At 68.9% G+C, this 57123-nt stretch carries 49 protein-coding genes (2 of these 49 running past the window's edge); 22 read left to right on the forward strand and 27 right to left on the reverse strand.

Annotation, left to right across the window (positions count from 1 at the left end):
• On the forward strand, positions 1-1220 hold the 3' portion of the coding sequence (gene groL, locus K0H49_RS13450; protein ID WP_219212845.1) for a chaperonin GroEL. The gene continues 433 nt to the left of window position 1, outside the view; 1220 of the gene's 1653 nt are visible here — the last part of the coding sequence; its start codon lies beyond the left edge, outside the window; its stop codon occupies positions 1218-1220.
• 362 nt (positions 1221-1582) lie between these two features.
• On the opposite strand, the gene K0H49_RS13455 is transcribed toward groL, so the two are convergent.
• Positions 1583-2947, reverse strand: a complete 1365-nt coding sequence (locus K0H49_RS13455; protein ID WP_219212847.1) for an amino acid permease — start codon at positions 2945-2947, stop codon at positions 1583-1585.
• Positions 2948-3135: 188 nt separating this feature from the next.
• Between K0H49_RS13455 and msrA the strand changes: the two genes are divergently transcribed.
• The gene (gene msrA, locus K0H49_RS13460) at positions 3136-3855 is read left to right on the forward strand and encodes a peptide-methionine (S)-S-oxide reductase MsrA (protein ID WP_219212850.1); all 720 of its coding nucleotides are present in this window, start codon (positions 3136-3138) and stop codon (positions 3853-3855) included.
• 13 nt (positions 3856-3868) lie between these two features.
• On the opposite strand, the gene xylB is transcribed toward msrA, so the two are convergent.
• The 11 genes from xylB to tal all read right to left on the reverse strand — a co-directional run bounded on the left by xylB (position 3869) and on the right by tal (position 16721).
• Positions 3869-5326, reverse strand: coding sequence for a xylulokinase (gene xylB / locus K0H49_RS13465; protein ID WP_219212852.1), 1458 nt, complete (start codon positions 5324-5326; stop codon positions 3869-3871).
• Positions 5327-5466: 140 nt separating this feature from the next.
• A complete protein-coding gene (locus K0H49_RS13470) occupies positions 5467-6390 on the reverse strand; it encodes an AraC family transcriptional regulator (RefSeq protein ID WP_219212854.1) in 924 nt (307 codons plus the stop codon).
• A 26-nt stretch (positions 6391-6416) separates the two neighbouring features.
• On the reverse strand, positions 6417-7217 hold the full coding sequence (locus K0H49_RS13475) for an L-iditol 2-dehydrogenase (protein ID WP_219212855.1): 801 nt from the start codon (positions 7215-7217) through the stop codon (positions 6417-6419).
• Positions 7214-8179, reverse strand: coding sequence for a carbohydrate kinase family protein (locus K0H49_RS13480; RefSeq protein WP_219212857.1), 966 nt, complete (start codon positions 8177-8179; stop codon positions 7214-7216). The genes K0H49_RS13475 and K0H49_RS13480 overlap by 4 nt, the downstream gene beginning before the upstream one ends.
• 3 nt (positions 8180-8182) lie before the next feature.
• Entirely contained in the window at positions 8183-9568 is a 1386-nt protein-coding gene (gene dalD, locus K0H49_RS13485) for a D-arabinitol 4-dehydrogenase (RefSeq protein WP_219213320.1), read from the reverse strand.
• A gap of 73 nt (positions 9569-9641) precedes the next feature.
• Positions 9642-10682: an ABC transporter ATP-binding protein gene (locus tag K0H49_RS13490; protein ID WP_219212859.1), complete on the reverse strand. Its 1041-nt coding sequence runs from the start codon at positions 10680-10682 to the stop codon at positions 9642-9644.
• A 167-nt stretch (positions 10683-10849) separates the two neighbouring features.
• Complete coding sequence (locus K0H49_RS13495; protein ID WP_219212861.1) at positions 10850-11671, reverse strand: carbohydrate ABC transporter permease; 822 nt, start codon at positions 11669-11671, stop codon at positions 10850-10852.
• Positions 11672-11683: 12 nt separating this feature from the next.
• Positions 11684-12541, reverse strand: a complete 858-nt coding sequence (locus tag K0H49_RS13500) for a carbohydrate ABC transporter permease (protein WP_219212863.1) — start codon at positions 12539-12541, stop codon at positions 11684-11686.
• A 144-nt stretch (positions 12542-12685) separates the two neighbouring features.
• Positions 12686-13993 (reverse strand): ABC transporter substrate-binding protein, encoded by a 1308-nt coding sequence (locus K0H49_RS13505; RefSeq protein ID WP_219212864.1) that lies wholly within the window; start codon positions 13991-13993, stop codon positions 12686-12688.
• Between the two features lie 227 nt (positions 13994-14220).
• Positions 14221-15774 carry a glucose-6-phosphate isomerase gene (gene pgi, locus K0H49_RS13510; protein ID WP_219212867.1) on the reverse strand — a complete coding sequence of 518 codons (1554 nt, stop codon included), beginning with the start codon at positions 15772-15774 and terminating at the stop codon, positions 14221-14223.
• The gene (gene tal / locus K0H49_RS13515) at positions 15771-16721 is read right to left on the reverse strand and encodes a transaldolase (protein ID WP_219212869.1); all 951 of its coding nucleotides are present in this window, start codon (positions 16719-16721) and stop codon (positions 15771-15773) included. Before tal ends, pgi begins: the two co-directional genes overlap by 4 nt.
• A 130-nt stretch (positions 16722-16851) precedes the next feature.
• Between tal and K0H49_RS13520 the strand changes: the two genes are divergently transcribed.
• Positions 16852-17532, forward strand: coding sequence for a lipocalin family protein (locus K0H49_RS13520; protein WP_219212871.1), 681 nt, complete (start codon positions 16852-16854; stop codon positions 17530-17532).
• Here K0H49_RS13520 and K0H49_RS13525 read toward each other — a convergent pair.
• Genes K0H49_RS13525 through K0H49_RS13540 form a run of 4 tightly spaced genes read right to left on the reverse strand, consistent with a single transcriptional unit; the run spans position 17529 to position 22521 of the window.
• Positions 17529-18164 carry an HAD family hydrolase gene (locus K0H49_RS13525; RefSeq protein WP_219212873.1) on the reverse strand — a complete coding sequence of 212 codons (636 nt, stop codon included), beginning with the start codon at positions 18162-18164 and terminating at the stop codon, positions 17529-17531. The two genes, K0H49_RS13520 and K0H49_RS13525, sit on opposite strands and share 4 nt — an antisense overlap.
• Positions 18165-18210: 46 nt before the next feature.
• Positions 18211-19275: an ABC transporter ATP-binding protein gene (locus K0H49_RS13530; protein WP_219212875.1), complete on the reverse strand. Its 1065-nt coding sequence runs from the start codon at positions 19273-19275 to the stop codon at positions 18211-18213.
• An 11-nt stretch (positions 19276-19286) separates the two neighbouring features.
• Positions 19287-21500, reverse strand: a complete 2214-nt coding sequence (locus tag K0H49_RS13535) for an ABC transporter permease (RefSeq protein ID WP_219212877.1) — start codon at positions 21498-21500, stop codon at positions 19287-19289.
• Positions 21501-21504: 4 nt separating this feature from the next.
• A complete protein-coding gene (locus K0H49_RS13540; RefSeq protein WP_219212879.1) occupies positions 21505-22521 on the reverse strand; it encodes an ABC transporter substrate-binding protein in 1017 nt (338 codons plus the stop codon).
• Positions 22522-22674: 153 nt separating this feature from the next.
• On the opposite strand from K0H49_RS13540, the gene zwf reads away from it, so the two are divergent.
• Positions 22675-24144, forward strand: a complete 1470-nt coding sequence (gene zwf, locus K0H49_RS13545) for a glucose-6-phosphate dehydrogenase (protein WP_183028889.1) — start codon at positions 22675-22677, stop codon at positions 24142-24144.
• 217 nt (positions 24145-24361) lie between these two features.
• On the opposite strand, the gene K0H49_RS13550 is transcribed toward zwf, so the two are convergent.
• From K0H49_RS13550 to K0H49_RS13580, 7 genes are all read right to left on the reverse strand, one after another.
• Positions 24362-25393 (reverse strand): ABC transporter ATP-binding protein, encoded by a 1032-nt coding sequence (locus K0H49_RS13550; RefSeq protein WP_219212881.1) that lies wholly within the window; start codon positions 25391-25393, stop codon positions 24362-24364.
• Positions 25390-26397, reverse strand: coding sequence for an ABC transporter ATP-binding protein (locus K0H49_RS13555; RefSeq protein WP_219212883.1), 1008 nt, complete (start codon positions 26395-26397; stop codon positions 25390-25392). The genes K0H49_RS13550 and K0H49_RS13555 overlap by 4 nt, the downstream gene beginning before the upstream one ends.
• Complete coding sequence (locus tag K0H49_RS13560; RefSeq protein ID WP_219212884.1) at positions 26397-27308, reverse strand: ABC transporter permease; 912 nt, start codon at positions 27306-27308, stop codon at positions 26397-26399. Before K0H49_RS13560 ends, K0H49_RS13555 begins: the two co-directional genes overlap by 1 nt.
• A gap of 160 nt (positions 27309-27468) precedes the next feature.
• Positions 27469-29052, reverse strand: coding sequence for an ABC transporter substrate-binding protein (locus K0H49_RS13565; RefSeq protein WP_219212887.1), 1584 nt, complete (start codon positions 29050-29052; stop codon positions 27469-27471).
• 32 nt (positions 29053-29084) lie between these two features.
• Entirely contained in the window at positions 29085-30308 is a 1224-nt protein-coding gene (locus K0H49_RS13570) for a M20 aminoacylase family protein (protein WP_219212890.1), read from the reverse strand.
• A gap of 1 nt (position 30309) precedes the next feature.
• On the reverse strand, positions 30310-31290 hold the full coding sequence (locus K0H49_RS13575; protein ID WP_219212892.1) for an ABC transporter permease: 981 nt from the start codon (positions 31288-31290) through the stop codon (positions 30310-30312).
• A 219-nt stretch (positions 31291-31509) separates the two neighbouring features.
• Positions 31510-32637, reverse strand: a complete 1128-nt coding sequence (locus K0H49_RS13580) for a porin (protein ID WP_219212894.1) — start codon at positions 32635-32637, stop codon at positions 31510-31512.
• Between the two features lie 281 nt (positions 32638-32918).
• On the opposite strand from K0H49_RS13580, the gene coq7 reads away from it, so the two are divergent.
• Positions 32919-33548, forward strand: coding sequence for a 2-polyprenyl-3-methyl-6-methoxy-1,4-benzoquinone monooxygenase (gene coq7, locus K0H49_RS13585; protein WP_219212896.1), 630 nt, complete (start codon positions 32919-32921; stop codon positions 33546-33548).
• 15 nt (positions 33549-33563) lie between these two features.
• On the opposite strand, the gene K0H49_RS13590 is transcribed toward coq7, so the two are convergent.
• Positions 33564-34013, reverse strand: a complete 450-nt coding sequence (locus tag K0H49_RS13590; RefSeq protein ID WP_219212898.1) for an OsmC family protein — start codon at positions 34011-34013, stop codon at positions 33564-33566.
• Between the two features lie 365 nt (positions 34014-34378).
• Between K0H49_RS13590 and ilvA the strand changes: the two genes are divergently transcribed.
• Positions 34379-35932 (forward strand): threonine ammonia-lyase, biosynthetic, encoded by a 1554-nt coding sequence (gene ilvA / locus K0H49_RS13595; protein ID WP_219212900.1) that lies wholly within the window; start codon positions 34379-34381, stop codon positions 35930-35932.
• A 10-nt stretch (positions 35933-35942) separates the two neighbouring features.
• On the opposite strand, the gene K0H49_RS13600 is transcribed toward ilvA, so the two are convergent.
• A complete protein-coding gene (locus K0H49_RS13600; RefSeq protein WP_219212901.1) occupies positions 35943-36440 on the reverse strand; it encodes a type II secretion system protein N in 498 nt (165 codons plus the stop codon).
• A 59-nt stretch (positions 36441-36499) separates the two neighbouring features.
• On the opposite strand from K0H49_RS13600, the gene gspG reads away from it, so the two are divergent.
• From gspG to K0H49_RS13680, 16 genes are all read left to right on the forward strand, one after another.
• Positions 36500-36940: a type II secretion system major pseudopilin GspG gene (gene gspG, locus K0H49_RS13605; RefSeq protein WP_219212903.1), complete on the forward strand. Its 441-nt coding sequence runs from the start codon at positions 36500-36502 to the stop codon at positions 36938-36940.
• The gene (locus K0H49_RS13610) at positions 36915-37418 is read left to right on the forward strand and encodes a prepilin-type N-terminal cleavage/methylation domain-containing protein (RefSeq protein WP_219212905.1); all 504 of its coding nucleotides are present in this window, start codon (positions 36915-36917) and stop codon (positions 37416-37418) included. Before gspG ends, K0H49_RS13610 begins: the two co-directional genes overlap by 26 nt.
• Entirely contained in the window at positions 37415-37792 is a 378-nt protein-coding gene (gene gspI, locus K0H49_RS13615; protein ID WP_219212907.1) for a type II secretion system minor pseudopilin GspI, read from the forward strand. Before K0H49_RS13610 ends, gspI begins: the two co-directional genes overlap by 4 nt.
• Before the next feature lies 1 nt (position 37793).
• A complete protein-coding gene (locus tag K0H49_RS13620) occupies positions 37794-38435 on the forward strand; it encodes a PulJ/GspJ family protein (protein ID WP_219212909.1) in 642 nt (213 codons plus the stop codon).
• The gene (gspK, locus tag K0H49_RS13625) at positions 38432-39448 is read left to right on the forward strand and encodes a type II secretion system minor pseudopilin GspK (RefSeq protein ID WP_219212911.1); all 1017 of its coding nucleotides are present in this window, start codon (positions 38432-38434) and stop codon (positions 39446-39448) included. Before K0H49_RS13620 ends, gspK begins: the two co-directional genes overlap by 4 nt.
• A 123-nt stretch (positions 39449-39571) precedes the next feature.
• Positions 39572-40777 carry a type II secretion system protein GspL gene (gene gspL / locus K0H49_RS13630; RefSeq protein WP_219212913.1) on the forward strand — a complete coding sequence of 402 codons (1206 nt, stop codon included), beginning with the start codon at positions 39572-39574 and terminating at the stop codon, positions 40775-40777.
• A complete protein-coding gene (gspM, locus tag K0H49_RS13635; protein WP_219212915.1) occupies positions 40774-41337 on the forward strand; it encodes a type II secretion system protein GspM in 564 nt (187 codons plus the stop codon). The genes gspL and gspM overlap by 4 nt, the downstream gene beginning before the upstream one ends.
• An 11-nt stretch (positions 41338-41348) precedes the next feature.
• Positions 41349-42146: a type II secretion system protein N gene (gspN, locus tag K0H49_RS13640; RefSeq protein WP_219212918.1), complete on the forward strand. Its 798-nt coding sequence runs from the start codon at positions 41349-41351 to the stop codon at positions 42144-42146.
• 2 nt (positions 42147-42148) lie between these two features.
• The gene (gene gspD, locus K0H49_RS13645; RefSeq protein ID WP_219212920.1) at positions 42149-44431 is read left to right on the forward strand and encodes a type II secretion system secretin GspD; all 2283 of its coding nucleotides are present in this window, start codon (positions 42149-42151) and stop codon (positions 44429-44431) included.
• Between the two features lie 13 nt (positions 44432-44444).
• Positions 44445-45863: a type II secretion system ATPase GspE gene (gspE, locus tag K0H49_RS13650; RefSeq protein ID WP_219212921.1), complete on the forward strand. Its 1419-nt coding sequence runs from the start codon at positions 44445-44447 to the stop codon at positions 45861-45863.
• A gap of 1 nt (position 45864) precedes the next feature.
• A complete protein-coding gene (gene gspF, locus K0H49_RS13655) occupies positions 45865-47097 on the forward strand; it encodes a type II secretion system inner membrane protein GspF (RefSeq protein WP_219212922.1) in 1233 nt (410 codons plus the stop codon).
• Positions 47098-47102: 5 nt separating this feature from the next.
• Positions 47103-48002, forward strand: coding sequence for a 5'-nucleotidase (locus tag K0H49_RS13660; RefSeq protein WP_219212924.1), 900 nt, complete (start codon positions 47103-47105; stop codon positions 48000-48002).
• Between the two features lie 251 nt (positions 48003-48253).
• The gene (locus K0H49_RS13665; protein ID WP_219212926.1) at positions 48254-48439 is read left to right on the forward strand and encodes a hypothetical protein; all 186 of its coding nucleotides are present in this window, start codon (positions 48254-48256) and stop codon (positions 48437-48439) included.
• 20 nt (positions 48440-48459) lie between these two features.
• Positions 48460-50706: a phosphocholine-specific phospholipase C gene (locus K0H49_RS13670; RefSeq protein WP_219212928.1), complete on the forward strand. Its 2247-nt coding sequence runs from the start codon at positions 48460-48462 to the stop codon at positions 50704-50706.
• A 19-nt stretch (positions 50707-50725) separates the two neighbouring features.
• Positions 50726-52123 carry an 8-oxoguanine deaminase gene (locus tag K0H49_RS13675; RefSeq protein WP_219212930.1) on the forward strand — a complete coding sequence of 466 codons (1398 nt, stop codon included), beginning with the start codon at positions 50726-50728 and terminating at the stop codon, positions 52121-52123.
• A 217-nt stretch (positions 52124-52340) separates the two neighbouring features.
• Complete coding sequence (locus tag K0H49_RS13680) at positions 52341-54350, forward strand: lipoxygenase family protein (RefSeq protein ID WP_219212932.1); 2010 nt, start codon at positions 52341-52343, stop codon at positions 54348-54350.
• A gap of 125 nt (positions 54351-54475) precedes the next feature.
• Here K0H49_RS13680 and K0H49_RS13685 read toward each other — a convergent pair whose 3' ends face one another.
• Together K0H49_RS13685 and K0H49_RS13690 are read right to left on the reverse strand one after the other, a co-directional pair.
• Positions 54476-56191, reverse strand: a complete 1716-nt coding sequence (locus tag K0H49_RS13685; protein WP_219212934.1) for a putative 2-aminoethylphosphonate ABC transporter permease subunit — start codon at positions 56189-56191, stop codon at positions 54476-54478.
• A gap of 100 nt (positions 56192-56291) precedes the next feature.
• On the reverse strand, positions 56292-57123 hold the 3' portion of the coding sequence (locus K0H49_RS13690; RefSeq protein ID WP_219212935.1) for an ABC transporter ATP-binding protein. Its footprint extends 242 nt past the window's final position; the window shows 832 of its 1074 coding nt (coding positions 243-1074); its start codon lies beyond the right edge, outside the window — the gene reads right to left on this strand; it ends in the stop codon at positions 56292-56294.

Here is a 57123-nt window from a genome sequence, read left to right on the forward strand (position 1 = left end):
CTCAAGTCGGCTCGATCTCGGCCAACAGCGACGAAACCATCGGCAAGCTCATCGCTGACGCGATGGACAAGGTCGGCAAGGAAGGCGTCATCACCGTCGAAGACGGCAAGTCGCTCGACAGCGAACTCGACGTCGTCGAAGGCATGCAGTTCGACCGCGGCTACCTGTCGCCCTACTTCATCAACAACCCGGAAAAGCAATCGGCGATTCTGGACAACCCCTTCGTGCTGCTCTACGACAAGAAGATCAGCAACATCCGTGACCTGCTCCCCACGCTGGAACAAGTCGCGAAGTCGGGCCGTCCCCTGCTGATCATTGCCGAAGAAGTCGAAGGCGAAGCCCTGGCGACCCTGGTCGTGAACACGATCCGCGGCATCCTGAAGGTTGTGGCTGTGAAGGCACCTGGCTTCGGCGACCGCCGCAAGGCCATGCTGGAAGACATCGCCATCCTGACGGGCGGCAAGGTCATCGCTGAAGAAGTCGGCCTGACGCTCGAAAAGGTGACCCTGGCCGACCTCGGCTCGGCAGCCCGCATCGAAGTCGGCAAGGAAAACACGATCATCATCGACGGCGCTGGCGCTGCTGCTGACATCGAAGCCCGCGTCAAGCAAGTGCGTGTGCAGATCGAAGAAGCTTCGAGCGACTACGACCGTGAAAAGCTGCAAGAGCGCGTGGCCAAGCTGGCCGGTGGCGTTGCAGTGATCAAGGTTGGCGCTGCCACCGAAGTCGAAATGAAGGAAAAGAAGGCGCGCGTCGAAGACGCCCTGCACGCTACCCGCGCTGCAGTGGAAGAAGGCGTTGTGGCTGGCGGCGGCGTGGCGCTGCTGCGTGCCAAGCAAGCGGTGGGCGACTCGGTCAAGGGCGACAACGCCGACCAGGACGCCGGCATCAAGCTGGTGCTCAAGGCCGTCGAAGCGCCCCTGCGCGAAATCGTGAACAACGCCGGTGGCGAAGCTTCGGTGGTGGTGAACGCTGTGTTGGCCGGCAAGGGCAACTTCGGCTTCAACGCCCAGAACGACACCTACGGCGACATGCTCGAGCTGGGCATCCTGGACCCGACGAAGGTCACCCGCACCGCACTGCAGAACGCCGCTTCGGTGTCCTCGCTGCTGCTGACGACCGAAGCCATGGTCGCTGAAGCACCGAAGGACGAAGCTGGCGCCGGCGGCGGCATGCCCGACATGGGTGGCATGGGCGGCATGGGCGGCATGGGCATGTAATTGGCTCGCCCCCCGAGGCGGCGGCGCACTTCGTGTCGCCTTGCCCTCCCCCCTACCGGGGGGCAACACCTGCGGCCCGGCGAAGCCGGTTCCGCGGTGTTCCACGAAGGGGGCGAATTGATTGCGGTCTTCCGACCCGAGGGCCCTGCAGTGAAAGCTGCAGGGCTTTTTCTTTGGGCATCGCCAAAGCGTGCGCGGCACTTCGTGTTCGCTTGCCCTCCCCCTTCCGGGGGCAACACCAGCGGCGCCGGCGAAGCCGGTTCCGCTGGTATGCCACGAATGGAGCAGCTATTGCGGCCCTTTGACCCGAAAGCCCTGCAGCGCAAGCTGCGGGGCTTTTTTCATGGGCCAGTGGCTGGCGCTCAGGTAGCGCGGGCGAGTGCCCGCGCGCGGACGCCTCGGGTGGCCAGGTACATCAACAGCGACATTGCGAACGCCAGCAGGCTCAGGTGGAGCTGCGAGGCGGTTTCAGGGTCGGCGCCCATCTGCACCAGCAGCGCGACCATCGCGGCGATGGTGGCCAGGCTCAGCCAGGGGAAGAACCACATCTTCACGGGACGCGCCTGCTGAGGCTTGCGCAGGCGCAGCACGATCTGCGACAGGCCGATGATGATGTAGACGAACAGGATGATCGCACCCGAGGAGTTCAGCAGGAACAGGAACAGCCTGGCGGGCGAGACGTAAGCAGCGGCCACGCAGGCGAAGCCCCCCACACTCGACAGCAGGATCGCCGCCACCGGCACACCCTTGCGGTTGACGCGTGTGAACACTGCGGGCGCGTGCTGGCGGCCGGCCAGCACGAACAGCATGCGCGACGCGCTGTAGATGCCCGAGTTGAGGCACGACAGCACGGCCGTGATCACCACCGCGTTCATCACGTGGTCGGCTCCGGGAAGGCCCATCGCCCTGAAGGCATCGACGAGGGGCGAGGCGCCAAGCACGAAAGAGTTCCAGGGCAGGATGGCGGTCAGGAGGAAAGCCGAGCCGACGTAGAAGAGGCCCAGCCGCAGCACCACCGAATGGGTGGCCTTGCTGACGGCCTTGACAGGGTCGTCGGACTCGGCGGCCGCGATGGTCGCGATCTCTGCGCCGACCATCGAGAACACCACGACCACTACGCTGCTGAAGACCGCCATCCCCCCCTTGGGGAACCAGCCGCCGTGCGCCGTGAGCGGGCTCAGGTCCATGCGGTGCCCGGGCCACGCCCCGAAGACATAGAGACCGCCCAGTACCAGGAAGGCGATGATCGCGAGCACCTTGACGCCCGCGAACCAGAACTCGAACTCGCCGAAGGATTCGACCGAGAACAGGTTGCTGGTGACCATCAGCACCATCAGGCCGCAGGCCATGGCCCAGACCGGCACGTCGTGGATCCAGTAGGTCAGCAGCTTGGCGCCCGCGACCGCCTCGAACGCGATCACCACCACCCAGAAGTACCAGTAGAGCCAGGCCACCGAAAAGCCGGCCCAGTCGCCCAGCGCCTCGTGTGCGTAGTCGCAGAAGGCCCCGGTGGACGGGGTGGACGTGGCCATCTCGCCGAGCATGCGCATCACCATGACGATGAGCAGACCGGTGACGGCGTAGGTCAGAAAGGCCGCGGGGCCAGTGCTCTGGATGACCGCTGCGGAGCCGACGAACAGTCCGGCCCCCACGACGCCGCCGATGGCGATCATGGTCAGATGACGTTGCTTGAGCCCCTTCCTGAGTGAGGCCGATGAGGAATGCATGGGTGTGTCTCTCCTGAATCTTCTTGTGGAACGAACCAGCGGCCCACTCTAAGGACCGAGGGCCGCAAAACGCCTGGTGGCGCCCCGCTGTTACCTGCATCCGTTGTGTTTGACCACCGTGCTCGTTTTGTTAAACGGTTTGGAGGACACTGGGCGCGCTTCTTCCACATCCCATGCCCTGCCCTGCCATGTCCCCTGTTCCTTGCGCTCTCCCAAGTCGCCGGTCTTTGCTCGCGAGCGTCGCGTTGTGGATCGCTGGCGCCCACGCGCCCGCCATGGCAGCCGATGCGCCGACCGTGGTGCCGGCCCCCACCACCGACCCCGCCGTGGCCCCCGGCGACACCGAGCTGGTCGCGGTGCTCGCGGGCGGCTGCTTCTGGGGCGTGCAGGGCGTGTTCCAGCACGTCAAGGGCGTGAACAGCGCGGTGTCGGGCTATGCGGGCGGCGCGGAACACACGGCCAAATACGAGGCCGTGGGCCTGGGCGACACGGGCCATGCCGAAGCCGTGCGCATCCGCTACGACCCGCGGCAGATCAGCTTCGCGCGGCTGCTGCAGATCTTCTTCTCGGTGGCGCACGACCCGACACAGCTCGACCGGCAAGGGCCCGACACCGGCACGCAGTACCGCTCGACCGTGTTCGCGCAGAACCTCGAGCAGGCGCGCATCGTGCAGGCCTACATCGCGCAGCTGACGCAGGCCAAGACCTTCGCCAACCTGCCGATCGTGACCACCATCGAGCTGCAGAAGCGCTTCTTCGCCGCCGAGGCCTACCACCAGGATTACCTGACGCGGCACCCCGACGATCCCTACATCGTGATCAACGACCTGCCCAAGGTCGCCAACCTCCGGCGCCTGTTTCCGCAGGCCTACCGCGCGCAACCCGTGCTCGTCGGCACGAGCGCCTGAAGCGACACGGGTCTCAACGCGCAAAGTACGGCTTGAGCGCGCGATAGAGCGCCTGGAAGCGCGCATGCCGCGCGCGGTGCGGCGCCTGCTGCGAGGCATCGGGCACGAAGCGCTGACGCAGTTCGGGCGCACGGCACACCGCCTCGACGCGGCCGCCGTCGGCCAGCCAGGCCAGCCGCGCCGCACCCAGCGCGCCGCCGGCCTCGCCGCCCTGCCCCAGCGCCAGCGGCACTTCGAGGATGTCGGCCAGCAACTGGGCCCACCAGGCACTGCGCGCGCCGCCGCCGACCAGCGCCAGTTCGCCCTGCGGCGGCTGCAGCGTGTCGAGGCCGTCGCGCAGTCCGAAGCTCACGCCCTCCACCACCGCATAGGCGATGTCGGCCGGCCCGTGCGCATGCGTGAGACCGAACAAGGTGCCTTGCGCCTGCGCGTCGTTGTGCGGCGAGCGTTCGCCCGAGAGATAGGGCAGGAACAGCGGCGCCGATGCACGCGCCTCGGCGCCGAGCCCGGCCGCCGCGGCCAGCAGCGCAGCCTCGTCGGCAAAGCCGAAGGCGCGCACCGCCCAGCTCAGCGCGCTGGCCGCCGACAGCATCACCGACATCTGGTGCCAGCGGCCCGGCAGCGCATGGCAGAAGGCGTGCACCGCCTGCGCGGGGTTGGGCGTGAAGCGCTCGGTCGCCACGAAGATCACGCCCGAGGTGCCCAGCGAGACGAAGCCCTGCCCCGGCGCCACCACGCCCATGCCGATCGCGCTGGCCGCGTTGTCGCCCGCGCCGCCGGCGATCACGACCTGCGGGCCCAGGCCCCAGCGCGCGGCCAGTGCGGGCGACAGCGAAGCCGACACCGCACTGCCTTCGACCAGCCGCGGCATGTGCGCACGCGTGAGCCCGGTGGCGGCCAGCAGTTCGTCGGACCAGTCGCGCGCGCCCACGTCGAGCCACAAGGTGCCGGCCGCGTCGGACATGTCGCTCGCCCGCTCGCCGCTCAAGCGCCAGCGCAGCCAGTCCTTGGGCAGCAGCACGTGGGCGGTGCGCGCGAACAGCGAGGGCTCGTGCGTGCGCACCCACAGCAGCTTGGGCGCGGTGAAGCCGGGCATCGCGAGGTTGCCGGCGATCTCGCCCAGGCGCGGCACCGCGGCGGCGAGTTCATCGCACTGCGCGGCGCTGCGGCCGTCGTTCCAGAGGATCGCGGGGCGCAACACGTGGTGGGCCGCATCGAGCAGCACGGCGCCGTGCATCTGGCCCGACAGGCCGATCGCGCGTACCTGCGCCAGCGCCTCGGCATGCGCGGTGCGCAGCGCCTGCATCACGGTCTCGAGCGCGTCCCACCACTGCGCAGGGTCTTGCTCCGACCACAGCGGCTGCGGCCGGCTGACGGTCAACGGCGCGCGCGCCACGCCGACGATGCGGTGGTCGTCCGCGAGCAGCAATGCCTTCAGCTCGGAGGTGCCGAGGTCGAGTCCCAGGTACATCGAAATTCCTTGGGCCACCGGGGCCCTGTCATCCTGTCTGTTCGTGAAACACCGCGGGTCCGGCTCCGCCGGCCCGCCGGTGTTGCCCCCGGACGGGGGACGGCGAAGCGACACGCCGTGCGCGAGCCCTCGGGGGCGGGCTAAGTGTTGCCGCCGAAGCGGCTGTCCGCCTGCCGGCGGAACTCGCTCGGCGTCATGCCCTTCACCTCGAGAAAGCGCCGGTTGAAATTGGCGACGTTGTTGAAGCCCACCTGGTAGCAGATGTCGGTCACGTAGTGGTCGGTCTGCATCAGCAGGTGGCAGGCGTTGTTGATGCGCACGCGGTTGACGAAGTCGGTGAAGCTGTTGCCGGTGGTGCGACGGAAGTAGCGGCTGAAGCGGCTCTCGCTCATGCCGAGTTCGCCCGCCACCTCGCTCATCGAAATCGGCTCGGCCACGTTGTCGGTGATGCGGTTGACGATCAGGTTGATGCGCTCGACCTCGGCATCGCCCTCGGCGCCCTTCATCTGCACGCTCGACAGCAGCCGGTAGTCGGTGCAATCGGCCAGGTCGGCCAGGAACTCGCAGAAGGCCGCGAGCCGGCGCAGGCCGTGCGTGGTCTTGACCCGGTGCCAGTGACGCTCGGCCTGCTCCGACAGGCCGAAGAACTCGATGCCGTGCCGTGCGCGTTCGAGCAGCAACTGCACCTCGCCCAGTTCGGGAATCTGCCGCGCGGCCTCGGCCACCGGGTCGTGACGGAACTGGATCACCAGATCGCGCGTGGGCACGCCGGCATCGGGGGTGTCGAGCGAGATCCAGTTGTGCGGCAGGCGTGGCCCGCACAGCACCAGGTGGCCGGGCTGGAACGGACCGATCCAGTCGCCGACGAAGGCCTTGCCGGAGGTCGAGGTGATCAGGTGCAGCTCGTACTCGTCGTGGCAGTGCCAGCGCGCCAGCGGGCTCGGGTAGCCGTGCGCCAGGCAGCGCACCCAGCCGGCTTCCTCGGGCGCCTCGTAGCCGAGCGCGGGCGAGCGCGCCAGGTCGTGCTCGAGCTCGGGTTCGCGCTGACGGGGAAGGGATCGCATGCGTTGCGGGTGCTGCCAGGCCGTATTCAGCTCATCACAGTACCACCGTCGACGTTGAGCGTCTGCGCCGTGATGTAGCGGGCCTCGTCGCTGGCCAGGAACACCACCGCGCCCGCCATGTCGCCGGGCCTGCCCATGCGGCCCAGCGGCACGGCCAGGCCGACCTGGCGCTTCTTCTCGCCCAGCGGCAGCTTCTCGTAGCGCGCGAACAGCGCGTCCACACCGGCCCACATGGGCGTGTCGACCACGCCCGGCGCGATGCCGTTGACGCGGATGCCGTGCGGCGCCATCGCCAGTGCCGCGCTCTGCGTGTAGCTGATCACCGCGGCCTTGGTCGCGCAGTAGTGCGCCACCAGCGCCTCGCCACGCCGCCCGGCCTGCGAGGCCAGGTTGACCACCGACGCGCCCGGCGTGCCGGCCTCGACCATGTGCTGCAGCACCGCCTGCATGGTGAAGAACATGCCCTTCACGTTGACCGCGAAGAGCCGGTCGAAGGAGGCCTCGTCGCTCTCGAGCAGCGGCGCCATGTCGAACACCGCCGCGTTGTTGACCAGCGTGTGCAGCGCGCCGAAGCGGGCCTGCGCGGCGGCCAGCATGCGGGCCACGGCCGCGCGGTCGGTCACGTCGGCCACGATGTAGGCCAGCGTGTCGGAGTGCTTCGCCGCGAGCGCGCGCACGGCTTCGGGCGCTTCGGCCTCGCGGTCGACCACGCTGCAGCGCGCGCCTTCGGCCAGGCAGGCCTGCACGATCGCGAGGCCGATGCCGCCGCCCGCGCCGGTCACCAGCACGTGGCGGCCGGCCAGGCGGCCGATGGGGGAATTCGTCATGCCTGTTGTTCCTTGGAAAAGTGATTCAGTGCCGCATCGAGTTCGGCCCGCGTGGGCGGCGCCGCGCCCGCGCGCGTGCAGTTGAGCGCGGCTGCGGTGACGGCAAAGCGCAGCACGGTGTGCCAGGCCTCGTCGGTCAAGGTGCCAAGTTGTGCGACCTGCTCGACGCCCTGCGCCAGCAGCGCGACCGACAGCGCGGCCGCGAAGGCATCGCCCGCGCCGATGGTGTCGACCACCTGCACGGCCGGTGGCCGGACCGCTATCGGCGCCCGGCCCGCGCGGTACAAGGTGACGCCCTCGCCGCCGCGCGTGAGCAGCACCGCGCGCGGGCCCGGGCCGTCGTTCGATGCCAGCAGGGCCGCGGCCGTGTCGCCCGGCGCGCGGCCTGGCGCGATGTGCGCGGCGTCCTCGTCGCTGAGCTTGAGCAGGTCGCAGGCCGCGACCCAGCGCGGCAGCCTGGCACGGTAGCCCGCCATGTCGGGGATCAGGCTGGGCCGCACGTTGGGATCGAAGAGCACGATGCGCCGGCCGCGCTGGGCCTCGACCAGCGCGGTGATGCGGCCGGCCGCGGGCTCGGTCAGCAGCGAGATGGCGCCGAAGTGCAGGTAGCGGCAGCTGTCGGGCAAGGTGGGCAGTGGATCGGGCGCCCACCGCGTGTCGGCCGTGCCCTGCGTGTAGAAGGCGTAGCGGTTGGTCTGCGGCGTGCGTTCGACGAAGGCCAGCGTCGACGGCGCGTCGCTGCGCAGCACGAAGCGCGTGTCGACGCCGTTGCGCTCCAGGTGCTGCAGCAGCCGCTCGCCGAACAGGTCGGTCGAGAGCTGCGTGATGAAGCCCGTGGGCTCGCCCAGGCGCGCGGCGGCGATGGCGCCGTTGGCCGGCGCGCCGCCCTCGTGGCCTTCGAAGCGCAATCCTTCGATGGCGGTGAAATCGATCAGAGCTTCGCCCACGAATGCGATGCGCATGGCTCAGCCCTCCTGCACGACGAAGGCGTCCACGCGCCGGCGCGCACGCCGCAGCGCATCGACCAGCCGCGGGTCGTTGGCCAGCGCGCCCCACAGCGCGCGGTCGGCGCCGAAGGCGGCCACCGGGTCGGACGCGTCGCAGATCGCATGCGCCAGTGCCGGGTCCATGCCCTGGTCCTGGTAGACGTAGGGCAGCTGACCCGCATGCCAGCGCTGCAGGAAGGCCAGGAACAGCGCGGGCAGCATGGCCACGCTGTCGATGGTCTCGCCGCGCGTGAGCCGCTCGCGCACCGTGGGCGCGATGAAGCCGGGGATCTTCGAGAAACCGTCCATCGCCACGCGCTGGTTGGTGTCGCGGATGGCCGGGTTGCCGAAGCGCTCGAGCACCACGTCGCGATAGGCCGGCAGGTCGACCGGGCTGGGCGCACCGGGTGCACTCAGCACCGGGATCACGTCGTCTGTCACGTAGTCGTAGGCCATCTGCCGGATCGCGGGCCGGTGCGTGCCTTCGTGGATGAACTGCAGGCCGACCAGCGTGCCGGCCCAGGCGATGCAGCTGTGGGTGGCGTTGAGCAGCCGGATCTTGGCCTCCTCGTAGGGTTGGACCGAAGCCACCAGTTCGACGCCCACGCGTTCCCACGCGGGCCGGCCTGCGATGAAGTCGTCTTCGATCACCCACTGAATGAAGCTCTCGGCCGTGACCGGCGCGGCGTCGTCGATGCCCGTGGCCGCGCGCACGCGTTCGCGCAGCTCGGGCGGCGGCCGCGGCGTGATGCGGTCGACCATCGCGTTGGGGCAGGTGGTGTTCGCCTGCACCCAATCGCGCAAGGCCGTGTCGCCGCTGCGCGCGATGAACTCGAGCAGGCCGTGGCGGAAGCGCTCGCCGTTGTGGCGCAGGTTGTCGCAGTTGAGCAGCGTGAGCGGGCCCGCATCGGCCGCGCGCCGCGCACGCAGCAGCGCACAGAGTGCGCCGTAGACCGTCTGGCCGGCCTCGCCTCGGCGCGCAAGCGCGATGTCCGCGGCCAGTTCGGCGAAGGACAGGTCGAGCGCGCCCTTGGCATCGAGGTAGTAGCCGGCCTCGGTCACGGTGAAGGAGACGATGCGGGTCGCGGGATCGGCACCGCAGGCGATCACCGCGGCCAGCGTGGCTTCGTAGGGCAGCACGCGGCGGATCGCCGTGATGCGTTCGTAGTGGAAGGCGCCGGCCGGGGTCACGGTCTCCAGCGTGTAGGCGCCGCCCTGCGCCTGCAGTGCCGCCAGCACCTCGGCCATGTCGGCGCGCAGGTTGGCGCCGACCAGCGACCAGCGCGTGTCGCCCAGGTCGAGGAGCCGCTGCAGATAGACCGCCTGGTGGGCGCGATGGAAGGAGCCGAGCCCCAGGTGCAGCACCACGAGGTCGGTGTCCGGCACGGTTGCGAGTGTCACGTCGAGCTTTCGGATGAAGAGATGAAGAGAGGGGAGATCAGGCCGCGAGTGCCTGGCCTTCGCGATCGAACAGGTGCAGCACCGACGGGTCGAGTTCGACGCCGACGTCGTCGCCGATGCGCAGCGGCGTGCGCTCGTTCTGGCGCGCGATCAGCGGCACGCCGTCGACGTCGATGTGGATCAGCGTGTCGGCGCCCAGCGCCTCGATCAGGTCGACCCGGCCGGGCACGCCCGCGCCATCTCGAGGACGTCCCGGGTGCACCTGCAGGCCCTCGGGCCGCACACCGAGGAAGCCGTCGGTCGGCAAGCGGCCGCGGGTCTGCGAGGAGAAGCTGGGGATGGCCGAAGCCGGCACCATGTTCATCGAGGGCATGCCGATGAACTGCGCGACGAAGCGGTTGACCGGATGGTCGTAGAGTTCCATCGGCGTGCCGACCTGCTCGATCACGCCGTCCTTGAGCACCACCACGCGGTCGGCCAGCGTCATGGCCTCGACCTGGTCGTGCGTCACGTAGATGCTGGTCGCGCCCAGGGCGACGTGCAGCTTGTGGATCTCGACGCGCGTGTTGCCGCGCAGCGCGGCGTCGAGGTTGGACAGCGGTTCGTCGAACAGGAAGACCTTGGGCGCGCGCACGATCGCGCGGCCGATGGCCACGCGCTGGCGCTGGCCGCCCGAGAGCTCCTTGGGGGTGCGCGCGAGGTACTGCGTGAGGTTGAGCTGCTCGGCCGCATGCGCGACCTTCCTGCGGATCTCGTCCTTGGGTACGCCGGCCAGCTTGAGCGCGAAGGACATGTTGTCGGCCACGCTCATGTGCGGATAGAGCGCATAGCTCTGGAACACCATCGCGAGGTCGCGCTTGCCCGAGGCCAGCTGCGTGATGTCCTTGCCGTCGAGCATCAGCCGCCCGCTGGTGGTGGGCTCGAGCCCGGCGATGAGCCGCAGCAGCGTCGACTTGCCGCAGCCCGAGGGACCGACGAAGACGATGAACTCGCCCTTCTGGATCTCGAGGTTCACGCCGCGGATGATGTGCGCGTCGCCGAAGCTCTTCTGGATGTTCTTGAGTTCGAGGTAGGCCATTCAAAACTCCTTGATTGCGGATGAGCAGGCTGACGAGACGCCTGCACGGATCGCAGGCGCCCAGCCCCATGCGGGAGCTGCCGCGGAACCGGCTTTGCCGGGCCGCTGGCAGCGCCCCCTTGAGGGGGTTGACGAAGCGACACGCAGTGCGCGAAGACTGGGGGTGTTCATTTCACGGCGCCGAAGGTCAGGCCTTGGACGAGTTGCTTCTGAGAGAACCAGCCGAACACCACGATCGGCGCGATGGCCATCAGCGAGGCCGCGGACAGCTTGGCCCAGAACAGGCCTTCGGGGCTCGAGTACTGCGAGATCAGCGTGGCCAGCGTGCCGGCCTTGGCCGAGACCAGGTTGAGCGCCCAGAAGGCCTCGTTCCAGCTCAGCACCAGGCACAGCAGGCCGCACGAGGCCAGCCCGCCCACCGACAGCGGCAGCACCACGTGGCGGAATTCGGTCCAGAGGCTGGCGCCGTCCATGCGCGCGGCCTCGAGGATCTCGTTGGGGATGTCCTTGTAGCTGGTGTAGAGCATCCAGACCATGATCGGCAGGTTCGACAGCGTGAACACGATGGTCAGCGCGCTCAGCGAATCGAGCATGCCCGCGCTCTGCGCCAGCACGTAGATCGGCACCAGCGCGCCGACCGCGGGCATCATCTTGGTCGAGAGCATCCACATCAGGATGTCGCGCGTGCGCTTCGTTCGGAAGAAGGCCATCGAGTACGCCGCCGGCGCCGCGATCAGCAGGCCGAGCACGGTCGAGCCCAGGCTGGTGATCAGCGAGTTGCGCGCGTACAGCAGGTAGTCGCTGCGGCGCTGCACCTCGGCGAAGTTGTCGAGCGTGGGCTCGAACACGAACAGCGGCGGCACCGCGATGGCCTGCAGCTCGGTCTTGAAGGCCGTGAGGAACAGCCAGCCCAGCGGGAAGAAGAGCAGCAGCGCGACGGCCCAGGCGCCGAGGGTGCGCAGCAGCGTGAACAAGGGATGGGGTTGCATGATGGTGAGTCCCTAGTCCAGGTTCTTGCCGACGATGCGGATCAGGAAGGCGGCCACGATGTTGGCCAGCACCACCGCGAACAGCGCACCGGCCGAGGCCACGCCCACGTCGAAGTTCATCAGCGACTGCTTGAAGATCATGTAGGTGAGGTTGGTGCTCTCGTTGCCCGGGCCGCCGTTGGTGGTGATGGCGATCTCGGCGAACACGCTGAGCAGGAAGATCATCTCGATCATGATCACCACCGCCATCGGCCGGCCCAGGTGCGGGATGGTCAGGTAGAAGAAGCGCTGCGGTGCCGAGGCGCCGTCCATGCGCGCGGCCTCCATCTGCTCGCGGTCCAGCGATTGCAGCGAGGTGATGAAGATCAGGCAGGCGAAGGGCAGCCACTGCCAGGCCACCATGACGATCACCGACAGCAGCGGCACGTCGGTGAGCCAGTCGACCGGCGTGGCGCCGAAGAAGCGCCACAGGTCGGCCAGCACGCCGTAGATCGGGTTCATCATCATGTGCTTCCACAGCAGCGCGTTGACCGCCGGCATGACGAAGAAGGGCGAGATCAGCAGCACCCGCACGATGCCGCGGCCCGGGAAGGGTTCGTTGACCAGCAGCGCCAGCAGCACGCCGCCCACCACGGTGATGACGATCACGCTGCCGATCAGCAGCAGCGTGTTCCAGACCGCCGGCCAGAAGTCGGGGTCGGTCACGAAGTAATGGAAGTTCTCCAGGCCGGCGAAGGGATGCTCGCCCGGCTGCATCAGGTTGTAGCTGACGAAGGAGAAGTAGATCGTCATCGCCAGCGGCACGATCATCCAGAGCAGGAGCGTGAGCACCGCGGGCGCCATGAGGAGGCGGGGCAGGAGTCGGTTCATGAGCAGGTCCCTTCTTGTTGTCTCTGGCTCCTTCCCCCTTTGGGGGAAGGCGGGGATGGGGGCTCCCCATCGATCACTGCAGCGATCGATGCGCCGCGGGCCCCCACCCCGGCCCTCCTCCGGCAGGGGAGGGAGAGGGACGGCTTACTTGTAGTACCCGGCCTTCTTCATCTCCCGCTCCGCCGCCGTCTGCGAGGTCTTGAGCGCCTGGTCGACCGTGACCTTGCCCGACAGGGCCGCGCTCATCTGCTGGCCCACCGCCACGCCGATGGCCTGGAACTCGGGGATGGCCGCGTACTGCACGCCGACGTAGGGCGACTTGGGCAAGGTGCTGTCGGTGAGGTTGGCGCTGTCGATGGCCTTCTTCTCGGCCTCCGCGAACTTCGCGACCTTCTGGAACTCGGGGTTGGCGTAGGTCGACTTGCGCGTGCCGGTGGGCACCGTGGCCCAGCCGGTTTCCTTGGCCACGAGGTTGATGTAGTCCTTGGAGGTGGCCCACTTGATGAACTTCTGTGCGGCCTCGTCCTTGGTCGAGCTGGCCGGGATGGCCAGGTTCCACGACCACAGCCAGTTGGCGCCCTTGGGCGTGACGGCCGTCGGCGCCTGCGCGAAGGCCACCTTGTCGGCCACCTTCGACTGCTTCGGGTCGCTGATGAACGAGGCCGCGATGGTCGCGTCGACCCAGGCCGCGCACTTGCCTTCGTTGAACAACGCGAGGTTCTCGTTGAAGCTGTTGGCCGAGGCGCCGGGCGGGCCGTCCTTCTTCATCAGGTCGACGTAGAAGGTGATCGCGTCCTTCCAGGCCTTGGTGTCGATCTGCGGCTTCCACTGCATGTCGAACCACTGGCCGCCGTTGGTGTTGACCAGCGTGCTCAGGAAGGCCATGTTGTCGCCCCAGCCCGGCTTGCCGCGCAGGCACATGCCGTAGACGCCGGCCTTGGGGTCGTTGGCCTTGTCGGCAAACTCCTTGACCTGCGCCCAGGTCGGCTGCTCGGGCATCTTGAAACCGACCTTGTCGGCCAGGTCCTTGCGGTACATGAGCATCGAGCTCTCGCCGTAGAAGGGGGCGGCGTAGAGCTTGCCGTCGGTCGACAGGCCGGCGCGGATCGCGGGCAGCAGGTCGTCCACGTCGTAGGCCGCATCGGTGGCGATGGGCTTGAGCCAGCCCTTCTTCGACCAGATCGGCGCCTCGTACAGGCCGATGGTCATCACGTCGAACTGGCCGCCCTTGGTGGCGATGTCGGTGGTCACGCGCTGGCGCAGCGTGCCCTCCTCCAGCGTGACCCACTTGAGCTTGATGTCGGGGTTGGCCTTCTCGAAGAAGGGCGTGAGCTTCTGCATCTCGATCATGTGGCCGTTGTTGACGGTGGCGATGACCAGTTCCGTGGCGGCGTGGGCGAACCCCGCGCCGGCGATCGCGAGCGCAACGCCCGCCTTGAGATAACGCTTCATGACTTGTCTCCTGTGGTTCTCACGGCCGTCTGCCGCCGAAGCCGATTCTGGAGACACAGTCCTTCGGTTCCGGTACGCCAAAGGAGGCCATTGATACTTTTATGCATCGAATGGCTAGTGCATTCCCTATATTTGGCAAGACAGCATGGATACGTGTCGGCCAGGTACAGGCCGCAGACGCAAAAAAGGCCGCTGTCGCGGCCTTCCTTGTGGCGCAGCGAACGGCCTCAGCGCAGACGCTGCAGCAGCCCCGCGGTCGACGGGTCGAGCCCCGTCACGTCGCCCGAGGCCAGCCGCGGCTCGATGTCGCGTGCCAGCACCTTGCCCAGCTCCACGCCCCACTGGTCGAAGCTGTTGATGCCCCACAGCGCGCCGCTGGTGAACACACGGTGCTCGTACATGGCGAGGAAGGCGCCCAGGGAGGCCGGTGTGAGCTGATCCAGCACGAAGAAGGTGCTGGGCCGGTTGCCCGGGAAGTTGCGGTGCCCGCCCTCGTCCGCCTTTCCAAGCATCAGCGCCTGCGCCTGCGCCAGCGCATTGGCCAGCAGCTTGGGATGGTGCCCTTCGAGATCGTGCGCGGCCTCGCGCACCGCGACGAACTCCAGCGGGATCACGTCGGTGCCCTGGTGCAGCATCTGGAAGTAGGCGTGCTGGCCGTTGGTGCCCGGCTCGCCCCACAACACCGGCGAGGTGCCGAAGGGCAGCGGCGCGCCGCTGGCGTCGACCTGCTTGCCGTTACTCTCCATCTCGAGCTGCTGCAGGTAGGCCGGCAGGCGCTTGAGCGCGCTGTGGTACGGCGCGATGCTGCGGCTGGTGAAGCCGTGGAAGTTGCGATACCAGACGTCGAGCAGGCCCAGGCGCACCGGCAGGTTCTGCGCCAGCGGCGTGGTGCGGAAATGCTCGTCCATCGCGTGCGCGCCGGCCAGCATCTGGCGAAAGCCCTCGGCGCCGATCGCCAGCGCGATCGGCAGGCCGATGGCCGACCACAGCGAGTAGCGCCCGCCCACCCAGTCCCAGAAGCCGAAGGTCTTCTCGATGCCGAAGGCGCGCGCCGCCTCGACGTTGGTGGTGAGCGCCGCGAAATGCCGCGCCACGTCGACGCCGCCCGACTGCGTGAACCAGCGCTTGGCCGACTGCGCATTGGCCAGCGTCTCGGCGGTGGTGAAGGTCTTGGAGGCCACGACGAACAGCGTGTGCTCGGGCGCCAGGCCCTTGAGCACGCCGGCCAGTTCGTGGCCGTCGACGTTGGAGACGAAGTGGAAGCGCTTGCCCGGTGCCGTGAAGGCATCGAGCGCCAGCACCGCCATCTGCGGCCCGAGGTCGGAGCCGCCGATGCCGATGTTGACCACGTCGGTGATCGTGTGGTCGGAGCGCACCGATTCGGCGTACGCCAGCATCGCGTCGAGCGTGGCGTGCACCTCGGCCAGTTCGGCCTTGCGCGTGGTCACCGCGTCGGCCGGCGCGCGCAGCAGGAAGTGCATCACGGCCCGGTCCTCGGTGCCGTTGATGGGTTCGCCGGCGAACATCGCGTCGCGGTGCGCCTCGAGGCCGGACTCGCGCGCCAGCGCGAACAGCAGCTCTTCGGTGCGCGCGTCGATCCGGTTCTTCGACAGGTCGGCGAAGACGTGAGGCGCCGATTCGCTCAGCGCCTCGAAACGCGATACGCCTTCCGAGGCGAAGGCTTCACGCACGTCGAAGGCGCGGCCGGTTTCGGCGTAATGCGCCTGCAGCTGCTTCCAGGCCGCGGTGCGGTCGCAACGCGTGCCCGTGCGGGCGCTCATTGCGCCTCCATCAGCTTCTCGAGCTTGACCGCGTCGACGGCGAAGGCGCGGATGCCCTCGGCCAGTTTCTCGGTCGCCATCGCGTCCTCGTTGAGCGCGAAGCGGAAGGCCGGCTCGTCGAGCACCACGCGCGGGATCTCGCGTGCCTTGGCGGCGTCGGCGTCCAGCGCATGGGCCAGCGGCGCGTCGCTGGCGGCCAGTTCGGCCAGCAGGTCGGGGCTGATGGTCAGCAGGTCGCAGCCCGCGAGCGCGGCGATCTGGCCGACGTTGCGGAAGCTCGCGCCCATGACCTCGGTCGCGATGCCGTGGTGCTTGTAGTAGTCGAAGATCTGGCGCACCGACTGCACGCCGGGATCGTTGGCGCCGGCGCTGGCGGCCTCGTTCCAGGCGCTGCCGGCGGACTTCTTGTGCCAGTCGTAGATGCGGCCGACGAAGGGCGAGATCAGCTTCACGCCGGCCGCGCCGCAGGCCACGGCCTGGGCGAAGGAGAACAGCAGCGTGAGGTTGGTGTGGATGCCCTTCTGCTCGAGCTGCCTAGCGGCCTCGATGCCTTCCCAGGTGGCGGCGATCTTGATCAGCAGGCGCTTCTCGGGGTCGATGCCCTCGGCGCGGTACAGCGCCACGATGCGGTCGGCGCGCGCCAGCGTGGCGGCGGTGTCGAAGCTCAGGCGGGCGTCGACTTCTGTCGACACGCGGCCGGGCACCAGCGACAGGATCTCGGTGCCGAAGCGCACCAGCAGCCGGTCGATCACCTCGTCCACCGGGCGGCCCTTGTGCGCACGCACGGCCTCGTCGAGCAGCGGCCGGTAGTCGGGCTTCTGCACGGCCTTGAGGATCAGCGACGGGTTGGTCGTCGCGTCCTGCGGCTTGAACTGGGCAAGCTGATGAAAGTCACCGGTGTCGGCAACCACGGTGGTCCATTGGCGAAGGGCATCGAGTTGGTTCATGCGGAACATTATCCCGCTGCAAAACGACGGCATCGGTACTCTCCGCCCAAACTACAGCGCCTGTGGTCCATGGCTGACGGACACGGCCCACGAGGCGGCTTAGGGTCGAGGACCGCCTTTGGAGAATTTCATGCCCCTTCGCTCCCCTCCCCGAACGCCCGCCCCCTTCGACGACCGCCGCTTCAGTGCCTCGGTCGGTACCCTGGCCACCGCCTTCCTCGTGGGTGGCGCATTGGCGTTGGCGAGCTTCGGCGTGGCGCGCGCGGCCCGGGCCCACGGACAGGTGCCCGCCGGGCCGGCCGACGGCGCACCGCTGATGCGCGCGCCGCTCCAGGCCGTGGCGCCGGTCGACATCAAGCGCTACGCCGGCCTGTGGCATGAGCAGGCGCGCCTGCCCAATCGATTCCAGAAGAATTGCGCAGGGCCGGTCACGGCCGAATACACGCCCCTGGCCGACGGCACGGTGGAGGTGCGCAACCGCTGCATCCGCAGCGATGGCAATTTCGACGAGGCCGTGGGCAGCGCCCGTGTGGTGCCCATGGCGGGCCAGCCCGGTGCCGGGCGGCTCGAGGTGCGCTTCGCGCCCGCCTGGCTCAGCTGGCTGCCGGCGGTCTGGGGCGACTACTGGATCCTCAAGCTCGACCGCGACTACGAGGTCGCGCTGGTCGGCACGCCCGATCGCGACTACCTCTGGGTGCTGTCGCGCAACCCGGTGCTGGACGAAGCGGCGCTGCAGGTCGAACTCGACTACGCGCGCAGCCTGGGCTTCGACGTGGACAAGGTGGTGCGCACGGGCGCACCGGCGAACTAGGCCGCAGCGAGCGACGGCACGAAGCGCGCCACCTGCGCCGCCAGCGCCTTGGGCGCGGTGCAGTGGATCGCATGCCAGCCCAGCCCGCGCGCGGCCTCGACGTTGGCCGCGGTGTCGTCGATGAACAGCGTCTGCGCGGGATCGAAGCCGTGGCGCCAGGCCAGCATCTGGTAGATGTCGCTGTGCGGCTTGATGAGCTTCACGTCACCCGAGAAGATGCCGCCGTCGAACCATTCGAAGAAGGGCAGCCGCCGCTGCAGCGCGCGCGCATAGGGCACGGGCATGTTCGAGAGGTAGTACAGGCGCACGTCCGCGCCCGCCTCGCGCTGGGCGCGCAGGTCCGCCAGCAGGGCCACGCTCTCGGCGATCGGCTCGAGATGCTCACCCAGCGGCGCCACCATCGCATGCACCCTGTCGGCCGGCAGCGCCAGCCGCGCGGACGTGCGCGCGACCACCTCGTCGACGCTGCGGATGCCGCAATCGAAGTCGAGCCAGTCGGCGTGGTGGAAGAAGGCCTTGGCCAGCGCGCGGCCGGCTTCGGCGGTGGCGGCGCGCTCGGGAAAATGCGCCTGCAGCAGGCGGCCGGGCTCCCAGCCGACGAGCACGGCGCCCAGATCGAATACGACGTTCATGGCGCCATTGTTCCACGGCACCCTGACAGGTCTCTGTCAGCGCCCCTCAGCCGCCCGGCACGACCGACACGCCGTGCCGGCCCAGCCCCAGCGTGGTCTGCGCGCCCGCCGCGAGCGGCCGGGCCAGGTCGGAGGACACCGCGAACACCGGCCCGATGGGCGTGTCGAAGCCGTATTCGTAGAAGCTGCCGAGGTAGGCGGCCTTGGTGCAGGTCGCCGGCAAGCCCTCGGCCGTGCCGATCTGCCAGGCTTCGGGCCGCACCGCCACCTTGACCGCGCCGGGCGCCACCGCATGCGGCGGCGTGAGCAGCAGCGGCCCCAGCGCCACCTGCCCGTCGGGCTGCGCGATGGCCGGGAACACGCTGGCTTCGCCCATGAAGCCGGCGACGAACTCGCTCTCGGGCCGCGAATACAACTGCTGCGGCGTGCCGCGCTGCGCGATCACGCCGTGGTCCATCACGATGATCTGGTCGCTCACGGCCAGCGCCTCGCTCTGGTCGTGCGTGACGTAGGCGACCGTGAGCTTCAAGCGCTGCTGCAGCATGCGGATCTCTTCGCGCATCTCGCGGCGCAGGCGCGCGTCGAGGTTGGACAGGGGCTCGTCGAACAGCAGCACCGCGGGCTCGAGCACCAGCGCGCGCGCCAGCGCCACGCGCTGCTGCTGGCCGCCCGAGAGCTCGCTGGGCAACCGGTGGTCGAAGCCGACCAGGCCCACGCCCTTGAGCGCCTCGCGCGCGCGGCGCCCGACTTCGTCCTTCGCCACGCCGCTCATGCGCAGGCCATAGCCCACGTTCTGGATCACGTCCATGTGCGGGAACAGCGCGTAGCTCTGGAACATCATGCTCACGTTGCGCTCGGCCGGGCCCAGCGTGGTCACGTCGCGTCCGCCCATCACGATCGCGCCCGAGGTCGGCGACTCGAGGCCCGCGATCATGCGCAGCGTGGTGGTCTTGCCGCAGCCCGAAGGGCCGAGGATGGTGGTGAGCGTGCCGACCGGCACCTCGAAGCTGATGCCCTTGACGGCCAGTGGGGCCGAGGCGTCGCTGCCGTAGCGCTTGGTGACGTTGCGGAATTCGATGCCGTGGGTCAGGGAGGGGGTCTGGGTCGTCATGTGTTCTCGTCTCAGTGTGCGGCGACCGCCGGGGTCGCCACGCCGGCCTTGCGCCGCCCCAGCTTGCGTTCGCCGACCACGAACTGGATCAGCGCGATGGCCGCCGACATCAGCACGATCAGCACGGTGCAGTAGGCCAGCGCCACGCCGTAGTCGCCGTTGCCGACGCGGCCGATGATGTAGGTGGTGGCCAGTTCGTTCTCGGCCGTGACCAGGAAGATCACCGCGCTGACCGTGGTCATGGCGCGCACGAAGCTGTAGACCAGCGCGGCCACGAGCGCGGGCTTGAGCAGCGGCAGCACCACCTTGAACAGCGTCTGCGCGGTGGAGGCGCGCAGCATCAACGAGGCCTCGTCGAGCGAACGGTCGAGCTGCTTGAAGGCCGCGGTGCCGGCGCGCACGCCCACCGGCAGGTTGCGGAACATGAAGCACAGCACGATGATCAGCCCGGTGCCCGTGAGCTCGAAGGGCGGCACGTTGAAGGCCAGGATGTAGCTCACGCCCAGCACCGTGCCTGGAATCGCGAAGGCCAGCAGCGCGGCGAACTCGAAGGCACCCTGCCCCTTGAACTCGTTGCGCGCCAGCAGCCAGGCGATCAGCAGGCCCAGGCCCGCGGTGATCGGCGCCGAGATGCCCGCCAGCTTGAGCGTGGTGATCAGCGAGTTCCACGCGGTGCCGGCCCACACCAGGCCGAACTGGCCCCACTCGAGCGCGAAGGCGGTCTTGAAGTGGTTCAAGGTCAGCGTGTAGTCGCGGCCCCAGGTCTGGACGAAGCCGCCGGCGAAGGCGAACAGGTAGACCACCACGGTGAACACGATCCAGGGGAAGGCGATCGAATAGATGGTGCGGCGCACGCCGTCGGGCAGCGGCATCGCGATGCCCGCGTCGCCCTTGCCGCTGACGGTGGTGTAGTTCTGCTTGCCCAGCAGGCCGCGCTGCAAGGCGAACACGCCCAGCGCGAACAGCATCAGCACCCAGGCCAGCGATGCCGCGCGACCCTGGTCGTACTGCGCGCCGACGATCGCGAAGAAGATGTCGGTCGACAGCACCGAGAACTGGCCGCCCACCACCACCGGGTTGCCGAAGTCGGCGATGCTCTCGATGAAGCCGACGAGGAACGCATTCGCCAGGCCCGGCTTGAGCAGCGGCAGCGTGACCGTGAGGAAGGTGCGGCGGCGGTCGGCGCGCAGCATCTGCGCGGCCTCCTCCAGGCTGGGCGCGATGCCCTGCACCACGCCGCGCATGATCATGAAGGCGATCGGCGTGAAGGCGAACAGCTGCGCCACCAGCACGCCCGGCATGCCGTAGAACCAGCGCGTGGGCTCGATGCCGAACCACGATTCGAGCAGCTGGTTGACCACGCCCGCGCGGCCGAACAGCAGGATCAGCCCGAGCCCGACCACGAAGGGTGGCGTGATGATGGGCAGCAGCGCCAGCACCCGCAGCGGCCCTTGCCAGCGCTTGCCGCCGCGCTCGGCCATGAGCGCCATCAGCGTGCCCAGGAAGGTGGTGCCGGCGGCCGTGAGCAGCGCCAGGAACAGCGTGTTCCAGGCCACGCCGCAACGCGTGCCGCCCGCCAGGCAGCCCAGGCCCCAGATGCGCTCGGTGCCGACGCGCGCCACCAGCGCCGCGATCGACCAGCCGCCGTCCTCGTCGATGAAGGCGCCGGCCAGCGCCTTCGACACCGGGTAGGCGATGAACAGCGCCATGATCGTGCCGCAGCCGACCACCGCGCCCGCCACGAACAGGTCGCCCTTGAAGAAGCCCAGCCGCGCCAGGCCGAAGGCCGCCAGCAGCAGCAGGGCCGCCAGCGCGATGAAGCCGCCCGCGCCGATGCCGAACTGGTTGACCGCGAGCTCGCCGAAGCTGCTGTTGAAGGCCGCGACGCTCCAGCCGCGCGCCCCGATCAGGAAGCCGCTCGCGGCCAGCCCGACGAAGCCCAGGCCGCCACCGGCCAGCAGCCAGCGGCCCTGGGCACGGCCCGGCGGCTGCAGCGCGCCCACCGCGCAGAGCGCGAGGCCGACGAGCCCGATGAAGAGCCAGCGGCGCCCTTGCGTGGCGGCCTGCAGCAGGCCGTTGGCGCCTTCGGCGCTGCCGAACACATGGGGCAGCGCCTCGTACCAGCTGGTGTCCTGGATCGCATACCAGGGCAGGAACAGGTAGCCGACGAGGCCCGCGACGAGGCAGGCCCAGACAGCGGTCCGGGGATGGCGTGCGGCCGACACCGGATCAGCGCGGCAGCGAGTTGACGTCCTTCTCCCAGCGCGCGATCAGGCGTCGCCGTTCGGCGCTGGCGCCGTACTTCGCGTAGTCGTAGTTGATCAGCTTGATCTTCTTGAAGTCCGGCACGTTGGGGTCGACCGCGGTCGCCTTGTTCGAGGGCAGCTGGTACTGCTTGGCCGCGGCACCGAAGGTCTGGGCCTGCGGCGTGAGCGCCCATTCGTAGAACTTCTTGGCCTGCTCGAGGTTGCGCGCGCCCTTGATGATGCTCATCGAGCCGATCTCGGCGCCGGTGCCTTCGGAGGGCGTGACGGTCTCGACCGGGAAGCCCTGCATCTTCTCCTGCGGCGCGTCGTGCACGAAGCTGATCGACACCGCGGTCTCGCCGCGCGCCACGGCCTTGATCGGACCGGTGCCCGAGCGCGTGTACTGGCCGACGTTCCTGTGCAGGCCCTTGAGGTACTCGAAGGCCTTGTCCTCGCCCATCATCTGCACCAGCGTGGCGATCATGGTGTAGGCCGTGCCGCTGGAGGCGGGGTTGGCGACCTGGATGTCGCCCTTGTATTCGGGCTTGAGCAGGTCGGCCCAGCTGCGCGGCACGTCCAGCTTTTTCTTCTTCAGCAGCTCGGTGTTGTAGCCGAAGCCCAGCGGCCCCGAATACACGCCGACCGTCTTGTAGCCCGACTGCTGCGCCTGCTGCTGCGCCCACGGGTAGAGCTGCGGCAGGCTGGGCGACTTGTACTCGAGCGTCAGGCCCATCTCGGCCGCCTGCAGATGCGGGTCGCCGGTGCCGCCGAACCAGACGTCGGTCTTGGGGTTGTCCTTCTCGGCGATCAGCTGGGCCAGCGCCTCGCCCGAGCCCTTGAGCGCCAGGTTGATCTTCACGCCGGTGGTGCGTGCATACACGGTCGCGATCATGTTGCACCAGTCGGCCTGCACCGAGCAGATGACGTTGACGGTGCCTTGTGCCGATGCACCGGTCGCCAGGCCCACCAGGGCTGCCGCGACCAAAAGCTTCTTATTCATGTGGGAGTCTCGCCTTTGACAATGGAACAAGCGGCCCGCGGGCCGCATCCCTCGAGCGTAGCCCGCACGCCACGGTTGTCGAATCGGTACAAGTACCATTCGGCTGGCAAGCCTTGTATTGGGCACTTCACCAACTTCACGGATTTTCTTTCCATGAGCTTCGACCTCGTTCTGTTCGGCGGCACTGGCGACCTCGCATGGCGCAAGCTGATGCCGGCCCTGTTTCAGGCCTTCCGGCACGGCAGCCTGCCCGAAGGCGGGCGCATCATCGGCGTGGCGCGCGACGACCTGTCGGACGACCAGTACCGCGAACTGATCCAGTCGCGCTTCGAGGCGGTCGAGGGCTCCAAGCGCCCCAATCCGGAAGAGTTCAAGAAGTTCGCGTCCCTGCTGTACTACCTGCGCATGGACCTGTCGAAACCCGACGACTATGCCAAGCTGGCCGACACGCTCGAGCGCCGCAACGCCGACACGGTGGTGATGTACGTCGCCACCGCGCCCGCACTGTTCACCCAGGTGGTCGAGCAGATCGCGGCCGCCGGGCTCAACACCGCGCGCACCCGCGTGGTGCTCGAGAAGCCGCTGGGCCACGACCTGGCCTCGAACCGCGCGATCAACGAAGCGGTGGGCAAGGTGCTCAGCGAGAAGCAGGTCTTCCGCATCGACCACTACCTGGGCAAGCCCTCGGTGCAGAACCTGTTCGCGCTGCGCTTCGGCAACGCGCTGTTCGAGCCGATCTGGCGCCGCGAGCACATCGCCAACATCCAGATCACCATCGCCGAGGACCTGGGCGTGGAGAAGCGCGGCGCCTTCTACGACCAGACCGGCGCACTGCGCGACATGGTGCAGAACCATGCGCTGCAGCTGGTCTGCGCGATCGCGATGGAGCCGCCCATCAACGCGCATGCCGATGCGCTGCGCGACGAGAAGCTCAAGGTGCTGCGCTCGCTCAAGCCCTGGACGCCCGAGACGCTGGGCCTGCATGCGATCCGCGGCCAGTACACGGCCGGCACCGCCTATGGCGAGCGCGTGCCCGGCTACCTGCAGGAGGCCGGCATCGATCCGCAGAGCCGCACCGAGACCTTCGTCGCGCTGCGCGCCGAGATCGCCAACTGGCGCTGGGCCGGCGTGCCCTTCTACATCCGCACCGGCAAGCGCCTGGCCTCGCGCGATGCCCGCATCGAGATCAATTTCCGCTCCACCCCCCACGCGATCTTCCGCGCGCCGGCCGGTGCGCGGAACAAGCTGGTGATCAACCTGCAGCCCAAGGACGGCCTCGAGCTGCACCTGCTCTCGCAGGCCCAGGACAACCGCAAGCGCAGCAACAGCGGCGACGCCACGCAGCCGCTGGCGCCGGTGCAGCTCGACCTCGACTTCGACAAGCGCTTCGGCAGCGAACGCGTGGGCGCCTACGAGCGCCTGCTGCTCGACGTGATCGACGGCCGCCTCAACCTGTTCGTGCGCAGCGACGAGCAGGAGGAAGCCTGGCGCTGGGTTGAGCCGCTGATCGACAGCTGGGGCTCGGATGGCGGGCCGCGGCCTTATGCGGCCGGGACCTGGGGGCCGAGTGCGTCGAGCGCGATGATCGCCAGGGACGGCTTCGCCTGGAGCGAAGAACAATAGCCCTCCCCCGAGGGCTTCGCGCACTTCGTGTCGCTTCGCCTCCCCCCTCAAGGGGGCAACACCAGCGGCCCGGCAAAGCCGGTTCCGCGGTAGCACTTGGCTCCCCCCCGAGGGCTTCGCGCACTTCGTGTCGCTTCGCCTCCCCCCTCAAGGGGGCAACACCAGCGGCCCGGCAAAGCCGGTTCCGCGGTGTTTCTGGAACGGAGCGCCTCGGCGCTTAGATCCGGCCCTCTTCGACGGCGTGGCACGCCACCTTCACCCCGCGCAGCATCTGCAGCGGCGGCCGCTCGGCCTTGCAACGTGCGTTGGCGTGTGGGCAGCGCGGGTGGAAGGTGCAGCCCGTGGGCGGGTTCAGCGGGTTCGGCACCTCGCCCTGGACCGGCGTGCGCGCGCGGCCGGTGTGCTTCATCTGCGGGATCGCATCGAGCAGCATGCGCGTGTACGGGTGCTGCGGGCTGTCGAACAGCTTGTGCTTGTCCGCCACCTCGACCAGCCGGCCCAGGTACATCACGCCGACCTGGTCGGCCACGTGGCGCACCACCGCGAGGTTGTGCGAGATGAAGAGGTAGGTCAGGCCCTGCTGGCGCTGCAGGTCCTTCATGATGTTGAGCACCTGCGCCTGCACGCTCACGTCGAGCGCCGAGGTGGGCTCGTCGCAGACCAGGAATTCGGGCTGCGTGGCCAGTGCGCGCGCGATCGAGATGCGCTGGCGCTGGCCGCCGGAGAACTGGTGCGGGTACTTGGGCATGTCCAGCGGGCTCAGACCCACCGACTGCAGCAGCTCGCCCACGCGCTGCTTGAGCGCCGGGCCTTCCTTGAGGATGCCGTGCTCGCGCAGCGGCTCGCCGATGATGTCCTCGACGATCCAGCGCGGGTTCAGGCTCGCGTAGGGGTCCTGGAAGATCATCTGGATGCGGCGGCGCAGTGTGCGGCCGGCCGGCGTCTTGAAGGCGGCGTGCGCGTCCTGGTTGTCGAACTGCATGCCGCCGCGCGTAGGGCCGTAGAGCCCCACCATCAGCCGTGCCACCGTGCTCTTGCCGCAGCCCGACTCGCCCACCAGCGCCAGCGTCTTGCCGCGCTCGATCTCGAAGCTCACGCCGTCGACGGCGTTGAGCAGTTGCCGCGGCTTGCGCTCGATCATGCGGTTGAGCCAGGGCGAGGAGACGTCGAAGGTCTTGGCCAGGTCGCGCACTTCGACCAGCGGCACGCCGGCCTGCGCGGCGTTCATCGTGTTCGTGGTCGTGCTCATGCCGCCGCTCCCTGGCCGTGCAGCGCGGTGTGCGGATCGTGCGCGTCGTGCAGCCAGCAGGCCGCGCGCGTGGCACCGGCGTTGATCAGGTCGGGCCGCTCCTGCGTGCAGCGCTCGAACACGCGCGGGCAGCGCGGGTTGTAGGCGCAGCCGCGCGGAATGGCATTGAGGCGGGGCATGGCGCCGTCGATCTGGTTGAGGTGTTCGCGGTCGACTTCGATGTCGGGGATCGAGGCCATCAGGCCCATCGTGTAGGGATGCGCGGGCTGGTGGATCACCTCCTGCACCGGGCCGATCTCGGCGATCCGGCCGGCGTAGAGCACGGCCACGCGGTCGCAGGTCTCGGCGATCACGCCCATGTCGTGCGTGATCAGCATCACGGCGGCGCCGCGTTCCTTGCAGATGCGCTTGAGCAGCTGGATGATCTGCGCCTGAATCGACACGTCGAGCGCGGTGGTCGGCTCGTCGGCCACGATCAGCTTGGGCTCGGCCGCGAGCGCGAGCGCGATCACCACGCGCTGGCGCATGCCGCCGGAGAACTGGTGCGGAAAATGGTCGATGCGCTGTTCGGCCGCCGGGATGCCGGTGTCCTGCAGCAGCGCGATGGCACGCCGGCGGGCCTCGGCGCCGTTGACCGGCAGGTGCGCCTGGATGGTCTCGACCAGCTGGCGGCCCACGGTGTAGAGCGGGTTGAGCGAGGTCAGCGGGTCCTGGAAGATCGCGCCGATCTTGCGGCCACGGATGTGGCGCATCTTGTCGTGCGAGAGCTGGTCGATGCGTTCGCCCTCGAGCCGGATCTCGCCGCCGGCCACGCGGCCCGGTGGCTCGAGCAGGCCGATGATGGCCGCGCCGGTGAGCGACTTGCCGGCGCCGGACTCGCCGACCACACCGAGGATCTCGCCGGGGGCGATGTCGAAGGAGATGTTGTCCAGCGCGCGCAGCGTGCCGCGGCGGCCGGGGAACTCCACGACCAGGTTGCGGACTTCGAGCAGGGGGGCGGTCATCAGCGGAGCCTCGGGTTGAGCGCGTCGCGCAGCCAGTCGCCCAGCAGGTTCACGCTGAGTGCGATCAGCACCAGCATGAGGCCGGGGAACACGATCATCCACCACTCGCCGGAGAACAGGTACTGGTTGCCGCTGTTGATCAGCGAGCCCAGCGAGGGCGAGGTCGGCGGCACGCCGACGCCGAGGAAGGACAGCGTCGCCTCGGTGATGATGGCGGTCGCGACCTGGATGGTGGCCAGCACCATCACCGGGCCGGTCACGTTGGGCAGCACGTGGCGCACCATGATGCGCAGCGGCGCCACGCCGATCACACGCGCGGCCTGCACGTATTCCTTGTTGCGTTCGACCATGGTCGAGCCGCGCACGGTGCGCGCGTAGTCGACCCACTTGGTCAGCGAGATCGAGAAGATCAGCACGCCGAAGGCCACCGTGGTGTCGGCCTGCGGGAACAGGGCACGGCCGACGCCCGAGATCAGCAGCGCGACCAGGATCGGCGGGAAGGACAGCATCACGTCGCACAGGCGCATCAGGGCCGCGTCGACCCAGCCGCCGCGAAAGCCCGCGATCAGCCCGAGCATGGTGCCGACCGCGACCGAAAGCACCACCGACACCACGCCGACGATCAGCGAGATGCGCGCGCCGTAGATCACCGCCGAGAGGATGTCGCGTCCCTGGTCGTCGGTGCCGAGGAAATATTTGCGGCTGCCTTCCGGATACCAGGCCGGCGGCAGGCGCGCGTCCATGAGCTCGAGCTTGGCCAGGTCGAAGGGGTTGTGCGGCGACACCCAGCCGGCGAACACCGCACAGAAGATGCAGACGAAGGCGATCACCGCCGCCGCCATGGCGACGGGCGAGGTCCGGAAGCTGTAGCCGACGTCGCTGTCGTACCAGCGCGCGAGAGTATTTGTCATCGTGAGAGTAGTGAAGGCGCCGCTTCTTGCCTGCCCGATGGCAAGCGAAGCGAAGCCCGTTCGTGAAACACCGCGGAACCGGCTTTGCCGGGCCGCTGGTGTTGCCCCCTTGAGGGGGAGTCCGGCGACACGCAGTGCGCCGGAGCCGGGGGTGGGCCAGTTACTTGATGCTCATCCACTTGAAGGGCATGTAGTTGTCGGCCATCTGCGTCAGCGCGACCTTCTTGCTCACGCCCCAGGCCAGCGTCTGCTGGTGCAGCGGCAGGTGGCCGACATCGGCGGTGTGCAGGTCGAAGGCTTCCTTGATCATCGCGTCGCGCTTGGCCTTGTCGGTCTCGGACTGGATCTTCTTGGTCAGCTCGTCGACCTTCGGGTTGCAATACGCGCCCAGGTTGAACTGGCCGGCGCCGGTCTTGTCATCAGGACAGGCCATCAGCGCGGTCAGCGCGTTGTGCGAGTCGTAGGTGGTCGGCGTCCAGCCCAGCATGTAGAAGCTGGTGTCGCGGCGCAGCACCTTCGGGAAATAGGTGCCCTTGGTCTCGGCCGCGAGGTTGATCTTCACGCCGATCTTCGCCAGGTTGGCGGCCACGGCCTGGCAGATCTGACCGTCGTTGACGTAGCGGTCGTTCGGGCAGTTCATCGTGACCTCGAAGCCGTTCGGGTAGCCGGCTTCGGTCAGCAGCTTCTTGGCACCGTCGACGTCCAGCGGCAGGCGCTTGTCCTGGGCTTCGTTCCAGCCGTTGATGCCGGGGCCGACCATCAGCGCGGTCGGGCGCGAGGCGCCGCGCATCACGGTGCGCTGGATGCCGACGATGTCGATGGCCTGGTAGAAGGCCTGGCGCACGCGCTTGTCCTTGAACGGGTTCTTGCCCTTCACGTTGGAGTACTGCAGCTCGTCGCGCTTCTGGTCCATGCCCAGGAAGATGGTGCGCAGCTCGGGGCCGGCGATGACGCGTGCATTGGGGCTGGCGTTGATGCGCGCGATGTCCTGCACCGGCACGGGCTCCATCACGTCGATCTCGCCCGAGACCAGGGCCGCGACGCGGGTGGCCGGATTGGCGATGGGCGTGAAGATGACTTCCTGCGCGTTGCCTTCGATCTTGCCCCAGTAGGTGGGGTTGCGCACGAACACCGTGCGCACGTTGGGCTGGCGCTCGCGCACGCGGTACGGGCCAGTGCCGTTGGCTTTGAACGAGGCGGTGTTCTCGATGCCCTTGCGGCGGTCGACCGGCGTGGTGGCCTTGTTTTCCTCGCACCACTTCTTGCTCAGGATCATGAGCTGGGTGATGACCTCGGGCAGGATCGGGAAGGGACCGCGGGTCTCGATCTCGACCACGAAGTCGTTGACCTTGCGCACTTCCTTGATGTCGGTGGTGTTGGACTTCATGTCCGAGCCTTCGCCGGCCGCGCGGGCGAAGCTGAAGATGACGTCGTCGGCGGTGAAGGGCGTGCCGTCGTGGAACTGCACGTTCTTGCGCAGTTCGAAGCGCCAGACGGTGTCCGAGGTCTGCTTCCAGCTGGTGGCCAGCAGCGGCGCCACGCTCATGTCCTTGTTGCGGCCGACCAGGGTTTCGTACACGTTGGCCGTGGTGCTGAGCTGCAGCGATTCGTTGAGCGAATGCGGGTCGAGCGACAGCGCATCGCCCTGGTTCGCCACGCGGATCGTCTGCGCGTTGGCGGCCGTACCGACGGCGCACAGCGCAGACAGGACGGCGGTGGCAAGCACGGTGGATTTGAGATTCATGGGTGGACTCCTGACTGCGTTGAAAAAATGGTTCAGGCCTGCGCGAGCGGCATGCCCTGCTCGACGAGGCCGGCATGCAGGGCGGCGCCCAGCGGCAGGATCTCGTCGTTGAAGTCGTATCGGCTGTTGTGCAGCGAGGTGCTGCCCGCGCCACTGCTGCCGCCCTGCCCGATGCGCAGGTACGCGCCCGGCTTGACCTGCAGCATGAAGGAGAAATCCTCGGCGCCCATGCTCGGCTCCATGTCGCGCTCGACATGCTCGGCACCCACCAGGCGCTCGGCCACGTCGGCGGCAAAGGCGGCTTCGCGCGCGGTGTTGATCGTGGCCGGATAGATCCGTTCGTAGTTGATGCTGGCGCTGGCACCGAAGCCCAGCGCCACGCCGCTGCAGAGTTCGCGCAGGCGATGCTCGATCATGTCCTGCACCTCGGTGCTGAAGGTGCGCACCGTGCCGACCAGCGTGGCCTTGCCCGGGATCACGCTCATCGCGCCCAGGTCGCCCGCCTGCATCGCACAGATGCTGACCACGGCGCTGTCGATCGGGCGCACGTTGCGCGAGACCAGGCTCTGCACCGCCGTGATGAGGTGCGCCGACACCAGCACCGGGTCGATGGTCTGGTAGGCATGGGCGCCATGCCCGCCGCGGCCCGTGACGTCGATCGTGATGCGGTCGGCGGCCGCCATCATCGCGCCCATGTTGAGGCCGATGGTGCCCGGCTTCATCGAGGGCCAGTTGTGCATGCCGTAGACCGACTGCACCGGGAAGCGCTCGAACAGGCCGTCCTCGATCATCACGCGCGCGCCCGCGAAGCCTTCTTCGCCGGGCTGGAAGATCAGCACCGCGGTGCCGTCGAAATTGCGCGTCTGGGCCAGGTAGCGCGCCGCGCCGACCAGCATGGTGGTGTGGCCGTCGTGGCCGCAGCCGTGCATCAGGCCGTGCTTGGCCGACTTCCAGGTGAAGTCGTTGTGCTCGGTCATGGGCAGCGCGTCCATGTCGGCACGCAGGCCGATCATCGCGCCGCGCGTGTCGCTGCGGCCGCGGATCAGGGCCACGAAGCCGGTCTTGCCGATGTTCTCGTGGATCGCGTCGACGCCGCAGGCGCGCAGCGCCTCCTTCACGCGCGCGGCGGTGTAGACCTCCTCGAAGCCGAGCTCGGGGTGCGCGTGCAGGTCGCGGCGCAATGCCGTGAGTTCGGGGTGGAATTCGGCGATGTGCGCGAAGGCGCGGCCCGAGGGCCGCAGTCGTGCCGTCTGCATCTCAGTGGCCTCCGGCCTTGCCCACGCGCAGGCGGGGATCGACCGCGAAGTACAGCAGGTCGACGACCAGGTTGATGACCACGAAGATCAGCGCGATCAGGCACAGGTAGGCCGACATCACCGGGATGTCGGCAAAGGTCACGGCCTGGATGAACAGCAGGCCCATGCCCGGCCACTGGAACACGCTCTCGGTGATGATGGCAAAGGCGATCAGGCCGCCGAGCTGCAGCCCGGTGATGGTCATCACCGGCACCAGCGTGTTCTTCAGCGCATGGCCGAAATGGATGGCGCGGTTGCTCAGGCCCCGTGCCCGCGCGAACTTGATGTAGTCGGTGCGCAGCACCTCCAGCATCTCGGCACGCACCAGCCGCATGATCAGCGTGAGCTGGAAGATCGCCAGCGTGATCGACGGCAGGATCACATGCATCCAGCCATCGACGGTGAAGAGCCCGCTGCTCCACCAGCCGAGCTGCACCGTCTCGCCGCGCCCGAAGCTGGGGAACCAGCCGAGGTGCACCGCGAACACGAGGATCAGCAGGATGCCGATCAGGAAGGTCGGCAGCGACACGCCCACCAGGGACAGCGTCATGAAGACCTGGCTCATGAAGGAGCCGCGGCGCAGCGCGGTGTAGACGCCCATCGGGATGCCGATGGCCAGCGCCATCACACCCGCGACCAGCGCGAGCTCCAGCGTGGCCGGAAAGCGCTCGCCGATCAGCCGAGAGACCTTGGCCCCCTGGCGCAGGCTCAGGCCGAACTCGCCCTGCACCGCATTCGACAGGAAGTGCCAGAACTGGACGAAGAAGGGTTGGTCCAGGCCCAGGTCCGAGCGCAGCTGTTGGATCTGTTCAGGCTTCGCATCCTGTCCCAAAAGGAACACGACCGGGTCGCCGACATACTGGAACAACAAGAAGGAGATGAACGCCACCGCGACCATCACGATCGCAGCCTGAAACAGGCGACGCAGAACAAAAGCAAGCATTCAGGAGATGGCAGTCAAAAGGGTGAATGCTACAGAGCAAGCACCGTGCCCGACCCCGGGTCAAGCGATGTTGACAATTGCCGGCAGATGCGGTGTGCGCGCACTGTTTTGGACCAAAAAGGCCCGATCTTGCGAACGACGCGCATGAAAAAAGCCGCCCGGCTTGCGCCGGGCGGCTTTGGGTTCTGTCAACCAAACTGGCCAGAGGCCAGCGAGGGATTAGAACGAGTGACGGATACCGAAGTCGTAGCCGTTCGAGCTCTTGTTGACGGAGCCAGCGATCGGGGTGCCAACAGCGTTGCCGCCCGGGTAGGTCGTGAAGGCTGCGCCGTTCTTGTTGGACACGTGAGCCAGCGTAGCGTACAGAGCCGTGCGCTTCGACAGGTTGTGCACGTAGCCGAGTGCGAACTTCTGAGCCTTCGGGTCAGCCGACACGCCGTCGACATCGAGCTTGACGATCGAGTACGAAGCGCGGATCAGGCCAGCACCGATCGGAGCGGTAGCGCCGATCAGGAAGCCGTTGGCCTTGGCATCGATGTCAGCCAGACCGGTTTGTTGCACGTCGTTCTTGACTTGCGACAGTTCACCGAAGAGCTTGACGACGCCGAAGTCGTACGAAGCGCCGAGGTTCAGCGTGTTCACGTCAACCGTAGCGGTAGCCGAGTTGAAGGTCTTGCTTTGAGCGTAGGCCAGAGCGACGTCCAGCGGGCCGTTGGCGTAGCCGATGCGACCACCGGTGTAACGACCAGCCTTGCTGTTGAAGCCGGTGTCGTTGTGCACTTGCTCGTCCAGGCCGAGTTGCACTTGACCGTAGAAACCACCCAGGTTCGGCGGCAGGAAGTAGCCGATGGTGTTGCTTGCACGGACGTAGTTGCCGTCGGTCACAGCAGCCAAGCCCAGGCCGCCTGGGACCAGGCCACCAGCGTTGTGGATGGTCGAGATCAGGTTCGTGCCGGCGCCGTTGGTGCCGAACGGATCGAACACGGTGTCGTTCCAGAAGGTCGGGGTGTAATCACGGCCGAGGCGGATTTCACCGAAACCACCCGACAGGCTCACGGTCGAACGACGCGTGAAGTCGAAGGGACGAGCCTTGCTGCCGTCGTCGTTCGACAGCGGAGCTTCGAGCCAGAAACCAGCAGCCAGGCCGCCACCGAGGTCTTCGGTGCCGCGGAAGCCCAGACGGCTGGAGTTGTAGCCGCCGTTACCCAGCACGGTCTGGCTTTGACCATCCTTGACCGAGTAGTGGCTGACCGAAGCGTCGACGATACCGAACAGGGTGACCGACGACTGGGCCGAGGCAACACCGGCAGCAGCCAGAACAGCCAGAGCAACTAGGGATTTTTTCATTGCAAGTTTCTCCAAGGTTAAACATAGGGCTCCGGTGCAGAGAGAACGCTGTGCTGAACACTTTGCGCTCCCACCGGACCCCGGGCCAACCTCCTTTTGGGAAGTTGTTGCTATTGCACCAGACCATCCGCGGCAGGGCAAAAGAATTCACCCGAAATGTCGACTGGGCCGCGCCTTTCGTTGCAAAGATGCGACAAAGCGCCCCCAGCCTCCAAACCTCCACCATGTGAAAAGCGCCAGCCGCCTCTTGGCACGGCCGTCCACCACGTCAGAATGGCCGGATGCTTCGCTCCATCGACCCGTTCCTCGTGGCCGCCGACTCGGCCTTGCGCACCCTGTTCGCCAAACCACACGCCACGCGCGCCACGCCCGCGCCCGACACGCCGCCCTCGGACCTGACACCGGCCCAGCGCAAGGAAGCCGGTGCGCTGATGCGAGTGAACCACGTGGGCGAGGTGTGCGCCCAGGCGCTCTACACGGCCCAGGCGGCCTCCACCCGCGATCCGGTCCTGCGCGCACACTTCATGGAGGCCGCGCAGGAAGAGACCGATCACCTGGCCTGGACCCGCGAACGCCTGGATGCGCTGGGCGACCGGCCTTCGTGGCTGAATCCGCTCTGGTATGCCGGCGCCTTCGGGCTGGGCCTGCTGGCCGGGCGCGCCGGCGACCCGCTGAGCCTGGGCTTCGTGGCCGAGACCGAGCGGCAGGTCGAGGCGCACCTCGACAGCCACCTCGGCCGCCTGCCCGCGGGCGACACCGAATCCCGTGCCGTGGTGAACCAGATGAAGCTCGACGAAGCACGCCACGCCGCCCAGGCCTGGGATGCCGGCGCCACCGACCTGCCGGCGCCGGCCAAGCTGCTGATGCGGGCCGCCTCCCGGGTCATGACCACGGTGGCGCACCGGATCTGACGCCACGGCCTCCGCTCAGCGCTCGATCAGGTCGAAGCTGGTCGTGATCTCGGCCATCTTGCCCAGCATGATGCTGGCCGAGCAGTAGGTGTCGTGGCTCAGGGCGATGGCGCGCTCGACGGCGGCCGCCGGGATGCCCTTGCCGGTCACGGTGAAGTGCATGTGGATCTTGGTGAACACCTTGGGATCGGTCTCGGCGCGCTCGCTGGTCAGCTTGACGCTGCAACCTTCCACGGCATGCCGGCCGCGCTTGAGGATCAGCACCACGTCGTAGGCGGTGCAGCCGCCGGTGCCGGCGAGCACCGTCTCCATCGGTCGCGGCGCGAGGTTCTGGCCCCCGTTCTGCGGCTTGGCGGCATCGGGGGCGCCGTCCATCGTGAGGACGTGACCACTGCCGGTCTCGGCCACGAAGCCCATGGCCGATCGCGTGCCCGCGTTGCCGGTCCAGCTGACTGTGCATTCCATGTCTCAAACTCCAGAAAAGTAGGCGCTACCGTCTAAAAATCACGGTGGCGGCCCGATTTGTGTGGGAAAAGCATCACTGCTTGTTGCATTGCAGCAAACAACCGATATACTTTATTTCATCGCACACAGACATGTGTGCACCGGTTGTCTCCTCCACCCTCTCAATTGGTGGATTTAGCCCCGAGTCGCAAGACTCGGGGCTTTTTTCTTGAAGGCTGTCCCACCCCCGAAGCGCTTTCAGCGCTTTCCCCTCAATGGGGCGACACCGGCGGCCTGGCAAAGCCAGTTCTGCGGTGTCCCTGGAATGGCTTGCGCCGGTTTTGGAGGTGCGAGGCAGCGCAGTGGAAAACTATCATCGGGACTCCATGCCACAGAACACCCCCCCGCTGACCCCCGCCGATTACCTCAAGAAGATCCTGACCGCCCGCGTCTACGACGTCGCGGTGGAATCGGCCCTCGAACCCGCCCGCGCCCTGAGCGCGCGTATCGGCAACACCGTCCTCCTGAAGCGCGAAGACCAGCAGCCGGTGTTCAGCTTCAAGCTGCGCGGTGCCTACAACAAGATGGCCAAGCTCAGCGCCGCGCAGCTCGCGAGCGGCGTGATTTGCGCGTCGGCCGGCAACCACGCCCAAGGCGTGGCGCTCAGCGCCCGCACCCTGGGCACCCGCGCCGTCGTCGTGATGCCGGTGACCACGCCCCAGCTCAAGATCGACGCGGTGCGCGCGCTCGGCGGCGAAGTCGCGCTGTTCGGCGACAGCTATTCCGATGCCTACGGCCACGCGCTGGAACTGCAGGCCGCCCAGGGCCTGACCTTCGTCCATCCCTTCGACGATCCCGACGTGATCGCCGGCCAGGGCACCATCGCGATGGAGATCCTGCGCCAGCACCAGGGCCCGCTCGATGCGGTGTTCGTCGCCATCGGCGGTGGCGGCCTGATCTCCGGCGTGGCCAACTACATCAAGGCCGTGCGCCCCGAGATCAAGGTGATCGGCGTGCAGATGAACGACTCCGACGCGATGATGCAGTCGGTCGCGGCGCACGAGCGCATCACGCTGCCCGACGTGGGCCTGTTCTCCGACGGCACCGCCGTCAAGCTGGTGGGCGAGGAAACCTTCCGCATCGCGCGCGACCTGGTCGACGAGTTCATCACGGTCGACACCGACGCCGTTTGCGCCGGCATCAAGGACGTGTTCATCGACACCCGCAGCATCGTCGAGCCGGCCGGCGCGCTGGCCGTGGCGGCGATCAAGGAATATGTCGAGCGCCACGGCAAGCGCGGCGAGACCTATGCCGCGATCCTGTGCGGCGCGAACATGAACTTCGACCGGCTGCGCTTCGTGGCCGAACGTGCGGAGGTCGGCGAGGAGCGCGAGGCGCTGTTCGCCGTGACCATTCCCGAAGCACGCGGCAGCTTCCGACGCTTCTGCGAACTGGTCAGCGAACTGCCGGGCGCATCGCGCAACGTGACCGAATTCAACTACCGCATCAGCGACACGAAGGAGGCGCATGTGTTCGTCGGCCTGACGACCACCGTGCGCGGCGAATCGACAACCATCGCCGGCACCTTCGAAGCCCACGGCTTCGGCGCCATCGACCTGACGCACGACGAGCTGGCCAAGGAGCACATCCGCCACATGGTGGGCGGGCGCACCGGCCTGGCCCACGACGAACGGCTGCTGCGCTTCGTGTTCCCGGAGCGGCCGGGCGCGTTGCTGAAATTCCTGAACATGATGCGGCCCAACTGGAACATCAGCCTGTTCCACTACCGCAACCAGGGCGCCGACTACGGACGCATCCTGGTGGGACTACAGGTCCCCGGCACCGACCACGCGGCCTTCGACGATTTCCTGAAGACGCTGGGCTATCCCTTCGTGGAAGAGACCGCGAACCCGGTCTACCGCCTGTTTCTGCAGGCCTGAGCGAATCGTCTCAGCTGTTACCCGCGGTCACGGGCGCGGGCGGCGCCGGAATCGCCAGGGGGCGCACCGGCAACTGCAGCGTGATCGCCGTGGCCGAACCGACGCTGCCGCCCAGTGCGGCGCTGCGCACGCCCACCGATTGCAGCACGTAGCCATCGACCAGCTGGCTGCCGACCCGGAACGGCCGCGCGGGCTTGCCGTCGACGGCGATCAGCGCGGCGCCCTGCTGGGCACTGTCGGCCACCACGCCCAGCAAGGCGAAACGGCTGGCCGCCTGCGGCGTGGCGGCGGCAACGGCCGTCTTGTTGGACGGCGCGCCGAACAGCTGCGCCACCGCGGCGGTATCGATCGTCGCGGCGGGCGCACCGGACACCGGGGGCGGTGCCAGGCCATCGGCGGGTGCCGCCAGCCGCAGCCCCCAGAACACCACACTGGCCGCGGCCAGTGCCCACACCCCGAGCGTCGTGGTGGCGGCGGGCCAGCGAGGAGATGCGTAGAGAAGCGACATGGGGCCGGATTATCATTCAGCGACGCACTCCCTTCATGTCAACGACCGATACTTTTCCCATGCCTTCCTACCGCAGCCCTACCGCACGCGCCCTGCAGCGCGGCTTCACGCTGATCGAACTGATGGTGGTGCTGGTCATCATCGGCGTGCTGGCCGCGCTGATCGTGCCCAACGTGATCGGCCGTGCCGACGACGCGCGCGCCACCGCCGCCAAGACCGACGTCAACAACATCATGCAGGCGCTCAAGCTCTACCGCCTGGACAACCAGCGCTACCCGACGGCCGAACAAGGCCTGCAGGCGCTGGTGACGCGCCCCACCACCGGCCCCGCCGCCCCGAACTGGAAGCCCTACGTCGAGAAGCTTCCCAACGACCCCTGGGGCCGCCCTTACCAGTACCTGAACCCCGGCATCAAGGGCGAGATCGACGTGCTCTCGCTGGGTGCCGACGGTCAGCCCGGCGGGGAGGGCAACAATGCCGACGTCGGCAGCTGGCAGTAAGCAAGCCTCGCCGCGCAACGCCCGAGCCCCTGCACGCCTCCACGGCTTCACGCTGCTGGAATTGCTGGTGGTGATCGCGATCATCGCGATGGCCACCGCCGGCGTCGGCCTGGCGCTGCGCGATTCGGGACAGGCCTCGCTCGAGCGCGAAGGCGACCGGCTCGCCGCGCTGCTCGAATCGGCACGCGCCCAGTCGCGGGCCAGCGGCGCGGTGGTGCGCTGGCACCTCACGCCGCAGGGGCCGGGCGCCTTCGCCTTCGATGGCCTGCCGCCGGACGCACTTCCCACCCACTGGATGGCCGAGGGCATCAGCGCGCAGCCGATCGCGTCCGACGGCCAGCCGACCGCCGCCCTCCAGCTGGGGCCCGAACCCATCATCGCGGCGCAACAGGTGCTGATCACCAGCAACACCCCTCCGGGGCGAAGCCTGCGCATCGCCACCGATGGCTTGCGGCCCTTCGCCGTGACCTCGCCATGACGCGCCGCGCCGCCGCTGCCGTCGCCGCGGGCTTCACGCTGATCGAGGTGCTGGTCGCGCTGGCCATCGTCGCCATTGCCCTGGCGGCCGGCACGCAGGCCGTGTCGGCGCTGACCCGCAATGCCCAGCGCCAGAGCGACGTGATGCTGGCCCAGCTCTGCGCCGAGAACGAACTGGTCAAGGCCCGCCTGGCGCGCCAGATGCCCGCCGTCGGCACCGCCACGCTGGTCTGCAGCCAGGCCGGCATGGATTTCGCCGTCACGATCTCGACCACGCAGACGCTCAACCCCAACTTCCGTCGCGTCGACGTGCAGGTGCGCGATGCGTCCGACGCGTCGGTGCTGCAGGTCTCGACGGTGATCAGCCGCTACTGACATGCGCACCCGAACAAGTGCCGGCGGGTTCACGCTGATCGAGCTGCTGGTCGCGATCGCGGCCATGGCACTGCTCGCCCTGATGAGCTGGCGCGGCATCGACGGCATGACGCGCGCGCAGGCGCAGACGCAGGCCCGTGGCGACGCCGTACTGACCCTGCAGACCACGCTGTCGCAATGGTCCACGGACCTCGATGCCACGGTGACCCTGACGCAGTTGCGGCCGATCGAATGGAACGGCAGCGTGCTGCGGCTCACGCGCCGCAACGCCGACAACACCCTGCCCGCGCTCTACGTGGTGGCCTGGGCCCTGCATACCGACGCTGCCGGTGCCACGCAGTGGCAGCGCTGGCAATCGCCCGCCATCGTGACGCGCGCCGAATGGCAGCAAGCCTGGGACCGCGCCGGTGCCTGGGGCCAGGAAGGCGTCGTGGCCGGCGGCAGCGCGCTGTCGCTGATCCCGCTGGCCAGCTGGCAGCTCGCCTACTTCCAGGGCGGCGTCTGGACGGAGGCGGTCAGCTCCGAGGCCAACACGATTCCCGAAGGCATCCGGCTGGTGCTGCAGCTGCCGCCCGGCGCCTCCCTGACCGGCACGCTGACCCGCGACTGGGTCCGGCCGACCGCCGCCACCCCGAAGACATGAGCACGCCACGCCCCACCTCCGCCGGCCGACAGGCTGGTGCCGCCCTGCTGGCCGCGATGCTCACGGTCACGTTGGTGGCCACCTTTGCTGCCGCGGCGCTGTGGCAGCAGTGGCGCGCGACCGAGGTCGAGTCGGCCGAACGCGCGCGGGTCCAGGCCGCCTGGGTGCTGATCGGCGCGCTCGACTGGTCGCGCCTGATCCTGCGCGAAGACGGCCGCAGCGGCGAGACGGACAACCTGACCGAACCCTGGGCCGTGCCACTGGAGGAAGCGCGGCTGTCGAGCTTCCTGGCGGGCGACAAGAATGTCTCGAGCGACGCCCTCGAGGGCCTGCCCGACGCCTTCCTGTCGGGCCGCATCGTGGATGCGCAGTCCAAGCTCAACGTGATGAACCTGGTGGCCGAAGGCAAGCCGGTGCCCGCGGCCGTGGCCGCGTTCACCAAGCTGTTCGGACTGCTGAACCTGCCGGGGCAGGAGGTGGCGGTCATGACCAACGCCCTGCAGCGCGCCAATCCACCGCCGGTCGTCCCCTCGCCGAACGGCGGCACGCCGGTCAGCACACCAGCGGACGACACCGACAAGCCGCTGATTCCGCAGCAGGTGTCGCAACTGACCTGGCTCGGCGTCTCGCCCGCCACGGTGGCGGTGATCGAGCCGTACGTCACGGTGCTGCCGGAGCGCACCCCGCTCAACATCAACACCGCCAGCGCCGAAGCCCTGTATGCGAGCATTCCGGAACTCGACCTTGCCGGCGCCCAACGCCTGGTGACCCAGCGGGCGCGCAGCTACTTCCGAAGCCCGGCCGATGCAAAACCCTTCATGGGCTCGGCGCAGTTCCCCGATGGACAGCATGGCGTGAAAACCGGCTACTTCGAAGTGCACGGCCGGCTGCGGCTCGATCGCCACTGGGTCGATGAGCACTCCCTGGTGAAGCGCAACGGCATGGAAATCACCATCCTGTGGCGAGAACGTGGCGCCGGTGCGAGCTTGTTACCGGATAAGCCACAACGTTAAAACACGCTGACATAAAGATCAATTAAAAGACGCTGCAGCACGCATCGGCACTGAATCGATCGCTATGAACTCCATAGCGAAAGCGGTCAGCCCTCTCCTACAATAGCCCCCTTTTCGACCGCCATGCCCCTGCTCATCGTCACCCTTCCCCCTCCACCCGCGCCCACCGGTGGCGAGTACGGCTGGGCGACGTGGTCCAGCGACGGGCGCAAGCTGCAGGGCGAGGGCAGCGCGTTGCCGGCCTTGCTCCCCGCCAGCGACGAGCTGACGCTGGCACTGCCCGCGGCGGGACTGTCCTGGCACCAGCTCACGCTGCCCCAGGGCAGCCTGAGCAGCACCGCACGACTGCGTGCCGTGCTCAACGGCCTGCTCGAAGACCGGCTGCTCGAGGAGCCCGAGAACCTGCACTTCGCCCTCGAGCCCGATGCCGCCGTCGGCAGACCCGTGTGGGTCGCGGCCTGCAACAAGGCCTGGCTGCGCAGCGCGGTGCAAGCGCTCGAAGGCTCGGGCCATCGCGTCAACCGCATCGTCCCCGAGTTCGTGCCTCAACCCGCGGGCGCCCCGGCACAGCTGTTCGCCACCGGTCAACCCGACAACGCGCTGCTCACGCTGTGCGACGGCCAAGGCGTTCTCACGCTGCCGCTCGCGCCCGCCGGCGTGGCCGCCCTGGGCACGCTGCCCGAAGACACGCTGGCATGGGCCGAGCCGGCCGTGGCCGAACGGGCCGACGACCTGCTCGCGCGCCGTGTGCCGATCACCAAACCGAGCGAGCGCTGGCTGCAGGCCGCGCAGTCCGGCTGGGACCTCGCCCAGTTCGACCTGGCCTCCACCGGCCGCGCGCGCGCCAGCAAGAAGCTCGGCGCGATCGTGCAGACGCTGTGGCGCGGCCCGCAGTGGCGCGCCGCGCGCTGGGGCGTGCTGCTGCTGCTGGCCGCACAACTCATCGGCGTGAACGCCTGGGCCTGGAAGGAACGCCAGGCACTCGATGCCAAACGCAGCGCGATCCGCACCATCCTGGTCCAGACCTTTCCGTCGGTCCCGGTCTACGAACCGCAGCTGCAGATGGCCCGCGAGGTGGCCACGCTGCAGCAGGCCACCGGCGGCGTCTCGCCGGCCGATCTCGAGCCCATGCTGGGCGCGCTGGCCACGAGCCTGCCGGCCGGCCGCATCCCCACCGCCGTCGACTACAGCGCCGGTCAGCTGCGCCTGCGCGGCCTGGCGCTGGGCATGTCTGAAACCAATGCCTTGTCGACCACGCTGGCCTCGCGCGGCTACAGCGCGCGCAGCGAAGGCGACCTGCTGCTGGTGCAGGCGGAGGCCCAACGATGAGCACGTGGATCGACAAACTGCAGGCCCGCTGGGCTGCCTGGTGGCCGGCGCTGGCACCGCGCGAGCAACGCCTGGTCCAGGGCATGGCCGCGCTGGTGCTGCTGGCCCTGCTCTGGTGGGTGGCGCTGGCACCGGCCCTGCGCACGCTGTCCACCGCGCCGGCCGCGCATGCCGAACTCGACGCCCAGCTGCAGCGCATGAGCGCACTGCAGATCCAGGCCAAGGCCCTGCAATCGCAGCCCCGTGCCAGCCGTGACGAAGCCTTGCGCGCCATCGAATCCTCGGTGCAGCAAAGCCTGGGCGCCAATGCGCAGATGCAGGTCGCCGGTGCCGGCGAAGGCGTGCTGGTCACGCTGCGCGGCACCTCGGCCGACGGCCTGGCGCAATGGCTGGCCCAGGCGCGCGGCAACGCCCGCGCAGTGCCGCGTGAAGTGCACCTGACGCGCTCGCAGGCGGGCGCCGCGCCGGCGACGCGCGGCCCCACCACGGCCGCCCCCGCACCGGCAGATGCCCTGGTGCGCTGGGACGGCACGCTGGTCATGAACCTGCCTGCGAAGTGAGGCCGCTCCGCATGGCGCCCCGCTCCTCTTCTCTCGCGCCGCCCACCGCCGGCTGGCGCTGGGCGCTCGTCGGCGCGCTGCTGGGCGCGGTCGCGACGCTGGCCTTCTATGCACCCGCACGCTGGCTGGCCGCGGCACTGGCCGAGCTCAGCGGCAACCAGCTGCAGTTGATCAACGCACGCGGCACGGTCTGGAACGGCAACGCCGGCGTGGTGTTCTCCAGCGGTGGACGCGGCGCCGAATCGATCTCGCTGCCCGGCACGCTGAGCTGGACGCTGCGGCCGGGCTGGGGTGCCGTCAATGCCGCCTTCACGCTGCCCTGCTGTGCGCCGCAGCCGCTGCGCCTGCAGGTCCGGCCTCGCGCCGGCGGTGCGCTGCTCGCCTGGAGCGACGGCCGCTCGAACTGGCCTGCGGCCATGCTCAGCGGCTTCGGCGCGCCCTGGAACACGCTCAAGCCCGAAGGCATGCTCGAACTGTCGACGCAGGCCTTCACCATGGAATTCAAGGGCCGGGCACTCGGCCTCGCGGGCCGGGCCACGCTCGACGCCACCGACATCTCGTCGAGTCTCTCGACGCTGCGCCCCATGGGCAGCTACCGCGTGACCGTCGAAGGCGGCCCCGCGCCGAGCCTGCTGCTGACCACCCGTGAAGGCAGCCTCGTGCTCAGCGGCAGCGGCCGCTGGAGCGGCACCGCCATGCGCTTCGACGGCGAGGCCAGTGCGGCCCCGGGCCGCGAAGACGCGCTTTCGAACTTGTTGAACATCATCGGGCGGCGCCAAGGCACGCGCTCGCTCATCACACTGGGTTGACCATGAAGCATCTGTCTTCTCACGGCATGCGCCTCGGCCTTGTCGCACTCGCGGCACAGGTCCTGATGACCGCCTGCCTTCCCGCGGCCTTCGCGCAGGATGCGCCGCGCCGCGGCGAGCCGATCACGCTGAACTTCAGCAGTGCCGAGATCGAATCGGTGGCACGCACCATGGCCGTGATCACCGGTCGCGACGTGGTGGTCGATCCACGCGTCAAGGGCACGATCAGCCTGCAGACCGACCGCGCCATCCCGCCAGCGGCGGCCTTCAACCAGTTCGCGGCGGCGCTGCGGCTGCAGGGCTTCGCGATCGTCGAGGCCGACGGGCTCTACAAGATCGTGCCCGAGGCCGACGCCAAGCTGCAGAGCAGCACCGTGGTCAGCTCCACCGGTGCCGCGGCCCGCATGAGCGGCAACCAGATCGTCACCCAGGTCTTCAAGCTCAACTACGAGGCGGCCAACAACCTGCTGCCGGTGCTGCGCCCGCTGATCGCGCCGAACAACACCATCAACGTGAACCCCGGCAACAACTCGCTGGTGATCACCGACTACGCCGAGAACATGCAGCGCCTGGCGCGCATCGTGGCCTCGCTCGACGTGCCCAACGCGTCGGACATCGAGGTGATCCAACTGCGCCATTCCGTGGCCACCGACATGGTGCCGCTGATCACGCGGCTGATCGAAGGCGGCAGCGCCACCGGCCCGGCGGGCGCCGCACCCGGCACGGTCGACGCCACCTTCCGCACCACGCTGGTGGCCGACCCGCGCAGCAACGCGCTGATCCTGCGCGCGGCCAATCCGGCCCGCGTCCAGCTGGTGCGCACGCTGGTCGACAAGCTCGACCGCCCGGCCTTCGACAACGGCAACGGCGCGGCCGGCAACATCTACGTGGTGTACCTGAAGAACGCCGACGCGGTGCGGCTCGCCACCACGCTGCGCGCCGCCATGTCGACCGATGCCCGCGGCACCGGCGGCAACTCCGGCGCGGCCGGCACGCTGGGCAGCGCCACCAACCCGCAGACCGTGGGCCAGACCGGCAACACCAGCCAGAGCGGCAGCACCACCAGCGCCGCGGCCACCACGCCGCTCAACAACGCCAACCAGCCCTCGACCGGTGGCCAGATCCAGGCCGACCCCTCGACCAACTCGCTGATCATCTCGGCGCCCGAGCCGCAGTACCGCCAGCTGCGCGCGGTGATCGACAAGCTCGACAGCCGCCGTGCGCAGGTGATGGTCGAAAGCCTGATCGTCGAGGTCAACGCCGACAAGGCGGCCGAGTTCGGCGTGCAGTGGCAGACCGCCATCGGCTCCACCGGCGCGGTCGGCACCAACTCCAGCCTCGGCGGCCAGAACATCTTCAATCTCTCGGCCGCCACAGCGGCCGGCGGCGTGCCCTCGCAGCCCTCGAGCGGCTTCAACATCGGCCTGGGCACCAAGATCAACGGCGTGAACGCGCTGGGCCTGGTGGCGCGCTTCCTGCAGAGCAACGGCGAAGGCAACGTGCTCTCGACGCCCAACCTGCTGACGCTGGACAACGAGGAAGCCAAGATCGTGATCGGCCAGAACGTGCCCTTCGTGACCGGCCAGTACACCAACACCGGCAGCAGCAGCACCAACGTCAGCCCGTTCCAGACCGTCGAGCGCAAGGACGTCGGCCTGACGCTGCGCGTGCGGCCGCAGATCAGCGAGAACGGCACGGTCAAGATGACCATCTTCCAGGAAGTGTCGAGCGTGGTCGCGGGCACCGCCAACAACACCAACGGACCGACCACCTCCAAGCGCTCGATCGAATCGAGCGTGCTGGTGGACGACGGCAGCATCATCGTCATCGGCGGCCTGCTGACCGACGAGTACGCGCGGGCCGACGAGAAGGTGCCCGGCCTGGGCGACATCCCGGTGCTCGGCAACCTGTTCAAGAGCGAGACGCGCAGCCGCAAGAAGACCAACCTGATGGTGTTCCTGCGGCCGATGGTGCTGCGCGACAGCATCAGCGGCGAGGCGGTCGCGACCGAGCGCTACGACATGCTGCGCACCCTGCAGCAGAACCTGCAGCCGGCCACCGACAACGTGATGCTGCGCGGCGTGACCGAGGCGCCCGTGCTGCCCCAGCTGCCCCAGCTGCTGCTGCAGCCGACGCCCGACTCGAACGACAGCAGCCGGCGCATCGAGGGCACGCGCCTGATCCCGCCGCCGATGATCGACAACAGGGTCGCGCCCAAGGACACGCCGCTCAAGGGCACGCTGCCCCCGACCGCCGACCCCGCGACCACGCGCGAACTGCCCTGAGCACCGACGGGCGATGCGTTACCCCCTCCCCTACGCCTTCGCGCGTGCCCAGCAGCTGCTTCTGGAAGAAGCCGACGACGGCAGCCTGACGCTCTGGATGCCGAGCGACCCGCCACGCAGCGCGCTGGGCGAAGTCGCACGCCGCTTCCCGATCAAGACCTTCGAGCCGCTGCCGACCGAGCAACTGGCGCAGCGCATCAGCGCCGCCTACTCCAACGGCGAATCGAACGCCGCCACGGTGGTCAGCGAAGTCCAGGGCGAGGCCGACCTCTCGCGCATGATGCAGGAGCTGCCGGCCGTCGAGGACTTGCTGGAATCGGCCGGCGACGCGCCCATCATCCGGATGCTCAACGCGCTGCTCACCCAGGCCGCGCGCGACGGCGCCAGCGACATCCACATCGAACCCTACGAGCGCACGTCGTCGGTGCGCTTTCGCATCGACGGCACGCTGCGCGAAGTGGTCAAGCCCAACCGCGCGCTGCATGCCGCGCTGATTTCGCGGCTGAAGATCATGGCCGACCTCGACATCGCCGAGAAGCGCCTGCCGCAGGACGGCCGCATCTCGCTGCGCATCGGCACCCGCGCGGTCGACGTGCGCGTGTCGACGCTGCCCAGCGCGCACGGCGAACGCGCGGTGCTGCGGCTCTTGGACAAGAACGAGAGCAAGCTCACGCTCGAATCGGTGGGCATGCTGGGCGACACGCTGTCGCGCTTCGAGACGCTGATCGCGCAACCGCACGGCATCATCCTCGTGACCGGCCCGACCGGCTCGGGCAAGACCACCACGCTGTACTCGGCGCTGGCGCGGCTCGACGCCACGCGCAGCAACATCATGACGGTCGAGGACCCGATCGAGTACGAGCTGGCCGGTGTCGGCCAGACGCAGGTCAATGCCAAGATCGACCTGACCTTCGCCAAGGCCCTGCGCGCGATCCTGCGGCAGGACCCGGACGTGATCATGATCGGCGAAATCCGCGACTTCGAGACCGCGCAGATCGCCATCCAGGCCTCGCTCACCGGCCATCTGGTGCTCGCCACGCTGCACACCAACGACGCGGTCAGCGCCGTCACCCGGCTCACCGACATGGGCGTCGAACCCTTCCTGCTGAGCTCCTCGCTGCTGGGCGTGCTCGCGCAGCGGCTGGTGCGCCGGCTGTGCCCGACCTGCGCCCAGCGCGCGGAGAACGGCGAGGCCGCGCCGGTCGGCTGCGACGCCTGCGGCCAGACCGGCTACCAGGGCCGCACCGGCATCTTCGAACTGCTGGTGGCCGACGAGGCCGTGCAGTCGCTGATCCACAGCCGTGCGCCCGAAAGCCAGATCTTCACCGCAGCCGAACGCGGCGGCCTGCGCTCGATGCGCGCCGACGGCGAGCGGCTGGTGCAGGCCGGCATCACCTCGCGCGCCGAGCTGCTGCGCGTGACGCGAGACTGACGTGCCCGCCTATTCCTTCGAAGCCATCGACGCGCAGGGCAACGCCCGCAAGGGCGTGCTCGAGGCCGACACCGCGCGCAATGCGCGCGGCATGCTGCGCGCGCAGCAACTCATTCCGCTCGAAGTCACGATCGTCGGCGACGCCAGTGCGCAACGGCGCGAATCGGGCGGTTGGCGCAATCTCTTCGGCGGCGCCCGGGCCTTCAGCACCACCGAGCTGGCGGTGTGGACGCGGCAGATCGCGGGCCTGGTGTCCTCCGGGCTGCCGCTGGAACGCGCGCTCACCGCGCTGACCGACGAGGCCGAGCGCGAGAACCAGCGCAACCTCGTGGCCTCGCTGCGCGCCGAGGTCAATGCCGGCTCGCCCTTCGCGCGCGCGCTGGCGCAGCATCCGCGCGAGTTCTCGCCGATCTACACCGCGGTCATCGGGGCCGGCGAACACAGCGGCAACCTCGGCCTGGTGCTCGAGCGCCTGGCCGACGACCTCGAACAACGCCAGGCCTTGCAGCAGAAGCTGGTGGGCGCGGCGCTCTACCCGGCCATCGTCACGCTGGTGGCGATCGTGATCGTGATCTTCCTGGTGAGCTACGTGGTGCCGCAGGTGGCCAACGTGTTCGCCGGCACCAAGCGCGCGCTGCCCTTTCTCACCGTGGTGATGCTGGGCCTGAGCGCCTTCGTGCGCAACTACGGCTGGGCCATGCTGATCGTGCTCGCGGCCGGTGTGGTCACGGTGCGCACCGCGCTCGCGCGGCCGGCCTTCCGCGAAAAGTTCGATGCCGCCTGGCTCAACCTGCCGCTGGTGGGCAAGCTGGCGCGCGGCTACAACGCGGCGCGCTTCGCCAGCACGCTGGCCATGCTGACGACCGCCGGCGTGCCGATCCTGCGCGCGCTGCAGGCCGCGGCCGAGACGCTGGGCAACCGCGCGATGCGCGCCGACGCGCTCGATGCGCTGGTGCTGGTGCGCGAAGGCGCACCGCTGGCCTCGGCCCTGGCGCAGAAGAAGCGCTTCCCCGGCATCGTCTCGATGTTCGCGCGGCTGGGCGAACAGACCGGCACGCTGCCGCTGATGCTGCAGCGCGCCGCCACCCAACTCGGCGCCGAGGTGCAGCGCCGCGCGATGCACCTGGCCACCATCCTCGAGCCGTTGCTGATCGTGGGCATGGGCGGGGTCGTGATGCTGATCGTGCTCGCGGTGCTGATGCCGATCATCCAGCTCAACCAGTTCGTGAAGTAGACGCCATGGCCGCCACCCTCGACGACAAGCTGGTGGTGGCGATCTCCTCGCGTGCCCTGTTCAACCTCGAGGAAGAGAACAGGATCTTCGAGTCGGGCGACAACGAGGGCTACATGCGGCTGCAGCTGGAGCGCATCGACCAGCCGGCCGCGCCGGGCATCGCCTACTCGCTGATCCGCAAGCTGCTGCGCTTCAACGACGACGGCGTGCAGCGTGTCGAGGTGGTGATCCTCTCGCGCAACGACCCGGTCTCGGGCATGCGCATCTTCCGCTCCAGCACGGCCGCGGGCCTGCCGTTGCAGCGCGGCGTGTTCACCCAGGGCCGCGCGCCTTTCGGCTACCTGCGCGCGCTGCGGGCCCACCTGTTCCTCTCGGTCAACGCGCAGGACGTGCGCGAGGCGCTGCATGCCGGCTTTCCCGCGGCGCGCGTGCTGGTCGAGTCGGTCAAGGCCGGCGACGCCTTCCCCAACGAAGTGCGCATCGCCTTCGACGGCGACGCCGTGCTGTTCAGCGACGAGGCCGAGCGCGTGTTCCAGGCCGAAGGGCTCGACGCCTTCCAGCTGCACGAATCGAGCAAGGCCGAGCTGCCCCTGCCCGAGGGGCCGTTCAAGCCGCTGCTGATGGCCCTGCATCGCCTGCAGATGGCCGGCAACGCCTCGATGCGCATCCGCACCGCGCTGGTCACGGCGCGCAGCGCGCCGGCGCACGAGCGCGCGATCCGCACGCTGATGAACTGGAACATCCGCGTCGACGAGGCGATGTTCCTGGGCGGCCTGCCCAAGGGCGAGTTCCTGCGCGAGTTCGAGCCCGACTTCTTCTTCGACGACCAGACCGGTCACGTCGATGCGGCCGCGCGCCATGTGCCGGCCGGGCATGTGAGCAGCGGCATCAGCAACGAGCCCTGAGCGCCGCGCGCGACGCTGGGTCGCGCGTTCTTCCCTGCGGTTTTGCACGCCCCGAGGCGCCTCGGGCGCGATCTCGATGCACGCCATGTCATGGAACGTTCATCGCGGGGTCATGCCCGCTGCCTAGCCTCGCGCGGTGTCCGGTGCATGCGGCGGCGCCTGTTGGCAGCCCCCGATGCACACCCATGTTCCGGCGCACCCGCGCGCAGAGAAGCGCTCACCGACAACAACGATTCCGAGGATCCCACCCCATGCGAACTCCATCCCTTGGCGCGCGTCTCGCGACCGCGCTCGTGCTGGCGTGCGCGCTGTCCGCCTGCGGCGGCAGCAGCGACAACGGCACGCCGACCCCCACGCCGCCGACGACGCCCACCACCCCGACCACGCCGCCCGCACCCGACACCGGCGTGCCCCCCGTGATGCGCTGCGCGCCATGAACGATCCGAAGAAGCAAGCCATGAACTCCCGTCGCAAATTCCTCACCGGCACGGCCACCACCGGCCTGGCCGCGCTTTCGCTGAGCGCCTTCCCACCCAGCATCCGGCGCGCGCTTGCGATCCCGGCCAACAACAAGACCGGCACGATTCAAGACGTCGAGCACATCGTGATCCTGATGCAGGAGAACCGCTCCTTCGACAACTACTTCGGCACGCTGCCGGGCGTGCGCGGCTTCGGCGACCGCTTCACCGTGCCGCTGCCCGGCGGGCGCAACGTGTGGCAGCAGGCCGACGGCAACGGCCGGCTCGTGATGCCCTACCACCTCGACCAGTCCAAGGGCAACGCGCAGCGCGTGGACGGTACACCGCATGAATGGGACGACAGCCAGAACGCCTGGGACGGCGGCCGCCTCTCTCAATGGCCGCGCTACAAGCACGATGCATCCATGGGCTACTTCAAGGAAGCGGAAGTGCCGTTCCAGTTCTCGCTGGCCAACGCCTTCACGCTGTGCGACAGCTACCACGCCGCGATGCACACCGGCACCGATGCCAACCGCTCCTTCCATCTCACCGGCACCAACGGCCCGACCGCCCAGGGCGTGGCCTACGTCAACAACGAATGGGACTGGCTGGACGGGCGCGCGTCCGCGGTGAACACCGGCTATACGTGGAAGACCTATGCCGAGCGGCTCGAAGATGCGGGCGTCAACTGGATCTGCTACCAGAACATGCCCGACGAATGGGGCGACAACATGCTCGGCGCCTTCCGCCAGTTCCGCCGCGCCAACCGCGCCTCGGCCTTCCCGGTCTCCAGCGGCGGCGGCCCCGGCGCGCCGTATTCCAACCCCGGCCAGGCCGTGCCCTACCACGCCTACGACGCGGCCAGCGACAACCCCGGCAACCCGCTCTACAAGGGCATCGCCAACACCCTGCCGGGCACCAAGCCCGAGGAGTACCTCGACGCCTTCCGCAAGGACGTGCTGGCGGGCCGCCTGCCGCAGGTGAGCTGGATCAGTGCGCCCTCGGCCTACTGCGAGCATCCAGGCCCTTCCAGCCCGGTGCAGGGCGCCTGGTTCATCCAGGAGATCCTGGACGCCCTGACCGCCGCGCCCGAGGTCTGGAGCAAGACCGTGCTGCTGGTCAACTTCGACGAGAACGACGGTTTCTTCGACCACGTGCCTTCGCCTTCGGCACCCTCGCTCGACGCCAACAAGAAGCCGGCCGGCAAGACCACGCTGGCCGATGCCGACCTGGCGCACGAGTACTTCACACAGCCGCCGCCCGCGGGCAGCAGCTCGCAGCCCCCGACCGACAGCCGCGTCTTCGGCCCCGGCCCGCGCGTGCCGATGTACGTGATCTCGCCCTGGAGCCGCGGCGGCTGGGTCAACTCGCAGGCCTTCGACCACACCTCGGTGCTGCGCTTCATCGAGGCCCGCTTCGGCGTCAAGGAGCCGAACATCTCGCCCTTCCGGCGCGCGGTGTGCGGCGACCTCACGAGCGCCTTCAACTTCGCCACGCCCAACACCGAAACGCTGCCGACGCTCGGCGGGCGCCTGAGCCGGGACCAGGCCGACCAGTTGCGCACCGACCAGGGCAAGCTGCCCCAGGTGCCGCTGCCGCTCGATCCGCAGCTGCCGCGCCAGCCCACCGGCACCCGCCCTTCGCGCGCACTGCCCTACGAGCTGCATGCGAGCGCCAGGACCGATGCCCTCAGCGGCAGGGTGCAGCTGCTGTTCGCCAACAGCGGCAAGGCCGCTGCAGTGTTCCATGTCTACGACAAGCTCAACCTCGACCGCCTGCCGCGCCGCTACATGGTCGAAGCCGGCAAGACGCTCGACGACGCCTGGAGCGCGATGAGCGACAACGCCGGCGCCTACGACCTCTGGGTGCTCGGCCCGAACGGCTTCCATCGCCACTTCAAGGGCAACCTCAACACGCTGCGCGCGGGCGGTGCCGCCAACCCCGAGGTGCGGGTGTGCTACGACATCGCCAACGGCAACGTCTACCTGAGCATGCGCAACGACGGCAAGACCGCCTGCCGCTTCACCCTCGTCCCGAAGGCCTACCGCACCGACGGCCCCTGGACCGCGGAGGTGGCCGGTGGCGCCAGCGTGGACCAGCACTGGGAGCTCGCGGCCAGCGGCCAGTGGTACGACTTCGCGGTCACTTGCGATGCCGACCCGGCCTACTACCGCCGCTTCGCCGGCCGCGTGGAAACCGGCAAGCACACGGTGAGCGATCCGGCGATGGGCTTGTCCGAACGCTGAGCGGCGGCAGAATGCCGGCATGCTGATCCTTCGACATGCCGACGTTCTGGTCACCATGGACGCCGCGCGGCGTGAAATCGCCGACGGCGCCGTGGTGTGCGATGGCCCCGCGGTGGCCTGGGTGGGCCCCACGGCCGATCTGCCCGCCGTGTACCTGGACGCGTTGCGAAACGGCCGGGCCGAGGCCATCGACCTGCACGGCCACGTGCTGATGCCGGGCCTGGTCAACACCCACCACCACATGTACCAGAGCCTGACGCGCGCCGTGCCGGCCGCGCAGGACGCCGAGCTCTTCGGCTGGCTCACCAACCTCTACCTGCTCTGGGCCGGCCTCACGCCGGAGATGGTGCGCGTGTCGACACAGACCGCGATGGCCGAGCTGATGCTGTCGGGCTGCACCACCACCAGCGACCACCTCTACCTGTTCCCCAATGGCGCGCGGCTCGACGACTCGATCGAGGCGGCAGACGCGATGGGCATGCGTTTCCACGCGGCGCGCGGCAGCATGAGCGTGGGCCGCAGCCAGGGCGGCCTGCCGCCCGATGCGGTGGTGGAGAGCGAGGCCGCGATCCTGGCCGACAGCGAACGCCTGATCGACCGCTGGCACGACGCCTCGCGCCACAGCATGCGCCGCATCGTGCTCGCGCCCTGCTCGCCGTTCTCGGTCTCGCGCGACCTGATGCGCGAGTCGGCGGTGCTGGCGCGCACGCGCGGCGTGTCGCTGCATACCCACCTCGCCGAGAACGACAACGACGTCGCCTATTCGCGCGAGAAGTTCGGCATGACGCCGGCCGAATACGCCGAAGACCTGGGCTGGGTCGGCCGCGACGTCTGGCATGCGCACTGCGTCAAGCTCGATCCGGCGGGCATCGCGCTGTTCGGCCGCACCGGCACCGGCGTGGCGCATTGCCCCTGCTCCAACATGCGGCTCGGCTCGGGCATCGCGCCCATCGGCGCGATGCGCCGCGCCGGCGTGCCCGTGGGGCTGGGCGTGGACGGCAGCGCATCGAACGACGGTGCCCACATGCTGGGCGAGGCCCGGCAGGCGCTGCTGTTGCAGCGCGTGGGCCACGGCCCGGCCGCGATGACGGCGCGCGAGGCGCTCGAGATCGCGACGCTGGGCGGCGCAAAGGTGCTGGGCCGCGATGACATCGGCGCGCTCGCGCCCGGCATGTCGGCCGACCTCGTGGCCTTCGACCTGCGCGGCGTGGCGCATGCGGGTGCCGGCCACGACCCGGTGGCGGCGCTGGTGTTCTGCACGCCGGCCTCGACCGCGTTGAGCGTGATCGACGGTCAGGTGCGCATCCGCGACGGGCGCTTCACCGGCCTCGAGCTCGCACCCCTGCTCGCCCGGCATCGCGCGCTGGCACAGGCGCTGTACGAAAGCGCACGGCATCCGCACAGCGCGGGCCGCTGAGGCGGCGATCGGCCGCGCGGCTTTCGTTCGGCTTTCGCCCGTCGAGGAAAAACCGATCGCAGGGCGGCATTTTTCCTCGCATTCGCCTCGCAGGCGAAGACCGGCGTTGCCAACGCCAAGGCCCCTCCACAGAATCCGCAGCCGAATGGAACGAGCGTTCGATCTGGCTGTCACCTCTTCGAGCGCTCCCGAGATCACAACGTCAGGGAGTTCAACGATGAAGCGCAGAGAGATTCTCAAATGGTCCGCCTCGATGGGCGGCCTCGGCCTGCTCGCAGGGCAGGCATCCACCGCGACGGCGGCCATCCCCGTACTTCAGCCCCGGCTGCCGCAGAAGCTGGATCCGCTCAGCGCCGCGGCGCGGCGGCTCGAGCTGGCCGGACGCCAGGCCACCTATGTGTGGACCGAATCGCACGTCAACCTCGCCGGCGTGCCGATGGGCGCGGTGGTGCCGCCGGGCGAGCTGCCCGCCCTCGAGCACCAGCTCAAGACGCTCACCAAGGCGCTCGAGGCCGTGACCAACTTCGCGGCCTCCTTCGTCACCAGCGCACAGGCCCCGGGCAGCCTGCAGGCGCTCGACAACCTGCGCACGCGCCTCGCGAGCCTGCAGGCGGCCTTCGACCAGCTGCTGGCCGCGAACGGCGGCCTGCTCACCTTGCCCGCGACGGCGCTGGCCCTGCTCGCGGGCCTGGTCGGCACCGCAGGCGACATCGGCACGCAACTGCGGCAGATCCACCAGCAGTTGCTGTCGCAAGGCCCGCTGAACGCGTTGAGCGGACCGAAGACCGTGGCGCAGTACGACGCGCTCTTCGTGACCATCGAGAAGCCGGCGATCGCGCAGCTGCTGCATGACAACGAGCTGTTCGCCGCCATGCGCGTGGCCGGGCCGAATCCGATGCTGATCCAGCGGGCCGCGACGCTGCCCACCAAGTTCCCTTTGAGCGACGCGCAGTACCGTCAGGTGATGGGCGCCAACGACAGCCTCGCCGATGCCGCAGTCGCGGGCCGGCTGTACCTGCTCGACTACCAGGACCTGGGCGACATGGCGCCGCAGGGACCGACGAGCAAGCCGCTCACGGGCACGGGCTATGCCGCGGCACCCATCGCGCTGTTCGCGCGCCCCAAGACCGGCCGCTCGCTGGTGCCGGTCGCGATCCAGTGCGGGCAGGACGCGACGCGCAGCCCGATCTTCCTGCGCGTCGACGACCCGGCCGACACCGAGGCCTACTGGGCCTGGCAATCGGCCAAGACCGTGGTGCAGGTGGCCGACTTCAACTACCACGAGATGTTCGTGCACCTGGGACGCACGCACCTGATGTCCGAGGCCTTCGCGATGGCCACGCAGCGCCAGTTGCCCACCGCACATCCGCTGAGCCGGCTGCTGTCGCCGCACCTCGAGGGCACGATGTTCATCAACGAAGCCGCCACGCTGCTGATCATGGCACCGCTGACCACCGGCGACGTGATCCTCACCGCACCCATCGAGACGCTGCAGCGCGAATGCGGCCGCGACCGGCTGGCCTACGACTTCTATGACCGCATGATGCTGCCCAACGACCTGCGCACGCGCGGCGTCGACGACACGGCGGCCCTGCCCGACTACCCCTACCGCGACGACGCGTTGCTGGTGTGGAAGGCGATCGCGCAATGGGTCGGCGACTACGTCGCGACCTACTACCTGAGCGACGGCGACGTGACCCAGGACTACGAGCTCAAGGCCTGGGCCACCGAACTCGCGACCCACGGCAAGGTGCACGGCTTCCGGCCGATCACCACGCGCGCGCAACTGGTCGACGTTCTGACGGCGATCCTGTTCAACACCAGCGCGCAGCACGCGGCCGTGAACTTCCCGCAGTATTCGGTGATGAGCTACGCGCCCTTCAGCGCGGGCACGTCCGGCACACCGGCCCCCGTCTCGCGCACGGGCCAGACCGAAGCCGGCTGGTCGCAGAGGCTGCCTTCACGGCTCGCGGCGCAGGAGCAGATCCTGCTGTTCCACGTGCTCGGGGGCGTGTACTACCGGATGCTCGGCGAGTACAAGGACAACGCCTTCCCGCACCTGCCGGTGTTGATCGACCCCGCCATCGCAGGCCCCGGCGGGCCGCTGGAGCGCTTCCGCCGCGCGCTCGTCGGCATCGAAGGCACCATCCGCCAGCGCAACGCGGCGCGGTCGCGTCCTTACGAGCACCTGCTGCCGAGCCGCATTCCCTCGAGCACCAACATCTGAGGCCCGGGCCGCGGCGGACACCCGCTGCGGGCTTCACGCACGGCGCCCACGCGCCGGCACAGCGCGAAGGCGTGGGCGGGAAGGCTCGCCGACAGGCCATGCCGGCCCGCGCCGGGCGCCGGGCCTCAGCGGTGTCGCCAGCGCTGGGTCCGTTGCAGCGCCCCATGTCCGGCCAACGCGAACAGCCCACGGCCGATGGCCGCGGTGAGCATGATCAGCGAGGCCATGGCCGCGGCGGGCGCGACGTCGCCGGCATCGTCCATGTTGAGCACGGCGATGGCCGCCAGCGTGGTCTGCGGCGAATAGAGGAACACGACGGCCGACACGGTGGTCATCGCGTTGACGAAGAAGTAGCCGCCCACGTTGAGCACCGTGGGCAGCGCCACCGGCAGGTGCACCCGCCACAGCGTGCGCCAGAAGGGCACGCCCATCGACTCCGACACCCGCTCGTACTCGCGGTCGAGTTGGCGCAGCGCGGTGAGCGAGGTCAGGTGCGCCACCGAGAAGAAGTGCGCGACCGTGCACACCACCAGGATGGTCATGCTGCCGTAGATGGCGCGCAGCGGATTCGAGGGCGAGATGAAGAAGAAGATGTAGCCCACGCCCAGCACCAGCCCCGGCACCGCCAGCGGCAGGTTGGCCAGCAGGTTGAGCAGTTCGCGCAACAGGCCGAAGTGGCGCGGCTTCTCGACCAGGTAGGCCGAGACGAAGGTGAGCAGCGCGCCCGCCACCGCCGCGCACACGGCCAGGCGCAGCGAGTTGAAGTAGCTGCCCCAGCCGCCGCCATCCATGTTGCTGAAGTCGTAGTTCTTCAGCGAGGGCGTGAGCTTGTAGGGCCAGTAGCTGGCCAGCGAGGCGAACACGGCCATGCCGATCATCACCAGGATCGCGAGCGCCGTGAGCACGCAGAAGGCCAGCAGCGCGCGGTCGCGCGCGCGCACGGGTTCGGGCTGGTGGGGCGTCGCGCGCGCCGACAGCGCCGCGGCCTGCCGGCTGCGCACGCGGCGCTCGACCAGGAAGGACAGCACCGCCGGGATCAGCAGCACCAGCCCGACCACCGCGCCCATCTGGAAGTTCTGCTGGCCCACCACCTGCTTGTAGATGTCGGTGGCGAGCACGCCGGTCTGGCCGCCCACCACCTTGGGCACGCCGAAGTCGGTGATGACCAGCACGAACACCACCATCGCGGCCACGATCAGGCCATAGCGCGAAGCCGGCAACGTGACCGTGCGGAAGATGCGCCAGCGCGAGGCACCCATGGTCTGCGCCGCCTCGTAGAGCCGGCCGTCGGAGGTGGCCATGGCGGTGGTGAGGATCAGCAGTGCATGCGGCAGCGTCCAGAACACCGAGCCCAGCACGATGCCCAGCGGGCCGTAGATCGACATGTCCCCCAGCAGCCCCTTGAACAGGCCCTGGTTGCCGAACAGGTAGACCAGGCTGATGGCCGGCAGCAGCGAAGGCGCGAGCAGCGGCACCAGCGCCACCGCGCGCAGCAGGCCCTTGGCCGGCATGCACGACAGCGTGAGGCCGTAGGCGTAGACGTAGGCGATGGCGGTGCAGAGGACCGCGCTGATCGCCGCCAGCCAGAGACTGTTGAAGGCCGACTGCACGAGTGCGGGATTGTCGAGGTAGCGCGCGAAGTTCGCCAAGCCGACGAAGGCTCCCGAGCGGTCGAAGAAGCTCTGGCCGACCAGTGCGCCGACAGGCAGCGCGACGATCACCACCAGCAGCGCCACCACCAGCCCCACGGCGGCGCCGGTCAACCAGCGGTCGCGGTCGAAGGCGCTGGTGCGTGCCATCGCCGCCGGGGCGACGGCGATGGCGTCGGGTGTAGGGCTCATGCCAGGGCCCCCATGGAACCGGCTTCGCCGGGCCATGGGATGCGCCCCCTCGGGGGGGGATCCGAAGCGACACGAGGTGCGCGCGACATCGGGGGTGGCGTCATCGCTCCAGCACCGACAGCGCACTCGAAGGCAGCTGGATGTGCACCATGCTGCTGGGCACCAGCGGCTCGCCGCCATCGCCGCGCGCATCGGCGGGCAGTTCGGCCTCGATCTCGGTGCCCAGCGATTCGCAGGCCAGGCGGGCCGACGTGCGATGGCCGAAGAACTCGGTGTCGAGCAGGCGGGCCGCGAAGCTGTTGACGCCCAGCTCGGCACCGAAGCGCGAGACCACCACGTGTTCGGGCCGGATGCCCACCGTGGCCTGCGCGCCGACGCCGAGCTCGCCCGGCGCGCAGCACAGTTCGCTGTCGCGCACGCGCACCTTGCCATCGGCCAGCACGGTCGCGGGCAGCATGTTCATCCGGCCCACGAAGCCCGCGACGAAGCGGGTGCGCGGCTGGCGGTAGAGCTCGCCGGGCGTGCCGGCCTGCTCGATGCGGCCGTTGTGCATCAGCACCACGCGGTCGGCCATCGACAGTGCCTCTTCCTGGTCGTGCGTGACCATGATGGTGACGATGCCCAGGCGCTTCTGCAGCGCGCGGATCTCGCTGCGCAGGCTGGCGCGCACCTGCGCGTCGAGCGCGGACAGCGGCTCGTCGAGCAGCAGCAGGCGCGGATTGGGCGCGAGCGCGCGCGCCAGCGCCACGCGCTGCTGCTGGCCGCCCGAGAGCTGCACCGGGTACTTGTCGGCATGCGCGGCGAGCCCGACCAGGTCGAGCATCTCGCGCGAGCGTCTGGCCATCTCGCGCGCCAGCGCGCCGGTGGGATGCAGGCCGTAGGCGATGTTCTGCGCGGCCGTGAGGTTGGGGAACAGCGCATAGGACTGGAAC

Origin of the sequence: Variovorax boronicumulans, assembly GCF_019352895.1 — a bacterium.
GTDB classification, from domain to species: Bacteria; Pseudomonadota; Gammaproteobacteria; order Burkholderiales; family Burkholderiaceae_C; genus Variovorax; species Variovorax boronicumulans_A.

Bases quoted from the DNA above. Each gene is read 5' to 3' on its own strand.
- K0H49_RS13560 (WP_219212884.1), bottom strand. From the start codon at position 27,308: ATGACAAATACTCTCGCGCGCTGGTACGACAGCGACGTCGGCTACAGC.
- K0H49_RS13580 (WP_219212894.1), bottom strand. From the start codon at position 32,637: ATGAAAAAATCCCTAGTTGCTCTGGCTGTTCTGGCTGCTGCCGGTGTT.
- K0H49_RS13565 (WP_219212887.1), bottom strand. From the start codon at position 29,052: ATGAATCTCAAATCCACCGTGCTTGCCACCGCCGTCCTGTCTGCGCTG.
- gspM (WP_219212915.1), top strand. From the start codon at position 40,774: ATGAGCACGTGGATCGACAAACTGCAGGCCCGCTGGGCTGCCTGGTGG.
- zwf (WP_183028889.1), top strand. From the start codon at position 22,675: ATGAGCTTCGACCTCGTTCTGTTCGGCGGCACTGGCGACCTCGCATGG.
- tal (WP_219212869.1), bottom strand. From the start codon at position 16,721: ATGAACCAACTCGATGCCCTTCGCCAATGGACCACCGTGGTTGCCGAC.
- K0H49_RS13490 (WP_219212859.1), bottom strand. From the start codon at position 10,682: ATGGCCTACCTCGAACTCAAGAACATCCAGAAGAGCTTCGGCGACGCG.
- K0H49_RS13500 (WP_219212863.1), bottom strand. From the start codon at position 12,541: ATGAACCGACTCCTGCCCCGCCTCCTCATGGCGCCCGCGGTGCTCACG.
- K0H49_RS13530 (WP_219212875.1), bottom strand. From the start codon at position 19,275: ATGACGACCCAGACCCCCTCCCTGACCCACGGCATCGAATTCCGCAAC.
- gspG (WP_219212903.1), top strand. From the start codon at position 36,500: ATGCCTTCCTACCGCAGCCCTACCGCACGCGCCCTGCAGCGCGGCTTC.
- gspK (WP_219212911.1), top strand. From the start codon at position 38,432: ATGAGCACGCCACGCCCCACCTCCGCCGGCCGACAGGCTGGTGCCGCC.
- gspL (WP_219212913.1), top strand. From the start codon at position 39,572: ATGCCCCTGCTCATCGTCACCCTTCCCCCTCCACCCGCGCCCACCGGT.
- K0H49_RS13575 (WP_219212892.1), bottom strand. From the start codon at position 31,290: ATGCTTGCTTTTGTTCTGCGTCGCCTGTTTCAGGCTGCGATCGTGATG.
- gspD (WP_219212920.1), top strand. From the start codon at position 42,149: ATGAAGCATCTGTCTTCTCACGGCATGCGCCTCGGCCTTGTCGCACTC.
- gspE (WP_219212921.1), top strand. From the start codon at position 44,445: ATGCGTTACCCCCTCCCCTACGCCTTCGCGCGTGCCCAGCAGCTGCTT.
- K0H49_RS13660 (WP_219212924.1), top strand. From the start codon at position 47,103: ATGGCCGCCACCCTCGACGACAAGCTGGTGGTGGCGATCTCCTCGCGT.
- xylB (WP_219212852.1), bottom strand. From the start codon at position 5,326: ATGTACCTGGGACTCGACCTCGGCACCTCCGAGCTGAAGGCATTGCTG.
- K0H49_RS13555 (WP_219212883.1), bottom strand. From the start codon at position 26,397: ATGACCGCCCCCCTGCTCGAAGTCCGCAACCTGGTCGTGGAGTTCCCC.
- K0H49_RS13610 (WP_219212905.1), top strand. From the start codon at position 36,915: ATGCCGACGTCGGCAGCTGGCAGTAAGCAAGCCTCGCCGCGCAACGCC.
- K0H49_RS13455 (WP_219212847.1), bottom strand. From the start codon at position 2,947: ATGCATTCCTCATCGGCCTCACTCAGGAAGGGGCTCAAGCAACGTCAT.
- msrA (WP_219212850.1), top strand. From the start codon at position 3,136: ATGTCCCCTGTTCCTTGCGCTCTCCCAAGTCGCCGGTCTTTGCTCGCG.
- gspI (WP_219212907.1), top strand. From the start codon at position 37,415: ATGACGCGCCGCGCCGCCGCTGCCGTCGCCGCGGGCTTCACGCTGATC.
- K0H49_RS13475 (WP_219212855.1), bottom strand. From the start codon at position 7,217: ATGACGAATTCCCCCATCGGCCGCCTGGCCGGCCGCCACGTGCTGGTG.
- K0H49_RS13550 (WP_219212881.1), bottom strand. From the start codon at position 25,393: ATGAGCACGACCACGAACACGATGAACGCCGCGCAGGCCGGCGTGCCG.
- K0H49_RS13570 (WP_219212890.1), bottom strand. From the start codon at position 30,308: ATGCAGACGGCACGACTGCGGCCCTCGGGCCGCGCCTTCGCGCACATC.
- K0H49_RS13620 (WP_219212909.1), top strand. From the start codon at position 37,794: ATGCGCACCCGAACAAGTGCCGGCGGGTTCACGCTGATCGAGCTGCTG.
- K0H49_RS13685 (WP_219212934.1), bottom strand. From the start codon at position 56,191: ATGAGCCCTACACCCGACGCCATCGCCGTCGCCCCGGCGGCGATGGCA.
- ilvA (WP_219212900.1), top strand. From the start codon at position 34,379: ATGCCACAGAACACCCCCCCGCTGACCCCCGCCGATTACCTCAAGAAG.
- K0H49_RS13505 (WP_219212864.1), bottom strand. From the start codon at position 13,993: ATGAAGCGTTATCTCAAGGCGGGCGTTGCGCTCGCGATCGCCGGCGCG.
- gspN (WP_219212918.1), top strand. From the start codon at position 41,349: ATGGCGCCCCGCTCCTCTTCTCTCGCGCCGCCCACCGCCGGCTGGCGC.
- K0H49_RS13680 (WP_219212932.1), top strand. From the start codon at position 52,341: ATGAAGCGCAGAGAGATTCTCAAATGGTCCGCCTCGATGGGCGGCCTC.
- K0H49_RS13665 (WP_219212926.1), top strand. From the start codon at position 48,254: ATGCGAACTCCATCCCTTGGCGCGCGTCTCGCGACCGCGCTCGTGCTG.
- coq7 (WP_219212896.1), top strand. From the start codon at position 32,919: ATGCTTCGCTCCATCGACCCGTTCCTCGTGGCCGCCGACTCGGCCTTG.
- K0H49_RS13520 (WP_219212871.1), top strand. From the start codon at position 16,852: ATGCCCCTTCGCTCCCCTCCCCGAACGCCCGCCCCCTTCGACGACCGC.
- K0H49_RS13495 (WP_219212861.1), bottom strand. From the start codon at position 11,671: ATGCAACCCCATCCCTTGTTCACGCTGCTGCGCACCCTCGGCGCCTGG.
- K0H49_RS13525 (WP_219212873.1), bottom strand. From the start codon at position 18,164: ATGAACGTCGTATTCGATCTGGGCGCCGTGCTCGTCGGCTGGGAGCCC.
- K0H49_RS13675 (WP_219212930.1), top strand. From the start codon at position 50,726: ATGCTGATCCTTCGACATGCCGACGTTCTGGTCACCATGGACGCCGCG.
- pgi (WP_219212867.1), bottom strand. From the start codon at position 15,774: ATGAGCGCCCGCACGGGCACGCGTTGCGACCGCACCGCGGCCTGGAAG.
- K0H49_RS13470 (WP_219212854.1), bottom strand. From the start codon at position 6,390: ATGCGATCCCTTCCCCGTCAGCGCGAACCCGAGCTCGAGCACGACCTG.
- K0H49_RS13540 (WP_219212879.1), bottom strand. From the start codon at position 22,521: ATGAATAAGAAGCTTTTGGTCGCGGCAGCCCTGGTGGGCCTGGCGACC.
- K0H49_RS13590 (WP_219212898.1), bottom strand. From the start codon at position 34,013: ATGGAATGCACAGTCAGCTGGACCGGCAACGCGGGCACGCGATCGGCC.
- K0H49_RS13600 (WP_219212901.1), bottom strand. From the start codon at position 36,440: ATGTCGCTTCTCTACGCATCTCCTCGCTGGCCCGCCGCCACCACGACG.
- K0H49_RS13670 (WP_219212928.1), top strand. From the start codon at position 48,460: ATGAACTCCCGTCGCAAATTCCTCACCGGCACGGCCACCACCGGCCTG.
- K0H49_RS13480 (WP_219212857.1), bottom strand. From the start codon at position 8,179: ATGCGCATCGCATTCGTGGGCGAAGCTCTGATCGATTTCACCGCCATC.